We start from the raw sequence: 56,235 nt of genomic DNA on the forward strand, positions 1-56,235 counted from the left end.
GCCAGGTGGCCTGCCGCCAGATCCGGTGCCACGGTCCGGGAGGCAGGTTCCAGGTCCGCTCGAAGCCGTTCTGGACGGTTCCGCCGAACGGGATGCCGAACGCGGCGAGCGCCAGGACACCCCACACGCTGGTGGTGCCGACCACCTCGCGCGGCGGGCTGATGATCTCCGTGAGGACGCGCGCGGACCGCCCGGACAGTCCCATGCCGTCCGCCAGCCAGGCCGCGAAGCCGCCCCGTCCCAGCGGGTCGGCGGCGGCGATCACGATCAGCAGGGGCGCCAGCGTGACCAGCGCCAGCGTGGCGAACCCCATGGCCCTGTGCATCAGTTCGAGGTCACGGCCCCGCCGCACCAGCGTGCCGGCGCCCAGCCACTCCCATCCGTGCCGGAGCGCGCGCAGGTGACGCCTCACGGTGCGCTCCTTCCTCGGCGGACGAGGGTGATGCCGGCTCAGCGGCCGGGAGCGGGAAAGATCCGGTCCCCACGTGCACACGGCCCCCGGGGAGGAGGCCGCGCGCCCGGCTCCCCGCCCCCGGGCTTCCGGCGGCGGGCGGCACCGTCGCGTGGAGTCGTGGGGTGCGGCGAGGTTCGCGGACATGTCCGCGGGCGGCGTGAGCACAGGGGCCGTCGAGGGGCCGGACCTCCGTGACACGGCAGACGTCGGCGTGCCGGGCTCCCTGGGGCGGGACCCTCCTGGCGGTGGGCGGCACCGTCGTGTGCGGTTGCCGGTTGTGGGGGCGTGGTGGGCGGAGGCGTCTGCGGGCGGCGGCGCGCGCTCACGGGTCGCCGTGCGACCGGCTGCCCGCGCCCGGGCGCGCGTCCGCGTACCGGGGGTGGCGTGCCGGCCGGGGGACCGGGCTTCCGGTGGCGGGCGGCACCGTCGTGTGGGGTGGCCGGTTGTGGGGGCGTGGTGGGCGGTGGGGTCCGGGGGCGGCGGCGTGCCGGGGGACCGGGGGCGGGCCGTGCCTGCACCGCTTCCCCGGCTTCCGGGCGCGGTTCGCTCGCCAGGAGCGCCTCGCGCAGCCGGCCGAGACAGCGCCGCAGGATCCGCGAGACCTGCATCTGGGAGACGCCGACGGCCTCCGCGATCTCCCGCTGGGACTGCTCCCGGTAGAAGCGCAGATGGAGGACCCGGCGGTCACGCTCCGGCAGCCGCCGCACCAGGGACGCCAGGGACACGGTGTCGACGACCAGGCCGAGCGCCGGGTCCTCGGCGCCGAGCGGGCAGGCCGGGACGTCCCGGCCGCCGCCCGCGGGCGCGTCGAGGGACCGCGGGCGGCATTCGTGCACCGCGCGCAGCGCGGACAGCACACGGTCCGCCCCGAGCCCGGTGTGCTCGGCGATCTGCTCGGTGGTGGGCGCGTGGCCGTCGAGCCGCTGCTCGAGCTCCTCGACGGCCCGGAAGACCTGTCCGGCGGCCTCCTGCAGAGGACGGGGCAGCCGCACGGCGGCCGTACGGTCACGAAGGTGCCGCCGGACTTCACCGGTGACCTTGGGAAGCGCGTAGGACAGGAAGGCGTGGCCCCGCCCGGGGTCGTAGCCGTCGACGGCCTTGATCAGCCCCAGGGACGCCACCTGGACGAGATCGTCCCACTCCTCGCCGTGGCGCCGGAAGCGGCGCGTGACGCGGTGGGCCACCGGCAGCAGCCGGCGGATGACGTCGTCCCGGAGGGCGGCCCGCCGCGGTCCCGGGGGCTGCTCGGAGAGCTCGCGCAGCAGCGCGTCGAGGTGCTGCGCGGTCGGCTCGGGCGCGGCGGCGTCACGCGTCCGGATCACGTCGGCGGCTGAGGTGGACATGAGCCTCTGTGGGGTGCGGGCCTGTGCGGGGAACGCCCTCATGACAGGGGCGTCAGTCTCGGAGTCACCCGTCGGCCGAGACCTGAAACACGGCCTGACCCGCGTGCGGGAACCCTGTCCGTCGCGCGGGTGAGGCCGGCCCCCGGCCACTTGCGCCGCCCGGCCGCCCGTGGCCGCGCCCGCCGCCGGAGTCCGTCACGGCGCGCCCGGCCCGGTGTGCGCCGTACGGCGGAACGGCGGGCGGCGCGGTGGGCCGTACGGCCCGCTCCCGGGGCCCGGTGGGGCCGACCGGCCCTGGTCCATCGGCCCTTTGTTGCGCAAGATGTGGGGGCGGGGGGATCAGGACGACGTGGACACGCGCACGGCGCGGAACGAGGAGCGAGCGATGGCGGACGGCGAGCAGCGGCCCGGACCCGACGATCCGATCCGGGTCTTCCTGCTGGACGACCACGAGGTGGTCCGGCGGGGGGTGCACGACCTGCTGAACGACGAGCCGGACATCACGGTGGTGGGCGAGGCCGCCACCGCCGAACAGGCCCTGGTCCGGGTACCCGCCCTGCGCCCCCAGGTCGCGGTCCTGGACGTACGGCTGCCGGACGGCGACGGCGTGAGCGTGTGCCGCGAACTGCGCTCGGCCATGCCCGGCCTGGCGTGCCTGATGCTGACCTCGTTCGACGACGAGGAGGCCCTGCTCGACTCGATCATGGCCGGCGCGTCCGGATACGTGCTGAAGCAGATCCGCGGCTCCGACCTGGTGACGGCCGTCCGCACGGTCGCCCGCGGCCAGTCGCTGCTCGACCCGAGCGCCACCACCCGGCTGATGGCCCGGCTGCGCGGCGGACCGCAGAAGGAGGAGGAACAGCCGGACGCGCTGCCCGGACTGACCGACCGGGAGCGCGAGATCCTGGCCCTGATCGGCGAGGGACTGACCAACCGCCAGATCGGCCAGCGCCTCTACCTCGCCGAGAAGACGGTGAAGAACCACATCTCCCGGCTGCTGGCCAAGCTGGGCGTGGAGCGCCGCATCCAGGCCGCCGTCATCGCCACCCAGGTCCAGGACCGCAGGAAGCAGGAGGGCCGCTGACCGCACGCGGTTCGCCGTCCGGCCTCCGGCCCGCCGTGGTTTCGCGGCGGGCCGGAAGGGTCACGTGGGAGGGGGCCGTGCGGGCCCGGAGCCGGGACCGTCCGTCCGGCGCCGGGGACCCATGGCCCCTGCCCGTGGGTGATCCCCGGCCCGGAAGGTGGGGGCAGGACGCCGGTTCCGCGGGCAAGGGGCCCGCCGGGGCGCCCGAACCCGGTGGCGCGCAACCACCACGGACGAAGGGGACGGACATGGTCCAGCCGTTGAAGTCGGAGCGGGGCGGCCCGCCCGGGAGCGCGGTGCCCGGCCGGGCGTGGCTCATGCTGGCGCTGGCCACGGTCGGCTTCGCCGTGAACTTCTGGGCGTGGGCGCTGCTCAGCCCGCTCGCCCCCCGGCTCAAGGACAGCCTGGAGCTGTCCTCGTTCGAGCAGTCGCTGCTGGTGGCCGTGCCGGTCGTGGTCGGCTCGCTGGGCCGCATCCCGGTCGGCGCGCTGACGGACCGCTTCGGCGGCCGGGTCGTCTTCCCGATCGTGTCGGCGGCGACCATCGTGCCGGTGCTCTACCTGGGCCTGGCCGGCCACTCCTCCCTCGCCGCCCTGCTGATCGGCGGATTCTTCCTGGGGATCGGCGGCACCGCGTTCGCCGTCGGCGTCCCGCTGGTCAACGCCTGGTTCCCGCCCGAGCGGCGCGGCCTGGCCGTCGGAGTCTTCGGCGCCGGCATGGGCGGCACCGCGATCAGCGCCCTGACCACGGTGAAGCTGGTCGACGCGGGCAGCATGTCCACCCCGTTCCTGATCACCGCCGGGGTACTGGCGGTGTACGCGGTGACCGCGGCGCTGGTGCTGCGGGACGCCCCCGGCCGCAGCGTGCCGACCGAGCCGCTGTCCCGCCGGCTGGCCGCCACCGCCCGGCTGCCCGTCACCTGGCAGGCCTCCGCCCTCTACGCGGTCGCCTTCGGCGGCTATGTGGCCTTCTCCGTCTACCTGCCCACGTACCTCAGGACCGGCTACGACCTGACCCAGGCGGACGCCGCCAACCGCATGGCCGGCTTCGTCCTCCTCGCCGTCGCCATGCGCCCGTTCGGCGGCTGGCTCTCCGACCGGGCCGGCCCGGTCCGGGTACTCGCCGGCTCGCTCGCCGTGGTCGTCGCCGGGGCGGTCGCGCAGGCCTTCACCCCCGCCCTGGCACCCGTCGGCACCCTCGCCTTCCTGGCCATGGCCGCCGCGCTCGGCGCCGGCAGCGGGGCGACCTTCGCCCTCGTCTCCCGGCTGACCCCGGCCGGCCAGGTCGGCTCCGTCACCGGCGTGGTCGGCGCCGCGGGCGGGCTCGGCGGCTTCCTGCCCCCGCTGGTGATGGGCTCCCTCTACGGCGCGTTCGGCACCTACGCCATCGGTTTCGCCCTGCTGGCGGTGGTGGCCGCCGCCGCACTGGCCTACACCCTCACCGCCGTACGCGCCGCCACCCGTACGGCCGGCGCGGACGCCCCTGCGGGGCGCCCGCGCCGCACCGCGGGCACCAGCGCCTAGGCCCCGCCGCAGGCACCCGCTCCCGGACGGTCCCCGCCGTGGGCGCCTCGGTCCGTGGTGTGCCTGTTGACGTTTCCGGGGACGCCCGCCATAGAGTCGTGTGCGGCCGTAACCGATCACGATCGAACGGGCAGCGGTGCCCGGAGCGGAGTGGCACGGTGAACACGGAGACCAGCAGGACGCGGCAGCCGCCCGGCATCGACGGCCGACTGGCGGAGGCGCTGGTGCGCAGCCGCCGCTACTTCACCCGGGCGGAGGTCTCCGGGGACCTGCGCACGCTGCACCGCGAGGGCGGCCGCCAGGCCGACGAGTTCTACCGGGACCGCTGGTCGCACGACAAGGTGGTGCGCTCCACGCACGGCGTCAACTGCACCGGCTCCTGCTCCTGGAAGGTGTACGTCAAGGACGGCATCATCACCTGGGAGGCCCAGCAGACCGACTATCCGTCCGTCGGCCCGGACCGCCCCGAGTACGAGCCGCGCGGCTGCCCCCGGGGCGCCGCCTTCTCCTGGTACACCTACTCGCCGACCCGGGTCCGCTACCCGTACGTGCGCGGCGTGCTGCTGGGGATGTACCGCGAGGCCAGGGCCCGCCTCGGCGACCCGGTGGCGGCCTGGGCGGACATCGTCTCCGACCCCGAGCGCTCCCGCCGCTACAAACGGGCGCGCGGCAAGGGCGGCCTGGTGCGGGCGAGCTGGGCCGAGGCCGCCGAGATGGCCGCCGCCGCGCACGTCCACACCATCAGGGAGTACGGCCCGGACCGGCTGGCGGGGTTCTCCCCGATCCCCGCGATGTCGATGGTGTCCCACGCCGCCGGGGCCCGCTTCTACTCCCTGCTCGGCGGGGTGATGCTCTCCTTCTACGACTGGTACGCCGACCTGCCCGTCGCCTCGCCGCAGGTGTTCGGCGACCAGACCGACGTACCGGAGTCCGGCGACTGGTGGGACGCCGGATACCTGATCATGTGGGGCTCCAACCTGCCGGTCACCCGCACCCCGGACGCCCACTGGATGGCCGAGGCCCGCTACCGGGGCCAGAAGGTCGTCGCCGTCTCGCCGGACTACGCGGACAACGTGAAGTTCGCCGACGAGTGGCTGCCCGCCCGGCCCGGCACCGACGGCGCCCTCGCCATGGCCATGGGACACGTGGTCCTCAAGGAGTTCTTCGCCGACCGGGAGACCCCGTACTTCACCGACTACGTCAAGCGGTACACGGACCTGCCGTTCCTCGTGACCCTCGACGAGGCGGAGCAGGGCGGATACACGCCCGGCAAGTTCCTCACCGCCGCGGACCTCGGCGGGGAACACGCGCGGACCGAGCACGCCGAGTTCCGGACGGTCCTGCTGGACGAGGCCACGGGCGCGCCGGTGGTGCCCAACGGCACCCTCGGCGACCGCTTCGGCGAGTCCGGCGCCGGGAAGTGGAACCTCGACCTCGGCGACATCCGGCCGCTGCTGTCCGCCGAGGGAGGCGACGAGGCGCCGGCCGTCGTCGCACTGCCGCGCTTCGACGCCCCGGACGGCGCGGCGGGACGCCTGCGCCGCGGGGTCCCGGTCCGCAGGGTGGCCGGCCGCCCGGTGACCACCGTGTACGACCTGCTGCTGGCCCAGTACGGGGTGGCCCGCGAGGGCCTCCCGGGGGACTGGCCCACCGGCTACGACGACGCGGACCAGCCGTACACCCCGGCCTGGCAGGCGGCGGTCACCGGCGTGGACGCGGACCGGGCGGCGCGGATCGCGCGGGAGTTCGCCGCCAACGCGGAGGAGTCCCGCGGCCGTTCGATGATCGTCATGGGCGCGGGGACGAACCACTGGTTCCACTCCGACACCATCTACCGCGCCTTCCTGACCCTGACCACCCTGACCGGCTGCCAGGGCGTCAACGGCGGCGGCTGGGCCCACTACGTCGGCCAGGAGAAGGTCCGCCCGATCACCGGCTACTCGGCGATCGCCACCGCCTCCGACTGGAACCGCCCCGCCCGCCAGATGATCCAGACCGCCTACTGGTACCTGCACAGCGACCAGTTCCGCTACGACCCGTTCTCCGCGGAGACCCTCGCCGCGGCCGGCGCCGGGGGCCCGTTCGCCGGGAAGTCCACGGCGGACGTGATCGCCCAGTCGGCGCGGCTCGGCTGGATGCCGTCGTACCCCACCTTCGACCGCAACCCGCTGGACCTCGCCGACGAGGCCGACGCCGCGGGGCGCCCCGCCGGCGACCACGTCGTGGAGGAACTCCGCGCCGGGCGGCTGCGGTTCGCGGGCGAGGACCCGGACGCGCCGGAGAACTTCCCGCGGGTGCTCACCGTGTGGCGGGCCAATCTGCTGGGCTCGTCCGCCAAGGGCAACGAGTACTTCCTCAGACACCTGCTGGGCGCCGACTCCTCGGTCCGCGCCACCGAGGCGCCGCCCGGCGCCCGGCCCCGGGACGTGGTGTGGCGGGAGGAGGCGCCGGAGGGCAAGCTCGACCTGCTGCTCACCCTCGACTTCCGCATGACCAGCACCACCGTCTACTCCGACATCGTGCTGCCCGCCGCGACCTGGTACGAGAAGCACGACCTGTCCAGCACGGACATGCACCCCTTCGTGCACGCCTTCAACCCGGCGATCGCGCCGCCCTGGCAGACCCGCACCGACTTCGACATCTTCCACACCCTCGCCGAGGAGTTCAGCCGTCAGGCCGCCGGGCACCTGGGCGTGCGCAAGGACCTGGTCGCCGCTCCGCTGCTGCACGACACCCCCGACGCGCTGGCCACCCCGCACGGCCGCGTGCGGGACTGGAAGGCGGGGGAGTGCGCACCGGTCCCGGGCCGCACCATGCCCCGACTGATCACCGTCGAACGCGACTACGGCGCCGTCGCCGCCAAGATGGGCGCCCTCGGCCCCCTGCTGGACTCCCTCGGCGCCACCACCAAGGGCGTCACCTTCCAGGTCGGCCGCGAACTGGACCAGCTGCGGCACAAGAACGGCACCGTGCGCGGCGGACCGGCCGACGGCCGCCCCTCGATCGCCCGCGACACGCACGCCTGCGAGGCGATCCTCGCGCTGTCCGGCACCACCAACGGCCACCTCGCCACCCAGGGCTTCCGCACCCTGGAGGCCCGCACCGGCACCCGGCTCGCGGATCTGGCGGCCGAGCACGAGGGCAGGCGGATCACCTTCGCCGACACCCAGGCGGCCCCCGTCCCGGTCATCACGTCACCCGAGTGGTCCGGATCCGAGACCGGCGGACGGCGCTACTCCCCGTTCACCGTCAACGTCGAACGCCTCAAGCCCTGGCACACCCTGACCGGCCGCCAGCACTTCTACCTCGACCACGACTGGATGGCCGCCCTCGGCGAGCAACTTCCCGTCTACCGGCCGCCGCTGGACATGCACGCGCTGTTCGGCGAGCCCCGCACCGGCGAGACCGGCGAACTCGGCCTGACCGTCCGCTACCTGACCCCGCACAACAAGTGGTCCATCCACTCCGAGTACCAGGACAACCTGTTCATGCTCTCCCTGTCCCGCGGCGGGCCGTCCCTCTGGATGAGCTCGCCGGACGCGGCGAGGATCGGCGTGCGGGACAACGACTGGATCGAGGCCGTCAACCGCAACGGCGTCGTCGCGGCCCGCGCCGTCGTCTCGCACCGCATGCCCGAGGGCACCGTGTACATGCACCACGCCCAGGACCGGCTCATCGACGTCCCCCGCACCGAGACCACGGGCCGGCGCGGAGGCATCCACAACTCCCTGACCCGGCTGCTGATCAAACCCACGCATCTCATCGGCGGCTACGCCCAGCTGAGTTACGCCTTCAACTATCTCGGCCCGACCGGCAACCAGCGCGACGAGGTGACCGTCATCCGGCGGCGTGCGAACCAGGAGGTGGAGTACTGACATGCGGGTCATGGCCCAGATGGCGATGGTGATGAACCTCGACAAGTGCATCGGCTGCCACACCTGCTCGGTCACCTGCAAGCAGGCGTGGACCAATCGCAGCGGCGTCGAGTACGTGTGGTTCAACAACGTGGAGACCCGCCCCGGCCAGGGCTACCCGCGCCGCTACGAGGACCAGGAGAAGTGGCGCGGCGGCTGGGAGCTCAACAGGAAGGGCAGGCTCGCGCTCAAGGCCGGCGGCCGCTTCAAGAAGCTGGTCACGATCTTCGCCAACCCGGTCCTGCCGTCCCTGGACGACTACTACGAGCCCTGGACCTACGACTACGAGACCCTGACCAACGCCCCGCTGCAGGAACACACCCCGGTCGCCCGGCCCAAGTCCCTGATCTCCGGCAAGGACATGAAGATCTCCTGGTCCGCCAACTGGGACGACGACCTCGGCGGGTCGGCGGCGACCAGTGAGAACGACGTGCTGCTGAACGAGGTCTCGGAGAAGATCAGGTTCGAGTTCGAGCAGACCTTCATGTTCTATCTGCCGCGCATCTGCGAGCACTGCCTCAACCCGTCCTGCGCCGCCTCCTGCCCCTCCGGCGCGATCTACAAGCGGGAGGAGGACGGCATCGTCCTCGTCGACCAGGACCGCTGCCGGGGCTGGCGGATGTGCGTCACCGGATGCCCGTACAAGAAGGTGTACTTCAACCACCGCACCGGCAAGGCCGAGAAGTGCACCTTCTGCTTCCCGCGCGTGGAGGTCGGCCTGCCCACGGTCTGCTCCGAGACCTGCGTCGGCCGGCTGCGCTACATCGGCCTCGTCCTCTACGACGCCGACCGGGTGCTGGAAGCCGCGTCCGCACCCGACGACACGGACCTCTGCGAGGCCCAGCGGAGTGTGTTCCTCGACCCGGACGACCCCGAGGTGACCGCCGCCGCGGAACGCGCGGGCATCCCCCGCGACTGGATCGAGGCCGCCCGGCGCTCACCGGTCCACGCCCTGATCAACAGGTACAGGGTGGCGCTGCCGCTGCACCCGGAGTACCGCACCATGCCCATGGTCTGGTACATCCCGCCGCTCTCCCCGGTCGTCGACGCCGTCCGCGACACCGGGCACGACGCCGAGGACCACCGCAACCTCTTCGCCGCCGTCGACGCCCTGCGCATTCCCGTCGACTACCTGGCCCAGCTGTTCACCGCGGGCGACCCGGCGCCCGTGGACGCGGTACTGCGCCGGCTGGCCGCCATGCGCGCCTACATGCGAGACATCAACCTCGGCCGCGAGCCGGACGCCTCGGTGCCCGAGGCCGTCGGCATGAGCGAGGAGCAGATGTACGACATGTACCGGCTGCTGGCCCTCGCCAAGTACGACGAGCGGTACGTCATCCCCGAGGCGCACGCCGAACAGGCCCACGGCCTCGAGGAACTGGCCACCGAGTGCAGCCTCGACTACGAGGGCGGGCCGGGCATGGGAGGCTCCGGCCCCTTCGGCGAGGCGTCCGGCGGCGCGGCGCCCCTCGCGGTGGAGAACTACCGCGCCCTGCGCGACCGGCAGCTCTCCGACACCCACGCCGCCCCCGAGGACAAGGCCGGCCGCGTCAACCTCCTCAACTGGGACGGCAGAAGCAGCCCACCCGGGCTCTTCCCGCCGAAGCCGCCGGCGCCGCCGGGGCACGGCGACGGCCCGCACGGCGGGGGAGAGGGAGGACCGAGGTCATGAGGAACCGGCTCAGGCTCAAGTCCGCCCCACGCGTCCAGCCGTGGCACCCCCACGCCTGGCAGCTCCAGTCCCTGCTCCTGGGCTACCCCGACGAGCGGCAGGCCGGCCATCTGGCCCTGGCCCGCGGGGCCGCCCCCGCGCTCCCCGCCGAGGTGCGCGAACCCCTGCTCCGTTTCGCCGGGCACGCCGAGGAGACCGGCACCGAGGCCCTCGCCGCCGCCTACGTGGCCACCTTCGACCACCGCAGACGCTGCTGCCCCTACCTCACCTACTACGCCCACGGCGACACCCGCAAAAGGGGCGTCGCCCTGCTCCGGCTCAAACAGACCTACGCCAAGGGAGGCCTGCGGCTCACCGACGACGAACTGCCCGACCACCTCGCCGTCGTCCTGGAGTTCGCCGCGATCGACCCGCCGGCCGGTCTGCTTCTGCTCACCGGACACCGGGCGGGCCTGGAGCTGCTGCGCCTCGCCCTGCGGGAGGAGAACTCCCCGTGGGCCGCCCTGCTGGATTCCGTCTCCGCGACCCTGCCCCCGCTCGCCGGGGACCAGCACGAGGCGGTCGCCCGGCTCGCCGCCGAGGGCCCGCCCGGCGAGGAGGTCGGCCTCGATCCCTACGCGCCCCCGCGGTACACGCCCGCCCCGCCGGCAGGAGGCCCCCGATGACCGCACACGGCCGAGCCGTCACCCTGGCCGCGGAGTCCGGCACCGGCGGCATCCTGCTCTGGGTGGTGCTGCCGTACCTCAGTCTCGCGGCGTTCGTCCTCGGCCACGTCTGGCGGTACCGCTACGACAAGTTCGGCTGGACCACCCGCTCCTCCCAGCTCTACGAACGTCGCCTGCTGCGCGTCGGCAGCCCGCTGTTCCACTTCGGCATCCTCGTCGTGGCGCTGGGCCACGTCGGGGGACTGGTCGTCCCGGAGAGCTGGACCGAGGCGGCCGGCGTCAGCGAGCACACCTACCACGTCCTCGCCGTCGTCCTCGGCACCGTCGCCGGCGTCTGCACCCTCGGCGGGCTGGCCGTCCTGATCTACCGCCGGCGCACCGTCGGCCCGGTCTTCTCGGCCACCACCCGCAACGACAAGGCGATGTACCTGTTCCTGACGGTGACCATCGGGCTGGGCCTGGCCGCGACCGTGGCGGCGAACATCGTCGGCGGCGGCTACAACTACCGCGAGACCGTCTCCCCGTGGTTCCGCTCGATCTTCTTCCTGGGGCCCGACCCGGACCTGATGACCGGCGCCCCGGTCCTCTTCCGGCTGCACGCGCTGAGCGCGCTGCTGCTCTTCGCCGTCTGGCCCTTCACCCGGCTCGTCCACATGCTCACCGCGCCGCTGGGCTACCTCACCCGCCCGTACATCGTCTACCGCAGCCGCGACGCGCGGCTCGGCACCCGCCCGCCCCGCCGGGGCTGGGAGCGCACGGGCTGACCGCAGAGGGCGCAGCCGGGCCGTTCACCCGTCGGCCGGGGTGATACGGCGTCCCGTGAGACGGGCGGGCCGGATCGACACCCACAGCTCGCGCTCGCCCCCGGCCCACGGCGTGGTGTGGGCGCGTTCGGTGAGCCGTCGCGCCTCGCCGGGCTCCGTGACGGCCCGTGCGGGGCCGACGGCCAGCACGCTCCAGCCCCGGCTCATGGCCTCGTCCACACGGTCGACCTCGAAGGCGACCTCCGCCCCCACGGCCGCCGCCGGGAGGGCGCCGGGGACGGTCCTGAACACGATCGCGTCGTCGACGACCTCGTAGTTCACCGGGACCACCGCCGGCCCCTCGGCCGTGGTCACCGCGACACGCCCCACACCGTGTGTGGACAGCAGGGCGCGGCACTCCTCCGGCTCCAGGTCCCGCAGCTCGGGGTGGAGCAGCGCCATGCCCCGTCCCGGCGGCAGGTCGACGCCGCCCCCGCGCAGCGCCTGCACGCTGGTGCCCAGCGCGGCGGCCAGCCTGACCAGGGTCGCCAGGCTCGGGTCGCCCGGGTGCTCCTCCAGGTACGCGAGGTAGTCCGGTGCCATCCGGGCGCGGCGGGCCGTCTCCTCGCGGGTCAGCCCCTGCCGTTCGCGTTCCGTGGCCACCCGCCGCCCGATGTCGCCGGGGCCGGGCGCGCGGTCCGGTTCGCCGGGTCCGGGCTCCTCGCCGAGCGCCCGCACATGGGCGTCGGGTCCGGGGAACACCAGCGACACCTCGTGCGTGTCCGACCAGCGCACGTCGTAGGGGGGTGTGCCGTCCTCGTGGTGCAGTCCGACGATCTCGCCGTCGCGCCGGGTGATGCCGGTCGCCGGACTCTCGATGACGAGTTGATCGCCGAGGTGGGCTCGCATGATCGCCGCTCCTTCCGTGCGGAGGTCCGATGCCTGCGGGGTTCCCCGTCCGGGCGGAGGCCACCCGGACGGGAGCCGCCGTTCTCAGCCGGCGGCCGCGGCGCCCCGGGGCCCGGCCGAACCGTCGGCGAGACGGAACTCGACGTCGACGACCCCCTCGACGGCGCGCACCGCGCGGGCGGCGACCGGCACCAGCGAGGCGTTGCGGATGCGGCCGGTGAGGGTGACGACGCCGTCGGCCACCTCCACCCGCACGGGCTCCGGCGGGTCCGGGAAGAGGCGGGCGACGACCTCCCGGCCGACCTCCTCGGCGAGTTCCTCGTCCGTCCGCAGGAACACCTTCAGCAGGTCGACCCGGCTGACGATGCCCTCGAGCATGCCCTCGTCGCTCACCACGGGCAGCCGCTTCAGTTTCAGCTGGGCCATCACCCGCGCCGCCTGTGCGACGGTCGCGTCGGCGTGGACGGTGACCGCGGGGGAGCTCATCAGGTCCCCGGCGGTCAGGGCCCCCGCCCTGGCCAGATCGGCCAGCCGGTTGCGCTGGGTGAACCGGTCGGGGTCGCTGTCGCGGAACTCCTCCTTGGGCAGCAGGTCGGCCTCCGACACGACGCCGACGACCCGGCCCTCGCCCTCCAGCACGGGCAGCGCGCTGATCTTCCACTCCCCGATGAGCCGGACCACGTCCTTGAACGGGGCGTCCCGGCCGACGGCCACCACGGTGTGCGTCATGACGTCACTGACGGTGTACGGGCTGCCGGTCATGGTCCTCACCTGCTTCCACTGCCGTACGGGGCGTACAGGTCGAGCAGCCGGACCCGGGTCGCGTGCAGCCGCTGGGCCACCACCCGGCCGACCCACGCCGCGACGGCGCGGCCGAGCTCGGGGTCGGCGGCGCACAGCTCCCGCACGGCGTCCGCGTCGAACTCCCAGGCCCGCACCGGGCTGGTGGTCTCGCCGCCCAGGTGCCACAGTCCGGGAGTGAAGTGCCAGGACCAGCCGATCAGTTCACCGTGGCCCAGGGACTCGATCACGGCCGCGCGGTGGCCGGGCACCTGCAGGTCCAGGGCGACCGTCCCGGTCCGGACGATCCAGAACCGGTCGGCGCGCCGCCCCTCCTCGAACAGGCGGACCCCCGCGTCGAAGGAGACTTCGCGGGCGTGCCGCATCAGCGCCTCACGGTGTTCGGCCGGGAGACCCGCGCTCAGAGTGGTGGTGGATGTCATCGCTCCGTCTCCTTTCGCGCCCGCCGCCACAGCCGAACGGCGGTTCCGGGGCCCTCGATGCCAGCGTGGGCCCCGTGCGGGGGGAGACGCCACGGGCCGTCCGGCCCCGGGTGGGGGCCTTTCGGCCCCCGCTCGCGGGAGAGGAGCTGCGGCCGGCCGTCAGTGGGCCGGACGGCCCTCCGGAGGGGTGTCACCCGCGCGCTCGGCGGATCCGGACGCGGGGGCGGACGGCGGCAGCGTCTCCCCCTGGATGATCCGCGGGGTCCCGGGCGTCTCCGGCGTCTCCGGCGTTTCCGGCGCCCGGTCCTGGTCCTTCATCGCGCGGGCCTCGGCCTTGAGGATGCGGGCCGACTTGCCCGCGGAGCGGACGAGGTCCGGGAGCCTCTTGGCGGCGAGGACGGCGATGATGACGACCAGGACGACAGCCAGCTCGCTCAGTCCGAACATGGATGCAATGCTCCTTCTCCGTGGCACGGGCCAGGGGCAGAATCTACATCACTGTAGAGAGCGTTGGGGTGGCGCGCTCTCTCCGGCGGCGTCTATACGATGTCCGCGCGGCGAACAGGCGGTGGCGGAAGGGAGGCGGGACGTGACGGAGCAGCGGGAGCGGTCCCGGCGCAGGGGACAGGGTGAGCTGGAGGCGCTGGTCCTGGCGGCGCTGCGGGAGGCGGACGGCCCGGCGACGGCAGGCTGGGTGCAGGAGCGCGTGGGCGACGACCTCGCCTACACGACCGTCATCACCATCCTGACCCGGCTGCTGGCCAAGGGTGTGGTCACCCGGGAGCGCGCGGGCCGGTCCTTCTCCTGGACCCCCGCGTCCGACCAGGCGGGACTGGCCGCGAGCCGGATGCGCAAGGTGCTGGACGCCGAGAGCGACCGGGAGGCGGTGCTGGCCAGCTTCGTCACCGGTCTCGGACCCGACGACGAACGCCTCCTGCGGGACCTGCTCGGCCAGTCCAGGGACGAAGGGGAAGTCTGAGACACCATGGGGGTGTTCGTCCTGCTGCCACTGGTGCTGCCGCTGACGGCGTGGCCGATCGCGCGCCTGGCCGAGCAGCATCTGCACCCGCGCACGGCGACCCGGCTGCTGACCGGGGTGGCCGCGGTGATGGCGGTGTGCAGCACGGTGTGCCTGGTGCTGCTGATGGTGGTCGGCACCGCCCAGCTGCCCGGTAACCCGCTGCCCGACGGCTGGTCGGACCCCGAGGTGCGCGCGGCCGTGCCCTACGACGAGGTGGCCGGGAAGGCGGCGATCCCCGCCCTGTGCGCGGTGCTGACGGCCTGCGGCCGGACGCTGTGGCGGCACGGCCGGGTGCGCCGCCGCGCCCACCGGGCGCTTGCCGGGCTGCGGGAGACGGAGGCGGTCGTCCTGCCGGACGACGTGCCCTACGCCTACGCGCTGCCGGGCGGCCGGCGGGACCGGGTGGTGGTGACCACGGCCCTGCTGGAGTGTCTGGAACCGGCCGAGCGCCGGGCGCTGTTCGCCCACGAGCGGGCGCACCTCGCCGCCCGCCACCACCGCTTCCTGCTCGCCGTCCAGCTGGCCGCGCGGGCCAACCCCTTCCTGCGGCCGCTGCGTACGGCGGTGGCGTACACGGCGGAACGCTGGGCGGACGAGGAGGCGGCGCGGACGGTCGGCAGCCGCCGTGCCGTGGCGCGGGCGATCGGCAAGGCGGCCCTGGTGTCGCGCGGCACCCCGGTGGCCACCCTGGCGGGCCTCGCGGCGGCGGGCCCGGTGCCGCGCCGGGTCGCGGCCCTGCTCGGGCCCGCTCCGGCGGCCCGCCGGCTGCCGTCGCTGTTCACCGTCGTGGGCCTGGCGGTGTGGGGCGCCGCGGCCGGGACCGCGGTCTCCGCGATGTCGTCGGCGAACTCCGCCGTGACGATGGTCCTCATCCTGTACGCGGCGACGCCCCTGTGACCCCGCGGCCGGCCGCCGCGGGGTCCGGGCCGGTCAGAGGTCGAACTCGTGCGGCGGCAGGTCGAGGGCGTAGCACGCCTCGCGGACCACGGCCTGCTCGTCCTTGTCGAAGTCGCCGTCGGCGCCGCCGATGACGATGCCGATCTGGATCACGGCCCGCGCCTCGGCGGGCTTCTTCTTCGCCTTGGCGATCTCCTGCATGACGCTCACCTTGCCGAGGGCGAAGTCGGCCGTCAGCCTGCCGACGTTCTCCTCGAAGCGGCGGCGCAGGTCGTCGGCGGGGAAGTTCTGCAGCACCTCGTTGCCCGCGATGAGCTGGGCCACACGCTGCCGCTCGGCCGGGTCGACCGTGCCGTCGGCGGCCGCCACCAGGGCGCACATCGCCATGCTCGCGTCGCGGAAGGCGCCGCTCTTCAGGTCGTTCTTCCTGGCGGTCAGCTGGGTCTGCATCTGGGATGCGGACTCCTTGAGGCGGTCCCACAGGGCCATGAGTACTCCGTCGGTGTCGGGAGGGGGCGTCCGGACCCGGGTGCTCCGGACGCCGGAACTTCTACAGTAAGTGTAGAAGTTACTCCTCTTCCTCCTCGCCCTCGAAGAAGTCCCCGATCTCGTCGACGACCTCCGCCGCGACCATGCCGCCGACCACGCCGACCGCCAGCCCGGCGGCGCCCGCGGCGACGGCCGTGCCGATGCCGGGGCCGGAGCCGTGGTGACCGCCGTGGTGGTCGTGGTGGTCGTGGTCTCCGTAGGGGGCGCCGTGGCCGCCGTGCGCCGCCCGGTGCTCGACCAGGGCGCGCATCCACCCGTCGACCTCGGCGGTCCAGTCGCGGGAGTCGTGGTGGCCGACCGTGAACCGGGTCAGCGCGTCGTGTCCGCCGGAGAAGAGCCCGCCGCGCTTGTCGGCCTCGAGGACCACCTCCATGCCGCCGGGACCGGCCAGGAAGGTCACCTCGACCTCGTTCACCCGGTCGGCGTACTGCGGCGACGGGGTGATCTCGATCTCCTGGTAGAAGGGCAGCTGCTGCCCCGTGCCGCCGATGCGCCCGTACTCCAGGTCCGCCGACCGGAAGCCGAAGCCGAGCGCGCCGAACGCCTCGAGGACGGCCTCCTGGGCGGGCAGCGGCCCGACGGTCAGCGGGTCCAGGTCCCCCTTGTCCTTCGCCCCGGCCACCGACAGCTCGGTGCGCACGCCGAGCACGATGCCGAGCGGCTGTCCGTACAGCTCGGTGACCGGGGTCTCCCAGGGCAGCGTCACGCTGAACGGGACGGCGTGCTCCGCGCCCTCGTCGAGGCGGAAGCCGCCGCCGACCGTGAACCGCTCGAAGGCGACGGTGCCCTCCTGCTCGCCCTCCTCGTGCTCGGCCTCGACCCGCGCCACCAGCTCCAGCGTGATGTGCTCGATGTCGAAGCCGGCCTGGCCGCCCTTGAGGAAGACCCGGCCGGTGAGCGCGCCACCGGGCAGTACGGGGCCGGGGTCGAGCACCGTGTCGACGGTGGGTCCGCCCACGCCGAGCGAGCCGAGCAGTCGTTTGAACACCATGGCGGCGTCCACTCCTTCACGTGCGTGTGATCCGGAAAAAGAGTGCCGCCCGCGGGGCGGCGCACGGTATAACTTCTACAAACGAGTAGAAGCATAGAGTGAACCGGCCTGGGAAAGACTTTGCGTCTCCTTTACAGTTGATGCGGAGCCGGGACATCCTGTGCCTCCACACACTTTTCCCCCACGCGTCCGAGAAGGAGCGACGGTCTCCCGATGGGTGATCCTCCCAGTAGCAGCCGTGCCACCTCCCGCCGTCCGTGTCATGCGGCCATCGAGGGAGCGGGGGTGGCACGGTGACCGAGATCCTGCTGCTCCTGCTCGCCGTGCTGCTGACCCTGGCCTGCGCGGTGTTCGTCGCGGCCGAGTTCTCGCTCACCACCGTCGAGCGCGGTGACCTGGAACGCGCCGCGGAGGCCGGCGAACGCGGCGCCGAGGGCGCCCTCAAGGCCGTCCGCCATCTGACGCTCCAGCTGTCCGGCGCCCAGCTCGGCATCACCGTCACCTCCCTGGTGATCGGCATGCTGGCGGAACCGTCCTTCGCGGCGCTGCTGCGCGGGCCGCTGCGGGCGGCCGGCCTGGGCGGCGCCGCGCCGGCGGTGGCCACCCTGCTGGGCGTGCTGCTGTCCACCGTGGTGCTGATGGTGGTCGGCGAACTGGTGCCCAAGAACTGGGCGATCTCCCGGCCGGCGGCGGTCGCCAAGGTGGTCGCGGGCCCGCAGCGCGCGTTCACCACCGCGTTCGGCCCGTTCATCGGGCACCTGAACAGCACCGCGAACCGCTTCGTGCGCCGCGTCGGCCTCGAGCCCGCCGAGGAGCTGGCCTCCGCGCGCACCCCCGAGGAGCTGGGCGCACTCGCCCGTCACTCGGCCGCCGAGGGCGCCCTGGAGGCGGACTCCGCCGAACTCTTCGTCCGCACCCTGCACCTGAGCGAGCTGACCGCCGAGAACGTGATGACCCCCAGGGTCGACGTCAGGGCCCTGGAGGCGCACGCCACCGCCGCCGACGCGGCCGCGCTCAGCCACGCCACCGGTCTGTCCCGCTTCCCGGTCTACCGGGACAGCCTCGACGAGGTGGTCGGCACCGTGCACATCCGCGACGTGCTCGCCCTGGAGCCGGGGGAGCGGTCCGGCACGCCCGTCACCGACCTCACGGCCCCGCCCCTGCTGGTCCCCGACAGCCTCCCCGCCGACCGGCTGCTGGAACGGATGCGCGCGCACCGCACCATGGCCGTGATCATCGACGAGTACGGCGGCACGGCGGGCGTGGCCACCGTGGAGGACATCGTCGAGGAGGTCGTCGGAGAGGTCCGCGACGAGCACGACCCCCTGGAGCCGCCCGACCTGCTGTCCGCCCCGGCCACGCCGGACGGGCGCGCGGTGTGGCAGGCCGGCGGCGGACTCCGCCTCGACCGGCTCACCGACGTGGGCCTCACCGCCCCGGAGGGCCCGTACGAGACCGTGGCCGGCCTGATCGCCACCCGTCTGGCCCGCATCCCCGTCCCGGGGGACACGGTCGACCTCGACGGCTGGCGGCTCGACGTGCTGGAGGTCGAGCACCACCGCGCCGACCGCGTACGCGTCACCGCCCCGGCCCCGGCGCGGCTCGTCCCGGTCGCGGAGGGAGCCCGATGACCGCCCTGCAGCTCACCATCGGCGTCCTGACCCTGATCACCAACGCGTTCTTCGTCGGCGCCGAGTTCGCGCTGATCTCGGTGCGCCGCAGCCAGATCGAGCCGCGCGCCCTGGCGGGCGAGAAGCGCGCCCGGATGACGCTGTGGGCGCTGGAGCACCTCTCCGCGATGATGGCCACCGCGCAACTCGGCATCACCGCCTCCTCCCTGGTGCTCGGCGCGGTCGCCGAACCCGCCATCGCCCACCTGCTGGAGCCCGGCTTCGGGGCGGTGGGACTCCCGGCCGGCCTGGTGCACCCGATCGCGTTCGTCATCGCGCTCGCCCTCGCCACCTATCTGCACATGCTGATCGGCGAGATGGTGCCCAAGAACATCGCGCTCGCCGCGCCCGTGCCCAGCGCCCTGCTGCTGGGCCCGCCGCTGGTGGCGCTGACCCGGGCGCTGCGCCCGTTCGTCTTCGGCGTCAACGCCTTCGCCAACGTCCTGCTGCGGCTGCTGCGGGTCGAGCCGAAGGACGAGGTCGGCTCCGTCTTCACCGACGACCAGCTCGCCCGCATGGTCGTCGACTCCAGCGCGGCCGGGCTGCTCGGCCCCGCGGACGGGGAGCGGCTGCGCGACGCGCTGGAACTGGGCACCCGGCCGGTCGGCGAGATCCTCGTCCCCGTGCCGCGGATGCGCACCGTGGAACACACGATCACCCCGGCCCGGCTGGAACGGCTGGCCGCGGAGGCGGGCTTCTCCCGCTTCCCGGTCACCGGCCCCGACGGCGCCGTCCTGGGCTACCTGCACATCAAGGACACCCTCGGCGCCGCCGACCGCGACCGGCCCTTCCCGCGCACCGCCCTGCACAAGGTCACCCGGGTGCGCATCGACACCCCCCTCGACGACACCCTCACCGCGCTGCGCGCCGAGGGCAGCCACCTCGCCGCCGTAGTCGGCCTGAGCGGCACCGTCCTCGGCTTCGTGACCATGGAGGACGTACTGTCCGAGCTGGTCGGCCCGGCGGCCCCGGTCACCACCTGACCCCCGTCCGCCGGCGCCGGGAACACGATTCCCGCCGGATTCGTTGTCGCGACGTACCACCCGCAGAAGGAGCCACCACTTGTCCGCCAGACCGACGGACCCCTCAGGGGACAGCCCCCGACCATCCCGCCACGCAGTCCCCGGGCGCGGCACACGGCGGGACGACGCCCCCTCGCGATCGGGGCGCCGATGAGCACCGCGAACGCCCTCCTGGGACTGCTGGCCGTGTTCGTGCTGACGGCCGGCACCGGATACTTCGTCGCCCAGGAGTTCGCCTACGTCTCCGCCGACCGCCTGGCCCTGGCCCGTGCCGCCGAGTGCGGTGACCGGAAGGCCGCCCGCGCCCTGAAGGTGCTGGAACGGCTGTCGTTCATGCTGTCGGGCGCCCAGCTCGGCATCACCGTGACCGGACTGGTCGTCGGTTTCATCGCCGAGCCGTCGGTGTCCGCGCTGCTGCGGCCCGCGCTGTCCGGCCTGGGCATCCCCGACGCGGCCGTGAGCGGCATCGCCGTCGTGCTGGCCTTCGTGCTGGCCACGGTCGTGCAGATGGTGCTGGGCGAGCTGGCCCCCAAGAACCTCGCCATCGCCGTGCCCGAGCGGCTCGCCAAGGCGCTGGCCGGCTCCACCCTGGCGTATCTGAAGGTCGTCGGCCCCCTCGTGCACGTCTTCGACGCGGCGGCGAACAGGCTGCTGCGCCGGGCCGGCATCGAACCGGTGGAGGAGCTGCACCACGGCGCCACCCTCGAGGAGCTGGGCCATCTGATCGGCGAGTCCCACGAGCAGGGCGCGCTGCCCAAGGACACCGCGGCGCTGCTCGACCACGCCCTGGAGTTCTCCGAGCGGACCCTGGACGAGGTGATGGTGCCCCGCGTGGACGCCGTCTTCGTCCGCAAGGACGCCACCGCCGCCGAAGCGGTCGAGCTGATCGCCGGGCACGGCCACTCCAACTACCCGGTGCTCGGCGACCACCCCGACGACGTCGACGGCGTCGTCGGCGTGGCCGAGCTGATGCGCCTGCCCGCGGACCGGCTGACCGGCACCACGGCCGGCGAGGTCGCCCGGCGGCCGCTGTTCCTCCCCGACACCCTCCCGCTGCCCGACGCCGTCACCCGGATGAGGGAGCGGGACGACGAGTTCGCCGTCGTCCTGGACGAGCACGGCGGCGTGGCCGGCATCGTCACCTACGAGGACATCGCCGAGGAACTCGTCGGCGACATCGCGGACGAGACCGACACCGTCACCGCGGTCGCCGTCGCGCACGGCGACGGCTGGCTGGTGGACGCCGGCCGCCGCCTGGACGAGGTGGCCGAGGCCACCGGCGTCGAGCTCCCCGAGGAGGAGGACTACGACACCGTGGCCGGCCTGATCGTCGACCGGCTCGGCCGCTTCCCGGCCATCGGGGACCGGCTCACGGTCGGACTGCCCGACGGCGCGGCCGCGGTGATCGACGTACGCACCCTCGACCGGCACGTGCCCGAGCGCGTGCGGATCGAGCGACGGAACATCACGGCGGAGGAGCAGGCATGAGTTTCCCGATGGCGCTCTTCGTCACCGTGCTGCTGCTGATCGGCAGCGGATTCTTCGTGGCCGCCGAGTTCGCGCTGGTCGCCGCCAAGCGGCACCGCATGGAGAAGGCCGCTGCCGACGGCCGCCGCGGCGCCAGGGCGGCCCTCGCCGGAATGCGCGAGCTGTCCCTGATGCTGGCCGGCGCCCAGCTCGGCATCACCGTGTGCACCCTGGGCCTGGGCTCGGTGTCCAAGCCCGCGATCTCGCACGAACTCGACCCGCTGCTGCACGACCTGGGCCTGCCCAGCGCGGTCAGCTACGGCGTCGCCTTCGCCGTCGCCATGATCGTGGTGGTGTTCCTGCACATGGTGGTCGGCGAGATGGCCCCCAAGTCGTGGGCCATCGCCCACCCGGAGCGGTCCGCGATGCTGCTGTCGCCGCCCTTCCGCGCCGTGGTCAAGGTCGTACGGCCGCTGATCCGGCTGCTCAACGCGGTGAGCAACGCCCTGGTACGGCTGTGCCGGGTCACCCCGCGCGACGAGCTGGCCCCCGTCCACGACCGGGAGCAGCTCACCCATCTGGTCGCGGAGTCCGAGCGGCTCGGACTGATCAGTGAGACGGACTCCGAGCTGCTGACGCGTTCGCTGACCGAACCGGAGACCCCGGTGCGGGAGCTGCGGGTGCCGGCCGCCGGGATCGTCTGGGTGGAGGGCGGCGCGGACGTCGACGAGATCCTGCGCGTCGCCGCGGCCCGCGGCCGCACCCGGCTCCTGGTCCGCGAGCACGACACGGTCCTCGGCTCGGTGCACGCCCGTGACGCCCTGGTGGCCCGCGCACGGGGACGGGCGGCCGGCGCCCGCGCCCTGGCCCGTCCGGTGCCCGAGCTGACGGACGACGCCACGGTCGGCGACGCGATCGACCTGATGCGCCGCCGACGGGCCTCGCTCGCCGTGGTCCGCGACGGATCCGGCAGGCTCACCGGCATGGTGAGCCTGGACGATCTGCTGGCCCGTTTCCTGCAGCCGCAGGCGGTGTGACGGCGGCCCCCTGACGGCGCCGCGGCTCACTCGTCCAGCCGGCGGCGCCGCTCGTTGTGCCAGGCGATGGCCCGCCGGATGTCCGCCTCGTGGAGTCCGGTCCGGCGGGCCAGCCGTTCCATGCCGACCACCGGCGGGCCGGACGCCATGACCCGGGCGATCTTGCCCGCCCAGAGCTCCTCCTGGACGAACGGGCGGCGCCCGTACGCCTCGCGGATCACGCCGAGGTGCGCCTCGCAGCAGGCGGTGACGCGGCGCAGACCGTCGTACCGGTCGCGGGTGGGGTGGACCGAGGACGAGTCCGCGACATGGCCGGTCACCGCCTCGTCCGCCGGGAACGTCCTCGCGCAGAGGTCGCACAGCTCCAGCGCGGGGGTGCTCGGACGCCGTGCGTGCTTCCCGCGTTTCCACATCGCAAGCTCCCGGGGCTGGATCCGCTCAGGCTACTGCCCGCCCCCGCCGTCGGCCCGGCGTTCCGGACCGCCGGAGGCCGGCGGACGAGATCACGCCGCGACGGAACGCCCCGGACCTACGACGACGCGTCCCCGCGGGCCAGCGCGGGGTGCGCGGGGGTGCGCGGGGGTGCCCGTGGCGGTCGTGGACAGGCTGCGGCGGTGCTGGCGGTTTGTCGACCGGGGGTGCCGCTCATGGTCCCGGCGGGTGGGGGCGGTGGTCCTCGGGGCCCAGCGCAGGGCGCGCGGCCACCGTGGTGCCCGTGGCGGTCGTGGACGCGGCTGTGGCGGTGCTGCCGGGGTGCCGAGCGGGGGGCCCGCTCAAGGTTCCGGCGGGTGGGGGCGGTGGTTCGCCGGGCCCGGTGCAGGGTGCCGCTCAGGGCCCGGCGCAGGGGACGGTGAGTGCGCCGGCGGCGTCCAGGGCGATGTCCGCGTCGCTGACCCGGTCGAGCGTCTCGCGCAGCCACTCCCGCTCCTCCGGCGGGGCGGCCTCCAGCCGCATCCGCCGCGCCCGCAGCGGCACCATGCGCAGGGCGGCCGTCCGGCCGGTGTCCGCGCCGACCGACAGGAGACAGGCGAGCCGCAGCTCGTCGCGGTACTCCTCGTACCCGGTGATGCCCTCGTAGTCGTCGACGAAGTCGCCGCAGCCGTACAGGACGGGCCGGCCGCGGTACATCTCGACCGGGCGGGGGTGGTGCGAGGAGTGCCCGTGGACGACGTCGGCACCGCCGTCGACCAGCGCGTGCGCGAAGTCGATCTGGCCGCGCGGCACATGGTGGCCCCAGTTGGAACCCCAGTGCACAGACACCACCACGACGTCGCCGGGGCGTTTCGTCCCCTGGATCCGCCGGACGACCGCCTCGGCCGCGGCGGGCGACGGCTCCGCGAGGAACGCCACCCCGGACCGCTCCTCCGTCGCGGCCCAGCCCGGGTGGATGCCGCTCGACATCATCCCCAGGGCGAACACCAGCACCCGGCCGCCCGCCACGGGCACCACGGCCGGCGCGTACGCCGCGCCGTCGTCCCGTCCCGCGCCCGCCGTCCCCAGGCCCGCCCCGGCCAGCACCTCCAGGGTCTCCCGGAGCCCCGGGCGGCCGAAGTCGAGCACATGGTTGTTGGCGAGGACGCACACGTCGGGCCGGGCCGCCGTCAGCGCCGGCACATTGGCCGGACACATCCGGTAGTGGACGGCCTTCCCCGGCGCGAACGCGCCGCTCCGCGTCACGGACGTCTCCAGATTGACGATCCGCACGTCCGGGGCGGCCTCCTCCAGCACCTCCAGCGCCCGGCCCCACGGCCAGGGGAACGGCACCGGGCGGGGGATCGGGCCGTTCACCGCCTCCGCCAGCTCCACATAGCCGCGGGCGTCCCGCACGGACTCCTCCCGCAGCGCGGGATCACCCGGGTGCGGCAGGATCTGGTCGACTCCCCGCCCGAGCATCACATCGCCGCACAGGAACAGCGTCACGGTCCCGGCGCCCATGCCTCCACCGTAGGCCTACGGCACACCGAGTTCGAACAGGACGTACCCGGCGTACGAGCCCGAGGCCACGGCCGCCGTGCCCAGCACCGCGGCCAGCGAGGGCCACTTCAGCCGGCGCATGGCCAGGGACAGCGGGACGAACAGCGGGAACAGCGGGAGCAGATAGCGGGAGACGTTGCCGAAGTACTGCTGGGTGGCCATCACCATCAGATACGACAGCACGGTGTAGACGACGAGGACGACGGGCGGCCGCAGCCGCATCAGCAGCACCGTCAGCACCGGCACCAGCAGCACCACCCCGACCCCGATCATGTCCTCCATGGGCATCGCGAACAGGTAGTCGGTGTGCCCCACCGGCACCGAGGTGAGCACGTCGAGACTGTGCCGCCCGAAGTCGAACTTGTGGGCCCAGGCGCCGTCCTGGAGCTTGTTGTAGCCGCCCCAGTCACCCATCCGGTAGCCGACCCAGCCCAGATAGCCGGCCACGCCCAGCGGGGCGATCAGCACCGCGATCAGCGGGCGCTTCAGACCCTCCTCGCGGCGCCACACCGCGAGCAGCCCGGCGACGGCGAGGGCGGCGACCAGGGTCACGGCGGTGGGCCGGGCGAGCCCCGCGGTGAAGGTCAGCACGCCCGCGGTGAGCCAGCGCCGGGTCATCACGGCGTAGCAGGCCCACGCCGCCAGCGCCGTGTACAGGGACTCCGAGTAGACCGCCCACTCCGCGCCGGAGCCGGGCCACACCGCCCACAGCCCGACGGCGACCAGACCGGCGCGCCGCCCGCCCAGCCGGGCCGTCACCGCGTAGATGCCGAGCGCCGCGACGAACGAGAAGACGACCGACACGGTCATGCCGGCGCCGTACGGGCCGAGCCCGGTGACCTCCGAGACCATCCGCATCAGCGCCGGGTACAGCGGGAAGAAGGCCGCCGAGTTGCCCTTGAGGGTGATCAGACCGGTGGCGCCGGGTATCGGCTCCAGCGCCGGGTCGTAGCCGTGCAGCGCGATCTGCTGGTACCACCAGCCGTCCCAGCTGCCCAGCACGTCCCAGGTGTGGGCGCCGCCGCCGAACCGCGGGTTCTTCTCGCGGAAGTCGCCCGCCGAGTCCAGCAGGTACATGAAGACGGCGAAGCCCACCAGCTTCAGCGCGCCGTACATCGCGAGGACGGGCCCGTAGTGCGCGGCGGCGCGGCGCAGCCGCTCCCGGGGGTCCGGGGCGGCCGGCGGGGCGTCGCCGGGCCCGGGCGGGCTGGACGGGGTGGGGCCGGCCTGGCTGGTCCCGACGGTGGTCATGAGGCGGAGGATCCTGTCGTACGGGAGGAGCGCCGGCCGGGGAACACCCAGGCCCGCAGGAGGAGGAAGCGCAGCAGTGTCGCGGCGAGGTTGGCGGCGACCAGCGTCAGCAGCTCCACGCGGGGGCCGGCGCCGGGCGCGGTGCGGTGCAGCACGGCCAGCGAACCGCTGGTGAGGGCGAGGCCGACCAGGAAGGCCGCCAGCCCCTTGAGCTGATGGCGCAGCACCCCGTCGCGCCCGCGCACCCCGAACGTGAGCCGGCGGTTCGCGGCGGTGTTGGCGACGGCGCTGGCCAGCAGGGCCAGCGCGTTGGCGGTCTGGGCGCCCGCGACGGGCCGCAGCAGGCTGTAGAGCAGCAGGTAGAACAGGGTGCTGGCCACCCCGACGGTGGCGAACCGGATCAGCTGGGGGACCAGGGCGGGCGGCAGCCCGGCGGCCTCGTCGAGTTCCCCGGGCCGGCGCAGCGCCGCCAGCGGAAGCCTGCCGCCGGCCAGCGCGCGCCCCAGCCGGGCCATGCCGCGCAGATCGGCCAGTGCCGTGGCGAGGATGTCGACGCGGCTGTCGGGGTCGTCCACCCAGTCCACCGGCACCTCGTGGATGCGCAGTCCGGCGCGTTCGGCTATCACCAGCAGCTCGGTGTCGAAGAACCACTCCTGGTCCTCGACCAGCGGAAGCAGCCGCTCGGCGACGTCCCGCCGCACCGCCTTGAAGCCGCACTGGGCGTCGGTGAACCTCACCGCGAGGGTGCCGCGCAGCAGCCCGTTGTAGCAGCGGGAGATGATCTCCCGCTTCGGTCCGCGCACCACCCTCGAGCCGCGGGCCAGCCGCGTGCCGATCGCGATGTCCGAGTGCCCGGAGATCAGCGGGGCCACCAGCGGCAACAGGGCAGCCAGGTCGGTGGACAGGTCCACGTCCAGATAGGCGAGCACCGGCGCGGCGGACCGTGACCAGGCGGTGTGCAGGGCACGGCCGCGGCCCTTCTCGTCCAGCCGTATCCACTCCGTCCCGGGCAGCTCCCCGGCCAGCCGCTCGGCGATCAGCGGGGTGCGGTCCGTGCTGGCGTTGTCGGCGACGGTGATCCGGAAGGAGTAGGGGAAGTTCTCCGCGAGGTGCGCGTGGAGCCGCCGGACGCAGGGCTCCAGGTCGTTCTCCTCGTTGTGCACGGGCACCACCACGTCCAGGACGGGCTCCGGATGGTGCGCGGGCAGCGGCGCCCGGCGCGGCAGCGCCGCCGGCACGGCGGATGTGCGGCGGTCGGTCGGTGCCGACCGCCTCGCGGTTCTCATGACGGCTTCACAGTCTCTTTCCGGCGTACGGCATGACGGGCCCTGGTGCGGGCTGCCGCGCCCGAGTGACGGTCGGGGGAAACGGCCCGGGGACGGGGTCGCCCACGGACGGGGCTTGCGCGGCGGGTGCTAACCGCTGTCCGCCGTATCCTCTCCGGTCGGGGCGGAGGGCCCCCGCGCGGGTGGGGTGGACGGCGGTGGGGTCGGGGTCGGCGAGGAGTCCGGCGGGGGCGCCGTCGTGGGCCGCCGGGTGCTCGTGGGCGTCCCGGCCGGCGGGAGCGAGGACGTCGCGGTGTCGTGTCCGGGCGCCGTGCCGCCGGCGACCGTGGTCTCCGGGGTACTCGTCGGCGGCGCCGACGTGCTCGGCAGGGGCGTCTGTCCGGAGTGCGTCGGCGCCGGGGACGCCGGCGGTGTCGGACTGGTCGCGGGCCGGGGCCGCTGGTCGGCGGGCGGCGCGGACCGGGAGTCGGTGCCGGGCAGCACGGCGAGCGCGACGCTCAGCCCGGCCACCGCGAGGGCCGAGCCGCCGGCCCGCCACAGCGTCCGGGTCCGGCGGCGCACCCGGATGCCCTCGTACAGGCGCCGCCGGTGCTCGGGCCGGAAGGGGGCCGGCTGCCGGGCGTCGTGCATCAGGCGCGTCAGCTCGCGCTCGAAGTCGTTCATCGCTTCTCCCCTCACCCCACGGGCCTGACGGACTCGGAAAGGATCTGCCGCAGCCGCGCCACCCCGCGCGACGCGTGGGAGCGCGCGGTACCCACCGGACAGCCCAGGGCCTGTGCCACCTGGCCCTCCGGCAGGTCCTCGTAGTAGCGCAGCACCACCGCGGCCCGCTGCCGGGGCGGCAGCAGCGCCAGCGCGGCCTCCAGCCGGGAGCGTTCCGCGACGGCCGAGGACACGTCACCGGGTCCGGGCCGGTCGGGCAGCTCGCCCACCGGGCGCTCACCCCACCAGCGCCGCCGGGCCGAACGGGCCGCCATCCGCACCAGCACCTGGCGCACATACGCCTCCGGGGCCTGCTCGGCGACCCTCGGCCAGGCGAACCACAGCTTCACCAGGGCCTCCTGCACGAGGTCCTCGGCACGCTGGCGGTCGCCGCCGGTGAGCAGACGCGCGACGTGGAGCAGCGCCGACCAGCGGGCAGCCACGAACTCCTCGAAGCCGTCTGCCCGAAACCGCTCCATCCCCACCGCCCCGTGTTCCGAACAAGCCCTTACACCTCAGACAAAGACTCATGGCCCGGCGAAACGATGCACCGAAGTGCTGTGATCCACCTCACTTCACGCAGACGAAGGGGCGGGCCGGGGTCCATGACCCGCGGCCCGCCCCTGTGGGGGACGGGGTGTCCGTCCTGCTCTCCGCCCGGCGGTCAGGTGCGGCCCGGTCCGCCGCTGCCGAAGGACCCGCCGCCTCCCTCGTTCCAGCGGGGCCGGTCCTGCGACGCGCTCGTGCGGGTGCCGGCGTTGCCGTGGCCGGTCAGATCGTGCGGCAGCAGACGCTCGTCACTTCTGGGCATCTCGTCCGGCTCGCGCACCTCCTGCACCTCCCGCACCGGACCCCCGTCGGGCACCCGGGGCTGCTCCTCCGGGCGGGGCCGGCGCGAGTCGTTCCTGACCTTGCGGCTGCCCAGGACGAACATGCCGATCAGCAGGGCGAGCACCGCCACCCCCGCCACCACGAGCCCGATCCCGAGGGCGCCGCGGCCCGCCGCGAGGTCGGCCGATTCCATCCATCCGGTGTTCATCATGGCGCGCGGGTACCCCCGGTCCCCGTCCGCGAACCGGCTCGCCGCACGGTGACGCCCGCCCGCCGCGGCGGGTTTGACGGCCGGTGCGGCGGCTACCCGCGCGGAGTGACGACGACATCCGAGAAGGAGTTGTTTCGGTTCCTGGAGGACCGGTTCGCCTGCGCCCAGGCGTGCACCGAGTGCGCGCGGGCCTGCGCCACGCGGGCCGGCCTGGTGGACCCGGACGGCACCGAGAACCAGGAACTCGTGCGGCGCAAGGGCATCATGTGCGCGGAGGTCTGCGACGCGACCTGCCGGATGCTCTCCGAGCAGAACCAGGTGGACGAGGCGGCCATCCGCGTCCAGGTGGAGTGGTGCCGGCAGGTGTGCCTGGAGAGCGCGCAGGCCTTCGACGGGCACGCCGGGGCGGAACGCACGGCACAGGAGTGCCGTTCCTGCGCACGGGCCTGCACGGAGTTCCTCGCCACCCTGAACTGACCCTTAGCCGTCCGCGCGTCCGCCGCGACGCCCCCGGTCGGGCACGGTACAAATCCGGGCGAGCCGTCGCCATACTGGACGAGCCAGGGGAGGGCGGGGCGGACTGCGACGGGGGCGGGCGGGGAGATGGGGGACGGCGGGCTGATCCACGGCAGGTACCGGCTGCTGGACCGGATCGGGCGCGGCGGCATGGGGGAGGTCTGGCGGGCACGGGACGAGTCACTGGGGCGGCACGTCGCCGTGAAGTGCCTCAAACCCGCCGGACCGCAGCAGGACCAGTCGTTCGGACGGGTGCTGCGCGAACGGTTCCGCCGGGAGGCCCGGGTGGCCGCGGCGCTCCAGCACCGGGGGATCACCGTGGTGCACGACTTCGGCGAGTCCGAGGGCGTGCTGTACCTGGTGATGGAACTGCTCCAGGGCCGCGACCTCAGCCGGCTGCTGGAGGACAACAAGCAGCATCCGCTGCCGGTCGACGAGGTGGTGGAGATCGCCGACCAGGTCGCCGCGGCCCTCGCCCACACCCATGACCAGGGCATCGTGCACCGGGACCTCAAGCCCGCCAACATCGTGCGCCTCGACGACGGCACGGTGAAGATCTGCGACTTCGGCATCGCCCGGCTCGGCCACGACATCGGCTTCACCGCGCGGCTGACCGGTACCGGCGTCGCGATGGGCACCCCGCACTACATGTCGCCCGAGCAGATCAGCGGCTCGGAGGTGGACCGGCGCAGCGACCTCTACTCCTTCGGGTGCGTGCTGTACGAGATCGCCACCGGAGTGCCCCCGTTCGACCTCGACGACGCCTGGGCGATCCTCGTCGGCCACCGGGACACACCGCCCCGGCCGCCGCGCCGCCACCGCGCCGACCTGCCGGAGCGCCTGGAGCGCATCATCCTCGACCTGCTGGCCAAGGAGCCCGGCGAGCGCCCGGACAGCGCCCGCGAACTGGCCCGCCGGATCGGCGCGCTGCGGGCCGCACCGGCCGCCGCGCCGGCCCGCGCGGAGCTGGTGGCGGTGCCGGTACCCGCCGGACGTGCCGCCCGGCTGCCTTCCTGGACCCGCGGCATGACCACCGGGCACAAGGCGGCCGGCGCCGCACCGCGCACCCCTTCCCCGGACCCGGCCGGCGCTCTGTCCGGCGAGTGGACCGCCCGCCCCGCGCCGGAGACGCCGGCCACCCTCGCCGGACGGCACCACGCGGGCCTGACCCTGGGCCGCCTCGGCCGCTGGACGGAGGCGGAGGAGGTGCACCGCGCGGTCGCCGCCGAGCGCGAGCGGCTCCTCGGGCCCGACCACCCCGACACCCTCGCCAGCCGCTACGAGGTCGCGTTCGCCCTCAGCCGCACCGGCCGCGCCGCCGACGCGCTGCGCGCCTACAAGGACGTCGCCGGGGCCCGCATCCGCGCGCTGGGCGCCGACCACCCCGACACCCTGGCCGCCCGCCAGGAGATGGGGTACGTCCTCGGCCGGCTGGGCCGCCCCTTCGACGCCCACCAGGTCTATCTGTCGGTGCTCGCCGCCCGCGAGCGCACCATGGGCCCCGACCACCCCGACACCCTGCGCTGCCGCCACAACCTCGCCTTCAACCTCGGCCGGCTCGGCCGCCCGCAGGACGCGCACGGCATGGCCTGCGAGGTGGCGGCCGCCCGCGCCAGGGTGCTCGGACCCGAGCACCCCGACACCCTCGTCACCCGGTACGAGGTCGCCTACGCCCTCGGCCGGCTGGGCCGCTGGACCGAGGCCCTGGAGACCTACCGCGAGGTCGCCGGGGCCCGCGCCCGGGCCCTCGGCCCGGACCACGCCGACACCCTCGCCGCCCGCCACGAGACCGGCGTCGCCCTGGGCCGGCTCGGCCGCGCCGCCGAGGCCCTGGACCACTACCGCGCCCTTGTCGAGGACCTCACCCGCGTCCAGGGCCCCGCCCACCCCGGGACCCTGCGCGCCCGGCACGGCATCTGCGTCGGCCTCGGCCGGCTGGGGCGCTGGACCGAGGCCCTCGCGGAGTCCCGCGACGTGTACGCGCGGCGCGCGCACGTCCTGGGAGCCGACCACCCGGACACGCTGGTCAGCCGCCGCGAGGTCGCCGTGGGGCTGGGCTGGCTGGGTCGCTGGGCGGACGCCCTGGACGAGTACCGCGGCGTCGCGGAGGCCCGGGAACGCGTCCTCGGCGCGGACCACGCCGACACCCTCGCCGCCCGCACCGACGAGGCCCACTGCCTGGAGCGGCTGGGCCGCGGCGAGGAGGCGGCCGAGCTGTACCGCCGGGTGGCGGCGGTGCGCCGGCAGTGGGCGGCCGGCGGGGCATGACGCCGCACGGCCTCTGGCCGGTGCGGATCGGCGCGTGTTACGAAGGACCATGACCGCACCCCGGCCCACCGGCGCGTACGACGCCGTCATCGTCGGCGGAGGCCACAACGGCCTCGTCGCCGCCGCCTACCTCGCCCGCGCCGGCCGCTCCGTGCTGGTGCTGGAGCGGCTGGACCACACCGGCGGGGCGGCGGTGTCCACCCGCCCGTTCACCGGGGTCGACGCCCGGCTGTCCCGGTACTCCTACCTGGTCAGCCTGCTGCCCAGGAAGATCGTCGACGACCTCGGCCTCGACGTCCGGCTGCGCACCCGCGACATCTCCTCGTACACCCCCGCCGAACGCGACGGACGCCCCACCGGGCTGCTCGTCGGCGGCGGCGAGCGGCGTACCCGCGAGGCGTTCGCCCGGCTGACCGGCTCCGACGACGAGTACCGGGCCTGGCAGCGCTTCTACGACATGACCGGCCGGGTCGCCCGCGGCGTCTTCCCGACCCTCACCGAACCCCTGCCCACCCGCGACGAACTGCGCCGCGCCGTCGGCGACGAGGAGGCCTGGCGGACCCTCTTCGAGGAACCCCTCGGCGTCGCCGTCGAGGAGCGCTTCACCGACGACCTGGTGCGCGGTGTCGTCCTCACCGACGCCCTCATCGGCACCTTCGCCGACGCCCACGACCCCACCCTGAGGCAGAACCGCTGCTTCCTCTACCACGTCATCGGCGGCGGCACCGGCGCCTGGGACGTGCCCGTCGGAGGCATGGGCGCCCTCACCGACGCGCTGGCCGGTGCCGCGCGCGCCGCCGGAGCGGTCGTCGCCACCGGCCACGAGGCGGTGCGCGTCAAGACCGACGGCCGCACGGCCGAGGTCACCCACCGCTCGGCCGGCGGCGAGGGCGTCGCCGCGGCGCGGCACGTCCTGGTCAACGCCTCCCCGCGGGAACTCGCCAGGCTCACCGGCGACACGCCCCCGCCGCCCGCCGAGGGCGCCCAGCTCAAGGTGAACATGCTGCTCGAGCGGCTGCCCCGGCTGCGCGACACCTCCGTCGACCCGCGCGAGGCGTTCGCCGGGACCTTCCACATCTCCGAGGGGTACGGGCAGCTGGCCGCCGCGTACGACCGGGCCGCCGCCGGCGAGCTGCCGTCCGCCCCGCCCTCCGAGATCTACTGCCACTCGCTCACCGACCCCACGATCCTCGGCCCGGACCTGGCCGCGCGGGGCTACCAGACGCTCACCCTTTTCGGACTGCACACCCCCGCCCGGCTGTTCGAGCGGGACAACGACGCCGTACGCGAGGAACTCCTGAAGTCGACGCTCGCCCAGCTCGACGCCCATCTGGCCGAACCGCTCGCCGACTGCCTGGCCACCGACGCCGACGGACGGCCCTGCCTGGAGGCGCGGTCCCCGCTGGACCTGGAGCGCGACCTCGGACTGCCCGGCGGCAACATCTTCCACCGCGAACTGTCCTGGCCCTACGCCCAGGAGGGCACCGGCCGCTGGGGCGTGGAGACCCGGCACGCCAACGTCCTGCTGTGCGGCGCGGGCGCGGTGCGCGGCGGCGGGGTGAGCGGGGTGCCGGGGCACAACGCGGCCATGGCGGTGCTGGAGGCGGGGGAGGGCTGACCCGCCGCCCCGCTCAGCCGTCCGACCGGGTCCAGCCCTCCGCCCGGACCCGTGCCGCGTCCGCCCGGCGGCCGTCGTCGAAGAGCCGGCCGTCCGGCGTCCCGACGCGCAGCGCGTCGACGTAGGCGCCGCGTCCGACGTACAGCCGGTCCGTGGTGTACCGCCAGCGCAGGGCGAGAGCGGGCGCGGCGGGGAGCGCCGCGCCGACTTCGTGCCAGACCCGGCCCGACCAGCCGGTGGCCGTGCCCGCCGGGTGCGGCTCCGGCTGCCCGCCCGGCCGGCTCGTGGTGAACGGCACCGCCCGCCAGCTGGTGCCGCCGTCCGCGGAGGCCTCCAGGGCCAGGACGTCGGCGCCGGGCTCCGTGTCCCACCACAGGGCGCAGCGCAGCCGTGCCGCGCCGGACGAGGTGTCCAGCGCGGGCAGAGTGAGCGTCGCGGTCGCCGAACCGGCCATCCCGGAGAACCACGCCGTGCGCCCCCGCGCGGGCCGGACCGGCACCGCGCGGGCCAGCTGATTCGCCGCGGCCACCCGGGGAGCCGACCCGGAGCGCCAGCCGCGCACCGGGTGCACGGAGTTGCCCAGCACCACGAGGAACGAGTCGGTCGTCGGGTCGAGCACCAGCGAGGTCCCGGTGAAGCCGGTGTGGCCCGCGGTGCGCGGGGTGGCCATCGCGCCCATGTACCAGTGCTGGTACAGCTCGAAGCCCAGACCGTGCTCGTCGCCGGGGAAGGCGGTGTTGAAGTCGGTGAACATCAGCTCCACCGACTCCGGGGCGAGGATCCGCTCCCGGCCGTAGGCGCCGCCGTTGAGCAGGGTCCGCCCGAGGACCGCCAGGTCCCAGGCGCTCGAGAACACGCCCGCGTGCCCGGCGACGCCGCCCAGGCTGTGGGCGTTCTCGTCGTGCACCTCGCCCCACACCAGGCCCCGGTCGAGCCCGGACCACGGCCTGCGGGCGTCCTCGGTGGCCGCGATCCCCGGCTTCCAGGAGGCGGGAGGGTTGTAGCGGGTGCGGCGCATGCCCAGCGGGCCGGTGATCTCCTCGGCCAGCAGGGTGTCGAGGGAGCGGCCGGTGACCTCCTCCAGGACCAGCTGGAGCGAGATCAGGTTGAGGTCCGAGTACAGATAGGCGGTTCCGGGCGGACTGGCCGGCTTCTCGTCGTAGACCAGCCGCACCTTCTCCTCGTACGTCGGCGCGGCGTACAGCGGGATCCAGGAGCGGAAACCGGAGGTGTGGGTGAGCAGCTGACGGATGGTGACGTCCTGCTTGCCCGCGCGGCCGAAGTCCGGCAGGTACGAGGCGACCGCCGCCTCCAGCTCCAGCGCGCCCCGCTCGATCTGCTGCACGGCGAGGATCGAGGTGAACAGCTTGGAGACCGAGGCCAGGTCGAAGACGGTGTCCTCGGCCATGGGGATCTGCTGCTCCGCCGGGAACTCGACACCGGTGTCGGTTTTCTCGTCGTACGCGCTGTAGCGCACCGCCATGCCGATGGGACGGTGCAGCGCGACCGTGCCGCCGCGCCCGGCGAGCAGCACGGCGCCCGCGTACCAGGGGTGCTCGGGGGACGGGGCGAGGAACGCCTCGGCGTCGGTGACGAGTTGCCGCAGCGGGGCGGAGAGGAGCCCGGCGCGCCGGGCGGATCCGTGCCGCAGGGTCACGGCGTTGCCGCCCGACGGCGCGGCCGCCGCGGCCGGGTCGGCCGGGAGGGAGGCGAAGGCCAGCGCGCCGCCCAGGGCCAGCGCGCCGCCGCCGAGCTGACGGCGTGTGATGCCTCTCGCGCCTTCGTTCGCCATGAGGTTCCTCCCGGGTCGTGGCCCAGCACGGGCTGAAAGAATTTTTCGGGGATCGCCTTGCGGAGTGAAACTTTCCTGTCAGTCGCGGGATGTGTCAATGGGGCGTGCGTGACCGCCGGACGTCGCGTCAGACGACTCTGGACGTAGTACTCTGACTGGAGTGGTGAGGTCGGGTGTGCTGCGGGCGGAGTGGTGTCAGTGGTGAGACGGAACGAGCAGCGGCGGGCCGCCCTGGTGGACGCGGCCATCGAGGTGCTGGCCCGCGACGGGGCCCGGGGGCTGACGTTCCGGGCGGTGGACACCGAGGCCGGCGTGCCCGTGGGCACCGCCTCCAACTACTTCGGCTCGCGCGACGACCTGCTCACCCAGGCGGGCGCCCGGGTCTACGAGCGGCTCCAGCCCGACGAGGAGACCATCGCCCGGCAGCGGGCCGCGGGGCGCGACCGGGAGGTCTACGCGGGGCTGATGCGTGAACTGGTGGGCCGTATCGCCTCCTTCCGCACCGGCTACCTCGCGCTCCTCGAACTGCGCCTGGAGGCCACCCGCCGTCCCGGGCTCCGCCAGGTGCTCACCGAGCGGGTCCGCGCCGACGTCGAGGCCAACGTCCGCTACCACGAGGGGTCCGGCCTCCCCGGCGACGCCATGGCCGTCAAGCTGCTCTACCTCGCGCTGAACTGGCTGATCGTCGAACAGCTCACCCTGCCGGACGTCTTCACCCCTCAGGAGCGCGAGCGGCTGGTGACGGCCGCGGTCGAGAGGATCGTGGCCGCCCACTAGCCCCCGCACGCGGTCAGCCGCGGTCCTCGCGCAGGTCCACGATCCGCCGGATCTTGCCCACCGAGCGTTCCAGCGTCTCCGGGTCGACGATCTCCACCGCGACCGAGACCCCGATGCCGTCCTTCACCGCCGCCGTGACGGACCGCGCCGCCGCGGCCCGGACCGCCGCGTCCGCGTCGGGGCGGGCCTCCGCCCGGACCGTGAGGGAATCCATCCGGCCCTCCGTGGTGAGGCGGAGCTGGAAGTGCGGCGCCACGCCCGGTGTGCGCAGCACGATCTCCTCGATCTGCGTGGGGAACAGGTTCACCCCGCGCAGGATCACCATGTCGTCGCTGCGGCCGGTGATCTTCTCCATCCGCCGGAACACCCGTGCGGTGCCCGGCAGCAGACGGGTCAGGTCCCGCGTCCGGTAACGGACGATGGGCATCGCCTCCTTGGTGAGCGAGGTGAAGACCAGTTCCCCCTGCTCGCCCTCCGGAAGCACCTCACCGGTGAGCGGGTCGACCACCTCCGGGTAGAAGTGGTCCTCCCAGATGTGCAGGCCGTCCTTGGTCTCCACGCACTCCTGCGCGACACCCGGGCCGATCACCTCCGACAGCCCGTATATGTCGACCGCGTCGATCGCGCAGCGCTCCTCGATCTCCCGCCGCATCCGCTCCGTCCACGGCTCCGCGCCGAAGATCCCCACACGCAGCGAGGTGGAGCGCGGATCGACCCCCTGCCGCTCGAACTCGTCGAGCAGGGTGAGCATGTAGGAGGGGGTCACCATGATGATCGCAGGCTTCAGGTCCTGGATCAGGGTCACCTGGCGGGCCGTCATCCCGCCGGACGCGGGGATCACCGTGCAGCCGAGCCGCTCGGCGCCGTAGTGGGCGCCCAGACCGCCGGTGAACAGGCCGTAGCCGTACGCCACATGCGCGACGTCTCCCGGCCGGCCGCCCGCCGCGCGGATGGACCGGGCCACCATGTCCGCCCAGAGGGAGAGGTCGCCCTCCGTGTAGCCGACGACCGTGGGGCGTCCGGTGGTGCCGCTGGAGGCGTGGAGCCGGCGGACGCGGTCACGGGGCACCGCGAACATGCCGTACGGGTAGTTCTCCCGCAGGTCCGCCTTGGTGGTGAACGGGAACCGCGACAGGTCCGACAGCGAGCGGCAGTCGTCCGGGTGGACGCCGGCCTTGTCGAAGGACTCCCGGTAGAACGGCACGTTGTCGTACGCGTGCCGCAGGGAGGTGCGCAGCCGCTCCAGCTGCAGCGCCCGCAGGGCCTCGGGGTCCAGCCGCTCCGCCGGGTCCAGCATCAGCACGATCTCCTCGCCCGTCGCACAATTCGGACGACCGATCATTCGGTCGCCCCACCGGGATCAGTAAGTCAGCCCACCACCTCCCGAGGCAAGAGCCGGGCCTGCACTTTTTCCCGGGGGCGCTGCCCCGGATCGGGACGGTCACGGGGACGACGGGCCGTACGCCGTCATGAAGCGGTCCCGGAACTCGTCCATGTTCCACCGCGGAGCCCCCGCCGAGGGCTTGAGGCCGTCGCGCCACCCCCACCCGGCCACCCGCTCCATCACCTTCTCGTCCTTGGCCACGATCGTGACCGGCACATCCCTGCTGGTGCTCCCCGCGGTGACGGTCGGCACCGGCTGGTGGTCGCCGAGGAAGACCAGCACCGTGTTCTCGTCGCCGTACCGCTCCACCCACCCGGTGAGGCTGTCCAGCGAGTACTCGATGGCCCGCCGGTACTCGGTGCGGACCTTCTCCGGGTCCTTCCACACCTCCTTGGGATCCGTGCCCTCCTCCTTGATCCCGTGGAACACCGAGCCGTCACCGAGGTCGTCCCAGTCGATCATCCGCGCGAGGGGCGACCAGGGGTTGTGGCTGGAGGCCAGGATGATCTCCGCCATGATCGGCTTCCGGTCCGTCCGGCCGTGCTCCAGGCGCTCGAACGCCTCCAGGCTGAACTGGTCGGGCACGGGCGTCCAGCTGAAGTACGGGCCCCGGTAGCCGAGGTGCTCGGAGTCGTAGACGTGGTCCAGCCCGAAGAATTCGCCCTCCGGCCAGGCCCGCCGCACTCCGGGCACGATGCCGACGGTGCGCCAGTCGCCCGTCTTGCGGAAGTAGCCGGTGAGGGTCATGCGGTCGCTGGTGGTCAGACTGCGGTACCGCTGCTGGTTCTTGATCCACAGACCCGACAGGAAGGTGGAGTGCGCCAGCCAGCTCCCCGCGCCCGTCACGGGGGACTTCAGCCAGCCGCTGCGGGAGGCGAAACCGGCGTCCGCGAGCCTGCGGGTGCCTTCCCGCAGGGTCGCGTCGACCGGCCCGGCCATCGCCGGGTCGTCGATCGCGACCCGCCCGTAGCTCTCGATGAACGTGAACAGCACGTCCTTGCCGCGCAGTCCGGTCAGCAGCCGGTCCGGCGGTGTCGTGGCGAAGGCGTCGACGGAGGCCTGCTCGTCGAAGACCCGTGCGTCGCGCAGCCCCGCGCGCACCTGCTCCACCCGGTTGCCCAGCATCTCCGCGGTGCCCTTGGTGGCGACCGGCACCCCGGCCACCCGCACACCCAGCGTGACGCAGGTGATCCACGCGACGCCCAGCACCAGCGTCGTCCGGACGGCGACGGGACGGTGGCGGGCCATCAGTCCGGTCAGCCGCACCGCCGCCAGCGTCATCAGCACCAGCACCGCCACGAACAGCGCGATCACCCCGGCCACGGCGAGCACCTGCCCGCCCCGGCCGAACGACTCCCGGACGAACTCCGCCGCGTCGTCCAGCAGGATCCAGTCGAGCACCCAGTCGAAGGGGCGGGCCAGCACCTGGTAGAAGCCCATGTCCACGAACTTCATCACGGTCAGCAGACCGAGCAGGACGCCCGAGACCACCGCCGCCGCCCGCCGGAACCGCGGCGGCAGCGCCAGCAGCAGGGTCGCCAGCAGGATGCCCTCGGCGGGCAGCCGCAGGAACGCGCCGGCGCCGAGCCGCTCCACACGGTTCGGCACCAGGAGGGCGAACAGGATCAGCGCCCCGGCGAGGACGGTCGTCCCGACGGTGACCCCGCGCGCCGCCCGGGGCCACCGGCGCCGCCAGGCGAACCGGCCCGGCGGCGTGGCGGCCGGTGCGCCCCCGGCGGCCTCCCCGGCCGCCGCCGCGTCGCCGTCCCGGTCCGCCCCGCCCTCCGCGGTGTCCGGTGTTCGGCGAGGGCGAGTGAAGAGCGACACCCGGAGGGTCCTTCCGTGCGGTCCTGCGATGGCATGGCGAACGGGGCCCGGTGGGGGCCCGCCCCCACCAGTACGTCGGCGGACCGCCGACGGTTCAACGCCCCCGGCGCGGTGTGCGCCGCCCGTCCCGGCCCCCGCGCGGAAAGGTACTTTTCGCGCGGCCTGTCGGGGGCGGGGGCCGGTCGCTAGGCTGACCGCGGACGACGAATCGGGAGGAGCACGGACGTGGCCGAGAGCACCACCCAGCAGCGCCCGCTCACGGGCTGGGACAAGCCGGAGCTGGACCTCAGCAATGCGCAGTGGCAGTCCAGCAGCCGCGGCCTGGGCGATGTCCAGATCGCCTTCGTGGAGGGCTTCATCGCCATGCGCAACAGTCGCAGCCCACAGAGCCCTTCCCTGATCTTCACGCCCGCCGAGTGGGGAGCGTTCGTGTCCGGAGCCCGGGAGGGGGAGTTCGACCTGACGTGAGCGGGGCCGCCGCGGAGGTGTTCCGCGCGATTTTCCGGACACGCGATCCGAAGTGACCGTCCCCGGCCCGTGCCTGAGTCACGCTGGCCGGGGGACGGCGAGGACCGAAGGCCGTGTCCGGAAGGCGAGGAACCATGAACACCCAGCCGGTCGTCGCGGCGGTCGACGGTTCGCAGGACAGCCTGCGCGCCCTGGAGTGGGCGCTCGACGCCGCACACCGGCGCGAGGCCCCGCTGCGGATCGTGCACGTACGCCAGTACGCGCCCTGGGCCCAGCCCGAAGTGCTGGCGGCCGGGCCGCCCGACCCCGACGACGACCCCGTCCTGGACCAGGTCCGCGACCACCTCGCGGAGCGCGCCGGCCTGCCGGCCGTCGAGTACCTCGCGATGGAGGGGGCGCCCGGGGCGCTGCTGCCCGAGGTGGGCGCCACGGCCCGGATGCTGGTGCTCGGCTCCCGGGGGCGCGGCGGCTTCGCCAGCCTGCTGCTCGGCTCCAACTCGCTGGCCGCGGCCCGCGACGCCGAGTGCCCCGTCGTCGTCGTGCCCCCGCCCGGGCGCGGGGACGGGGAGGAGAAGGCCGCCGGGCCCGGGCGGCCGGTGGTGGCCGGTGTGAACGCCGACAGCCCCGACGAGGCCACGCTCGCCTTCGCCTTCGACGAGGCGGCCCTGCGCGGCGCCCCGCTGCGGATCGTCGCCGCCTATCCGTGGCCGCTGCAGACCTGGATGCTGCCCGGCGAGATGCCGCCGCCGGAGATCGACCAGGGCGCCGTCGAGCACGAGACGCGGACGCTGGCCGAGGGCTTCCTCGCCCCGCACCGGGAACGGCACCCCGGGGTCACCGCCGAGACCGACGTGCTGCCCGGAGACGCCGCCGGTCACCTGGTCGAGGCGTCCCGGGACGCCGAGCTGGTCGTCGTCGGCCGTCACCGCCGCCGGCTGCTGGCTCCCGCCCGCATGATGGGTTCCGTCACCCAGGCGGTGCTGCTCCACGCGGCGAGCCCGGTCGCGGTCGTCCCGGCTCCGGCGTAGCCGCGGGAGTCCCGGCCCACCCTTCCGCCCCCTGCCGCACGGGCCGGGGGCGCCCTTATCATCGGCCCCATGCGGGACTCGATCACCGGCGACGCACGGCTCGCCCTGGACCTCGCCCTCACCGTCCGGCACGACGGCGCCGGGGGAGTGGCCGACGACCTGGCCGGGCCCGCCGGCCTCACCGCCTGGGTGCGCGCGCACCCGGACACGCTCCCCGCCGCGGACGCCTTCGTCGCGGACGAGGACCAGCTCACCGCCGTCCGCGACCTGCGCACCGCCCTGCGCACCCTCTTCGCCCACGCCGTCCGCCCCGCACGGCCCAGTCCCGCGGACGCGACCCGCCTGCTCCCCGTCCCCGAGGCGCTCCGGCGACTGAACGAGGCGGCCGCCCGCACCCCCACCGTCCCGGTCCTGGCCTGGGACGAGGGCGGCGAGCCCGCGGTGCGCCGGCGTCCCGTCCCGGACGGGGGCGGCGACCTGGCCGCCGCCCTCGCGCAGGCCGCCATCGGGTTCCTCTCCGGCCCCGGCCGGCAGCTCCTGCGCGCCTGCCACGCCCCGGGCTGTGTGCGCTACTTCCTCAAGGAGCACCCGCGCCAGGAGTGGTGCAAGCCGTCCTGCGGCAACCGCGCCCGGGTCGCCCGTCACCACGAGCGGCACGGCCGCTCCGGGTAGCCGGGGCGGCCGTCGCCCGACCGTCCGTACGCGGGTCCGGGCACGTACCATGGCGGCATGTCGTTCCTCCGCCGCCGCAGTGCCACCCCCGCCGGGCCCGACTTCGACGTACTGGCCATGGACCCGGGCGACTGGCCCGGCAATCTGGGCGCCGGGCTGCTGCCCGCCCCCGACGGAACCTGCCAGGGCGTCTTCCTGCGCTACGACCTGTTCGGCGGCCGCGGCCCCGCGATGGTCATCGGCAATCTGCCCGAGGGCTCCCCGGCCCGCGACCTGCCCGAGGGCGAGGTCCCCTTCGAGGTCGGACAGCTGCTGCTGGCGCTGGAGAACGACGAGGAGATCACCGTCGTCGGCACCGAGGACGTGCCGGTGATGCAGGGCGACAACCTGCTGATCGTGCGCCGCGTCAAGCTCTCCGAGGGTCGGATCTCCTGTGTGCAGTTCGACCGCAGCGACAACGTCCTGGTGACCATCGCCGCCTGGGACCGCCCCATCACCGACGACCTGTACGCCCTCCTGAAGCCGCTTCCGGCGGAACTCTTCCAGCAGGGCTGACGCCTTCCCGTACGACGAGGGGCGCCCCCGGACCGGCGTGTCCGGGGGCGCCCCTCGTCCGCGTGCGCGAGGGCGACGTTACGGCGAGGCCACCGTCACGTCCGCCGCCCGCACGAAGCCGACCCGGTGGCCGAACTGGATCTCGTAGTAGAGGTCCTCGCCCCGCACCACCTGGTGGGACGCCTCGTCGAAGGTCACCGCGTAGTAGTACTCGCCGGGCACCTTGCCCCCGGTCACGTACTTCTGGCCCTTGAGGACCGTGTACGGCAGCGGCGACACCGACTGGGCCGGCACGCCCTCCGGGTAGGCCGCCTTCTCCGGGTACGCGCGTCCGTACACCGGCACGGAGTCGAGGCCCTCCCGCGGGGTCACCACCGTGCCCTTGGAGGGCACCGCGGCGGGATGCTTCTTCGGGTTCTCGAACCAGGCCTTCTGGCCGAGGTACCAGATGGCGGTCCAGTCGCCCCAGCGGTCGGCGACCGCGTACTGCTGGCCCGTGGAGACCCGCGAGGACAGGTCGTTCACCCCCGTGGTGGGGGCGGAACCGAGCCCGATGTCCCTGATCAGCGGGGAGTCCTCACTGTGGTCGGAGTACAGGCGCACCGCGCTCGACCCGTGCGTGGCGCACGGCTCGCCAGCCTTCTCGCAGCCCGTGAAGACGGGCCGGTTGGCGGAGTAGTCGGGCCTGATCGTGACCACCCCGGCGTTCTTGCCGGCCGTCGCCTTCAGCGGGCTGCCCAGCAGCTCGAAGTAGTGCCGCCAGTCCCAGTACGGACCCGGGTCGGTGTGCATGCCCGGGATGGTCGCCGTGGTCGTCCCCGGGACCGTGTCGTGGCCGAGGATGTGCTGCCGGTCCAGCGGGATGTCGTACTTCTTGGAGAGGTACTTCACCAGCCGGGCCGAGGAACGGTACATCGCCTCCGTGTACCAGGTGTCCGGATCCGTGAGGAAGCCCTCGTGCTCCAGGCCGATCGAGCCCCCGTTGATGTACCAGTTGCCCGCGTGCCAGGCGACGTCCTTCGCCTTCACGTGCTGGGCGATGTGCCCGTCGGTGGAGCGCAGGCTGTACTGCCAGGACACATAGGTGGGGTCCTGCACCATGTCGAGCACGCCCTCCCAGGCGCCCTCCGTGTCGTGGACGACGATGTACCGGATCGGCTGGGAGGCGGGCCGGTCGCCCAGGTCGTGGTTGCCGTAGTCGCCGTCGCCGAACTCCTCGTACGGTGCCGGGATCCACTCGCACGACACCGTCTTCGGGCACTCGGTGCCGGCCGCGGAGGAGACCCGCAGTCCGGCGCGCCGCAGCGCCGAGGTGCCGGACGCCGGCGCGAGGCCCGGCCGGGCGGCCAGGGCGACCTGCTGACCGGCGTCGGTGACGCGTTCCTCGCCGGCCCGGATCACCTCGTACACCTCGTCGGCGTACGCCTGTGCCGACGACGTGTCGTCGGCGCCGGAGAAGAGGGCGACCGCCGCGTACCAGTCCGCGGGGTCGTCGCTCCGCGGCGCGCCCAGCCGGCGCTGCGCGTCGGCCAGCAGCGCGGCGCCGCCCGCCACGTTCGCGGCCGGGTCCTCGCGCAGGCTCGCGGGGCTGAGGCCGGTCAGCCGGGCCGCCTTCGGCAGTGTGGTGAGCCGGTCGGGCAGGTCCCCGGAGCGCGGCGCCGCCGCCTCGGGGCGCGCGAGCGGGCGCGAGTCGTCGCCGCGCGGGTCCTCCGCTCCGCCGGAGTGGTGCTCGGACGCGGCGAGCGCGGTGCGGGCGTCCGTGAGGTGCATCGGCCCGTAGCCGCCGGTCACGCTCGGGGCGCCGCCGTGGGCGTCCCAGCGGGACTGCAGATAGGAGACGCCGAGCAGCACGCTCTGCGGGACGTCGTACTCGGCGGCCGCGGTGGCGAACGCGTGCTGGAGGCCGGCGGTGCCCGGCGGGGGCGCGGAGGGGGCCGCGCCGAGGAGGGGCAGGGTGAGGGCGGCGGCTGCCAGGGTGCACAGGGCGGTCCGGGTGACACGCCGGGCCGGACGGGCCGTGCGGCTGGGATCGGTGGCGGGGTCTCGCAATGCAGCCTCCTGGGACGGATGGGCACGGGGCGCCGTACGGAGCCGAGCGGTGCGTCAGTGGTACCGGTCAGCAGATAATCCGTCAATCATGCCCAGGAAGGCGTGAATTCCCTCGTCAATCGGGGTGCGTGGTTCTTTCGTGGCGGACGGCGGCCGGGCCTGCGGTGCTTCAGTGGTGCAGACCAGTGGCCGTCACCTCGGGCTCGCCGGGCCCTTGCCGCGCCGCGCGGGCCCGGGAGTGCCTCCCGGGCCCGCGCTCGCCGTGCGTACGGTCAGCGGGTGCCCACCGCCGCGCGTACCGCCCGGCGCGCCATGTGACAGTCGTCGTGGAGACGGCGCAGCAGCAGACGGTGCTCCTCGCCGGACGACGGCGCCGGGGCGGCGTCCTGCATCGAGCGCTGGACGGCCGTCTCGTACGTACGGATCTCCCGGGTCAGCACCAGCATCAGGTTCACCAGGAAGGCGTCCCGCGAGGCCGGCCCCGCCGACTGGGCGATCTGGCTGATCTGCCGCCGGGCCGCCGGCGCGTCCCCGAGCACCGACCACAGCGTCGCCAGGTCGTAGCCCGGCAGGTACCAGCCCGCGTGCTCCCAGTCCACCAGCACCGGACCCGCCGGTGACATCAGGAAGTTGGAGAGCAGGGCGTCGCCGTGACAGAACTGGCCCATGCCCTGCCGGCCGGCGGCGAGCGCGATGCCGTGCAGCAGCTTCTGCAGGTCGCCCAGGTCCCGGTCGGTGAGCAGACCCAGCTCGTGGTAGCGGGAGATCCGCGCCGCGTAGTCCAGCGGGGCGTCGAACGTCCCGGCCGGCGGCCGCCAGGAGTTGAGCCGGCAGATCGCGCCGAGCGCCGCCCTGATGTCCGCCCGCGGCGGCGCCTCCACCGGGTGCCGCTGCAGCGCCGCGACCCTGCCGGGCAGCCGCTCGATCACCAGCGTGCCGTTGTCCGGATCCGCCGCGATCAGCCGGGGCGCCCGCACGGGGGGGCGGTGCCGGACGAACGAGCGGTATGCCGCTATCTCGTGCCGGATCCGCTCGCTCCACGAGGGGGAGTGGTCCAGTAAGCACTTCGCGACCGCGGTGTTGCGGCCGGTCGTGCCGACCAGGAGGACGGACCTGCCGGTGCGGCGCAGCACCTGGACCGGCGCGAACTCCGGGCAGATGCGGTGCACCGCGGCGATCGCGGTGCGCAGCTGCGCGCCCTGCGCGCCGGACAGGTCGAGCCGCCCGCTGAGCGGCTGGGCGCCCGGTCCCGCGGTGCGCCGTACGCTGCCCGCGCCGAGCACGGGGGCCGCCGGGCGCGCGGGGGCGAGGTAGGGGCCGCTGTCCGAAGCACGGGGACGGAGCGGCCGGGGCGGGGCGGACACGGAGGACGATGCTGCGTACATGGGTGATACAGATCCCTTCGTGTGCCTGCGACGGTCAGTGCACCACCCGGCCCTGCCGCCCGGCGCACCCTGGGGGAATGTCCCTGCGGCGACGGGGTCGTGGTGGCGCGTTCCTACTCGACACCCGTTGTCCCCTGGCACACCATCTGGCGCACCCTGGCGAACCCTGGCGAATAGTCGCCCGGCAACCCGCACCGGGCTACTGTCAACTCAGCCGAGAACCTGGGGGCTTGACGTGAGCGGACAACCCAACACCCGGCTCTCGGACCTGTTCGGCCTGGCCGGCTGGTCCAAGGGCGAACTCGCGAGGCTGGTCAACCGGCAGGCGGCGGCCATGGGCCATCCCCAGCTGGCGACCGACACCTCCCGGGTGCGGCGGTGGATCGACATGGGAGAGATCCCGCGCGATCCCGTGCCGCGGGTGCTGGCGGCCCTGTTCACCGAGCGTCTCGGCCGTGTCGTGACCATCGAGGATCTCGGTCTGGTCCGGCACGGGCGCACGGGGAAACGGCCACGCGCCGGGAACGCGGAACATCCCGACGGAGTGCCGTGGGCGCCCGAGCGGACAGCCGAGGTCCTCACCGAATTCACGGGAATGGACCTCATGCTCAACCGACGCGGCTTGGTGGGCGCGGGTGCCGCGCTCACCGCGGGCTCCGCACTCAGCAGCGCCATGCACGACTGGCTGCACACCGATCCGGCCCTGACCGGCGACGCCCCCCGCCTCCACGATCCCCTGCACGTCGAGCCCGCCGGGTTCGACCGTTACGAGGCCGCCCCCATCGGGTCCCAGGAGATCGAGGAACTGGAGCGCTCCGTGGAGGTGTTCCGCGCCTGGGACGCCGCCCGGGGCGGCGGCCTCCAGCGCAAGGCGGTGGTCGGCCAGCTCAACGAGGTCGGCGGAATCCTCGCCTACCACCACCCACCTCATCTCCAGCGGCGCCTGTGGGGCGTCGCCGCCAACCTCGCCGTCCTGGCCGGCTGGATGTCGCACGACGTCGGGCTGGAACCGACCGCCCAGAAGTACTTCGTGATCGCCGCCCACGCGGCGCGGGAGGGCGGCGACCGGCCGCGCGCCGGTGAGGCGCTGTCCCGGGCGGCCCGTCAGATGGTGCACCTGGGCCGGCCCGACGAGGCGCTGGACCTGATGAAACTCGCCCAGTCCGGTTCGGGCGAGGAGGTGCTGCCGCGCACCCGCGCCATGTTCCACACCATCGAGGCCTGGGCACAGGCGTCCATGGGCAGGGGCCAGGCGATGCGCCGTACCCTCGGCCGCGCCGAGGACCTGTTCGTCTCCCAGAAGTCCGGCCTGGAACCGCCGGACTGGATGCAGACCTTCAAGGACGAGGATCTGTACGGCATGACCGCCCTCGCCTACCGCACGCTGGCCGAGTTCGAGCCCGGCGCGGCCGCGCACGCCCAGCACTACGCGGAGAAGGCCCTGTCCCTGCGCGTCGACGGGCGGGAGCGGTCGAAGATCTTCGACCATCTGTCCATGGCCTCGGCCTGCTTCATCGCGGACGACCCCGAACAGGCCGACCGCTACGCGCGCCTCGCCCTGATGGCGATGGGCTCCAACTCCTCGCGCCGCACCTGGGACCGGCTGCGCGAGATGTACCGGCTGACCGCCGAGTACGCCTCGTACCCGAGGATCCAGGAGCTCAGGGAGGAGATCCGGCTGGCGCTGCCCAAACCCCGGGGCAAGGGCGGCGCGGCCGCCCGGGCGTGAGGACGGCGGGCCCTTCCGGGGCCGCTGCTACCGGGCGACCCGGGCGACGAGCACACAGGCGTCGTCGTCGCGCTCCCCCTCGCCGAACTCGCCCACGACCATCCGGACGCAGTCCTGGGCGGTGCGGGCGCCGGCGAACCGCGGGGCCAGTTGCAGGAGACGGTGGACGGCCGTGCTCCCGGCGTGCCCGGGCACCAGCCCGTCCGTGTGCAGGAGGAGCAGGTCACCGGCATCGAGGGTCTCCTCGGCCTGGCCGTAGGAGGCGCCCGAGGTGGCGCCGAGCAGCATGCCGTCCGGCGCGTCCAGCGCCCGCCCCGTCCCGCCGCGGAACAGCAGCGGGGCGGGGTGTCCGGCCTGCGCCCACAGCAGGGAGCGGGTCTCCGGCCGGTAGCGCAGACAGACGGCACTGCCCAGGACCGGCTGCGCGGTGCTGTCCAGCAACCGGTCGAGGCAGGCCAGCAGCGGCCCCGGCGCGGTCCCGGTCATCGCCATGCCGCGCACGGCGCCGAGCAGCATCGCCATGCCGGAGGCCGCGCCGACGCCGTGGCCGGTCAGGTCGCCGACGCTGAGCAGCGTCGTGCCGTCGGGCAGTTCCAGCGCGTCGTACCAGTCGCCGCCGATCCGGGTGCGCGCCGACGGCGGCAGACGCGCGGCGGCGAGGTCCAGGGCCCGCGGGCCGGCGTGCGGGAGCCGCAGGGAGCCGCGCCACGCGGGCAGCACGGCCTCCTGCAGCTCGACCGCGAGCCGGTGCTCGGTCCGCGCGGCGGCGTGCCGCTGGTGGTGCAGCGAGTCACGGGTCTCGCTCACCTCCCGCCGGCAGCGGCGCAGTTCGCTGACGTCGCGCAGCACCGCCCACATCGAGGCGGTGCTGCCGTCGGCGCCGAGCACCGGTTCGCCCATCATGTGCACCGTCCGTACGCCGTCGTCCGGGCGCACGACGCGGAACTCGCCGTCGATGGGCCGGGCGTCGACCAGACAGCCCGTCACCATCGCGGTCAGTGCGGCCCGGTCCTCGTCGAGCACCAGCGAGGGCAGTTCGTCCAGGGTGAGCGGAGCCGCCGCCGGGTCGCGGCCCAGGATGCGGTACAGCTCGCCGGACCAGCTCACCTCGTCCGTGAGCAGGTCCCACTCCGCGCTGCCTACCCGGCTGAGCAGGGAGTCGTGGCGCGGCGCGGGCGGCGCGGCGCAGAGCGGATCGGACGGACCGGCGGCGGCCGGCGGGTCGTCCCGCAGCTGCGTCAAGTGCCGTCCCAAGTCGTCCAGTTGGTGCAGCGCCAGGTCGTACAGGGCGCGCCGCCAGCGGTCCTGCGGATCCGCCGCGTCGCCCGGTGTGCCACGGCGTACGGCGTCCACCTCGCCCTGGAGCCGCCGGGTCTGCGAGATGAGCGCGTCGACCGGGCCGCGTGCCGGCGGCTGGGCGGCTGGGCGGTCCGCGGAGAGGTGGGACGGCATGACGCACTCCGATGCGGGAACGGTTCGGCCTTCAGGCGGAGGGAGGGGCCGCTACGACTGTCGCACAGCCCATGAGGGCCCGTAAGGGATTCGGCAACACACGATAAGGCGGTGCCCATGGCATATGCCACCGTCTTCGCGGGGTTACCCCCGGGAATACGTCAGAGGCGGTCTCGGCGTCTCAACTCCCATGGTACGCAAGTGACATGGCGAACCCCCGGCCACCCGGCACCGCTCACTCGCACGTTCGACGCACAGGTGTTTGCCCGCGGGTGACCGGGTGGTCGCCCCGTCCTCAGTAGCGCAGCACCGCCGCCATCCCGTCCGCGTCCCCGAGCGCGCCGTCCGGGACGAAGCGGACCTCCGCGCCGGTCTGCAGGCACTGCTCGACGATCTCGTCCACGATGTCCTCGCGGGCGTCCAGGTCGCCGTCCTCGGCGACGATCAGGTGTTCGCCGTTGTCGCGGACCGTGATCCGGTAGTTCTCCTCCACGGCCAGCAGCCGGACCCGGCCCTCCCGCGCGTTCTGCCACAGCTCGTCGACGCCGGCCGCGAACTCCTTGCGTCCCCTGGCCGACTCGAGGGCCCTGGCCACGTCCTCGGTGTCCTTGCGCGCCTCCGCCTCGAGCACCGGCCGTACGGCCTGCCACACCGCGTCGGGCGTGCCGTGCGCCAGCCCGCCGTGCGGGACCTGCACGGCGTCCTTCGCCACGTTCCCGGCGTCGCACATCAGGGACAGCGCGGCGGGATCGCCGGTGACGTAGAGCGGCCGGGGATGGTCGCGCAGCAGCTTCGTCATGGCGGTGTCGGCCTCGCGCAGGAACCTGCGGGTGTCCTCGTCCCGGAAGTTGCTCGGCTGGTCGCCGACCTGCTCCTGCCGTTCCGGGTCGAAGTTCGGCTGCGGCCGGTCCAGCGGGAAACCGCCGGCGCGTTCCTCCACGACCCGGTCCACGCCGCCGCTCCACAGGGCGACCCGGTCGGCGGAGACGGACAGCACCCAGAACGGCCGTTCCGCCGTGTGCGCGGAGACGAGGTTGCGGGTCAGGAAGGTGTCGGAGAGGACGACCCGCTCGGGCACGCTGCGGGCCAGCGACCACACCTGGTGCTCGCCGGGGGCCGCGAAGATGACCAGGCCGTCCTCGGAGTGCGACAGATCGACCTCCGCCAGGGCCCGGTCGAGCTCCCGGGTCACGTCGGCGCGCCGCTCCCGGGTCACCGCGGGATCGGTCTCCAGCCTCTTCTTGGCCTCGGCCACCGCGTTGCGCAGCCGGACCGCGTCCTGGGAGTTGAGGGGCTCGCGCCGGTGTGTCGGCGTCAGCACGGACACCGCGGGGTAGGGGCGCGGGCGACGAAGCCCGGCAAGTGTCGAGGGACTCAGATCGTGCTCCATAACAGCACGATAGGGCGGATTTCCCCCCGGGGCATTCGGTGCGGACTCACCCGTGCGTGTCCCCGGCCCCGGGCGGGCGCTCAGGCGTCGCCGCCGTCCTCGGACCCGCAGGAACTGCCGCTCGGCGGCAGGGAACCGTACAGCAGGAAGTCGTCGACCTTGCGGTGGACGCAGGGCGAGGCCCCGTAGCCGGTGTGGCCCTCGCTCCGGTTGTCCAGCACCACGGCCGAGGGACCGAGCCGCTCCGCCGTCTCCACCGTCCACCGGTACGGCGTGGCCGGGTCGCCCCGGGTGCCGACCAGCAGCATCTTCGCCGTGTCGAGGTCCTTGACCCGCTTCCGGATGTAGTCGGTCCCCCTGGGGCGGCCGTAGCAGAGCACCACCTGGGCGAGCCGGTACCGGCCGAACACGGGGGAGGCCTCCTCGTAGGCGGTGCGCAGCCGGGCCAGGTCCCGGGTCAGGGGCCCGGCGGCGGGCCGGTCCGGATCGTCCGCGCAGTTCACCGCCATCAGCGCCGCCGGCAGGTTGTCCGGGGGCACGTCCTCCGGGTCGACCAGGGGGCCGTCGGCGCGCCCCGGCGCGGGCGGCGTCATCCCCCCGGACGCGAGGGCCTCCACGCCGCGTGTGTCACCGTCCTCCATCAGCTGGGCGAGCGCCCGTTGCAGCAGCGGCCACAACTCCTCGGAGTAGAGGCCCGTCCCGATGGCACCGGCCAGGTCCTGGCCGGTGAACTCGTAGCCGAAGTCGGTCGGCACCGGGTTCTCGTCGAGCGAGTCGACCAGCTCCACGACCTGCTTGCGGGCCGCCCGCGGGTCCCGTCCGAACGGGCAGCCGAGTTCCCCGGTGCACCAGGTGAGGAAGTTCTCCAGCGCGGTCTGCTGTCCCCGGGCACTGGCCAGTCCCTGCTCGGCCAGCGGCTCGGTCAGCGTGTCCACGCCGTCCAGCGCCATGCGGCCCACCCTGTCCGGGAACCGGGCCGCGTACACCGCGCCGAGCCGCGTCCCGTAGGAGAATCCGAGGTAGTTGAGCTTCTTGTCGCCGAGCACCTGGCGCATCACGTCCAGATCGTGCGCGACGTTCACGGTGCCGATGTGCTCGAGGACGGGACCCGAGTGCGCGGCGCACTCGGCCGCCACCTCGCGCAGCTGGGCGAGCGTCCTGCGCGGATCGCTCGTCTCCTCGCCGTCGGTGGCCTCCAGCGCCTGGGTGGTGGCGTCGGTGCCGCAGCTGACGGGGGAGGAGCGGCCGACGCCCCGCGGGTCGAAGGAGACCACGTCGTACTCCTTGGTCAGGCCCAGGAAGTCCTTGCGGCCCTGGGCCAGTCCCAGCACCCCCGACCCGCCCGGGCCGCCGAAGTTCAGCACCACCGAGCCCCGCGGGTCGCCGGAGGACCGGTAGCGGGCGAGGGCCAGGTCGAGAGTGCCCCCCTCGGGCTTCGCGTAGTCGAGCGGCACGGTGATCTTCCCGCACTGCATGTCCGCCGGCAGTTCCGCGCTGTCACAGGCGGCCCACCTGATCTTCTGGCCGTAGAACCGGTCCAGGGCGGGATCCGCGCGGCCGGTGGCCGTCAGTCCCGTGCCGAGCACCGCCAGCCCGACCGCCCCGGCGGTCGCGCAGCGCCGGACCGAGTGCCGCACCGCGCGGTGCCGGACAGGGGGTCGATCGGACAGCTTGGCCAGCATCGATGCCTCCAGGGGACGCCCCGCAGCGGACCGGGAACCCGGCGTCCCCGCTCACCCTAAGTGCGCTCCACGGCCCCCGCCCGTCGGCCGGACGGCGTCGTGCCGGGCGGTCCGGTCCCTGTGCGGGGGCCGCCGTTCGGCCGCGCGTTCGGCAGTCGCGAGTTCGACGGTCTTTGCCCGGGGTTCGACCCGCGGGGCCCCCGATGGGGTGAACGGGCTGCGGCATACGGATGAGCCATAACCCGGATGCCGCAGCCGCGTTCTATCCGGTGCGGGCGAGCGCTCGCGACCATGTCTGGAAGGCAGGGAACCGATGAGACGGGTTACCCGAAACGGTGTGATCGCCGTCGCGGCGGCGTCGGGCGCGATGGCCGTGGCGATGCCCGCGTACGCCGACGCCGGGGCGGAGGGCGTCGCGGCCGGTTCGCCCGGCGTGGGGTCCGGGAACACCATCCAGCTCCCGGTGCACGTCCCGGTGAACGTGTGCGGCAACACCGTGAACGTGGTGGGGCTCCTCAACTCCGCCGCGGGCAACACCTGCGTCAACGAGGACTCGCCCGCGCGGGACGTCCGTCCGGACTCCTCCGGAGGTGCCACGGCGGTGGCCGGGACGCACGACTCGCCGGGCGTGCTGTCCGGAAACGGGGTGCAGCTTCCGGTGGACCTCCCGGTCAACGTCACCGGGAACAGCGTGAACGCGGTCGGCGCCGGCAACGCGTCCACCGGCAACAGCTCCGCGAACACCTCCGGCGAGCGGCCCGGCCGTCCTGCGGAGCCCGAGCCGGCCGCGCCGCCGCGCACCCTCCCCGCCCCGGCGCCGCACGCGGCCCCGGCGGAGAACGCCGCCCTCGCCCACACGGGCGCCGACCGGACGCTCCCGGTCCTCGGCGCCGGCGCCGCGCTCTTCCTGGGCGGCGTCGCCCTGTACCGCCGGTCGCGCCGGTGGACGGACGGCTGAACGGCGGGGCGGACGGGCCGCCGGGTGTCAGTCCCGTCCGCGGTGGAAGCGCCGGTGCAACCGCCCGACCTCCTCGGCCAGTTCGGGAACAGGCCCGTCCACGGTCACGCCGGGCGCGACCGCGCTGACGGGCAGCGCCCGCACCGGCGGCGCGGGCACCCCCAGCTCGCCGAGCCACGCCGTCAGCTGCGCGGAGGAGGCGACGTAGACGATGCGGCCGAGGCCCACCCAGGCGTGGGCGGCGGCGCACATCGGGCAGTGCTCGCCGGAGGTGTACACCGTGGCCGCGGCCCGCTCGGCGGGGGTCATCCGGGCCGCCGCCCAGCGCGCCAGCTCGAACTCGGGGTGCCGGGTGCGGTCCCCGGAGGCCACCCGGTTGTGGTCCTCGGCGAGCACGGTGCCGTCACCGGCCACGAGGACCGAGCCGAACGGCTCGTCACCGGACTCCAGGGCCTCGGCCGCCAGTTCCACACAGCGCCGCAGGTACGGCAGTTCGGCATCCTTCACAGCCACGGCGGCCTCCTCGGTCGGCTCGATCGACAGCAACCCTAATCCCGTTGCCCCCGGGTACGGCCCCGTGGTGGGGTCGACGGCATGGACAACGCCGCCGTACTCGCCCTGTTCGACCGTGAGCTGCGCGAGCAGGCGCCGCCCGACGGCCCAGGCGCACGGGTCGAGCGCGTCGGCGCCGTGGTGCGCCTCACCGGTCCCGCGCACGGCTGGAACGGTGTCGTGTGGTCCCGGCTGACGCCGTCCGGCGCGGACGCGGCGATCGCCGGACAGATCGCGTACTTCACCGGGCTCGGCCGCGAGTTCGAGTGGAAGCTGTACGGGCATGATCTGCCGGTGGACCTCGGGCGGCGACTGGTGGCGGCCGGCTTCACGCCGGGGCCGGTCGAGACGCTCATGGTCGGCGAGGTGGGCGAGGTCGGCGCGCTGACCCTCGGCACGGAGCCGCCCGTGGGCGTCCGCATCGTGCCCGTCACGGACCGGGCGGGCGTCGATCTGGTCGCCGACGTGCACGAGCGGGCGTTCGGCGCCGACGCCTCCCGGCTGCGGCGGGAGCTGTACGGCCGGCTGACCGCGGGCACCGATGTCGTCGTCCTGGCCATGGCCGGTGACGAGCCGGTGAGCGCGGCGCGCATGGAGCTGGTGCCGGACACGTCGTTCGCCGGGCTGTGGGGCGGGGGGACCGTGCCCGGCTGGCGGGGGCGGGGTGTCTACCGCGCGCTGGTGGCCCACCGGGCGCGGGTCGCCGCGGAGCGTGGCTACCGCTATCTGCAGGTCGACGCGTCCGACGAGAGCCGGCCCATCCTCGAACGCCTCGGCTTCCACCCTCTGACCACGACCACCCCGTACGTGCACCCGGGCGGTACACCCGGGCGAGCGGCCGCCCCCTGAGCCCGACGGCCTTCGAGCGGGCCTTCGGCATACGGCCGACGCCCGCTCGAAGTGACCGTGGACGCGACGGTGACCTGGTACGAGCAGTGACCGTCACGCCCCTGACGGGGCGTCCGGCAGAGCTCAGCGGCCGGACTTCGCGCGGTCGAGGGCGACGACGCCCACCGCGGCGAGGCCGATCTGGATCAGCCACTCCACCCAGTCGACACCGTTGGTGTCGGCCACCCCGGCGGCCGAGGCGATCGCCGAACCGATCAGTGCGGCGACGATGCCGACGAGGATCGTCCACAGGATTCCGATGCGCTGACGCCCCGGGACCACGAGCCGGCCCAGTACGCCGATGACGATACCGATGACGATGGCACTGATGATGCCGTCGATCTCCATTTCACCCTCTTTTCATGGCCTCCGCTGCACTCCTTGTGCCCCCTGGCCGCCGGTACAGTCCCGTCCGGATGCGAGCCGGACAGCGGAGCGCCGGTCCGCGCCGCGCGCGGACCGGCGTATCGCTCCTTTCATGTCTATGCCCGGCGGGTGCTCCTGGCCGCCGTGGCGGCACAGGCCGCGCCGAGGATCACGGCGAGGGCGCCGATGACGACGTTGTTCCAGATCACGCCCGCGTCGGGGTCGGTGCCGACGATCCAGGGCGAGACGATCATCCACACGCCCAGGGCGCCCATGGCCCAGCTGAGGCCGTACATGCGCGCCGGGGCCGCGGTGAAGCCCAGGGCGAGCAGACCGATCGCGATGCCCACGATCAGGTTGTGGGTCATGAGCGCCGGCTGGCTCGTCGTGTAGTGGAGTATCCAGGGGGACACCGCGCAGTAGAGACCGAGCAGGAACACCGGTCCGTCCACGAGGGCCACATCGCGACCGCCGAGCATGCGGTCGTATCGTTCCCGCATTTCCGGAGCGTCGGGGTGGCTGCTGATGTCACCGCGCGGGTGCGAGACGTTGGCCATGAGTCGTCTCCTTCGGCTAGCAGGCCTGACCGCGTGTGATGCGGTGTGCGGTAAGCGCCGCATAGCACCATTCTGCTCTTATTTCTCCCTTATGTGTAGGGCTCGCGGCCCGTGTATGGATGACTGGTCTAAACCCTTGACTGGTACAGACCAAAGCGGTTGAGTGTGCTTCCACACCCCCCACCACGGCCGCCCCCACCGCCGTGACCGGCCCCGCCGGCGCGTGCGGGCGAGGCCCCGCTCAGGCCTGTCCTCGTCCGGGAGCGGCCGCGTTCCGCGAAGGAGTCGATCCTTGTCGAGAAGACGCATCGCCGCCGTGACCGCCGCCCTCGTCCTCGCCGGCAGCGCGCCGGTGCTGCTGCCCGCCGCCACCGCCTCCGCCGCCGCCTGCTCCAGCTATCCGAACTGGGTGGCCGGGCGGTCGTACAACGCCGGTGACATCGTGCGCTACACCGACGGCAGGGCGTACATCGCCGAGCACGCCAACCCGGGCTACGACCCGGTCATCAGCACCTGGTACTGGGAGCCGTACGCCTGTGACAACGGCCCCGGAACGCCCGCCGGGAACTTCGTCGTCACCGAGGCGCAGTTCAACCAGATGTTCCCGGGCCGGAACTCCTTCTACACCTACAGCGGTCTCACCGCCGCGCTGAGCGCCTACCCGGGCTTCGCCAAGACCGGCAGCGACACGGTGAAGAAGCAGGAGGCAGCCGCCTTCCTGGCCAACGTCAGCCACGAGACCGGCGGCCTGGTGCACGTGGTGGAGCAGAACACCGCCAACTACCCGCACTACTGCGACTGGGGGCAGCCGTACGGCTGTCCGGCCGGCCAGGCCGCCTACTACGGGCGCGGGCCGATCCAGCTGAGCTGGAACTTCAACTACAAGGCCGCGGGCGACGCGCTCGGCATCGACCTCCTGGGCAACCCCTGGCTGGTGCAGAACGACGCGGCCGTCGCCTGGAAGACGGCCCTGTGGTACTGGAACACCCAGACCGGCCCGGGCTCCATGACCGCGCACAACGCCATGGTGAACCAGGCCGGTTTCGGCCAGACGATCCGCAGCATCAACGGCTCCCTGGAGTGCGACGGCCGCAACCCCGCCCAGGTGCAGAGCAGGGTGACCAAGTACCAGCAGTTCACGCAGATCCTCGGCACGTCACCCGGCGGCAACCTGTACTGCTGACGTCCGACGGCCGGTCATGGTGTCATGCACCTGACCTACTCGGGCCGGGCCCGCGCACCGCGTGTGCGCGGGCCGTCCTCCGGACGAAGGGCACCCCGTATGCGCACCCCCCACGCCCTGCTCGCCACGACCGTCACGACCGCCGCGCTGGCCGCGGCCGTCGTGGCGCCCGCACCCGCCGAGGCGGCGGACACGGTTCCGCCGCCCGGCGCGTACTACGTCCAGAGCGCCGCCACCGGGCTCAACGCCGCCGGCACCACCGGCACCACCGGCACCGTCGAACAGCGCAGACCGCGCGGCGACGAGGACCACCAGCGGTGGAACCTGCGCGCCGACGGCGCCTCCCACCTGCTGGAGGACACCGACAGCCCCGGCACCTGTCTCGGCCGCGACGGCGACGGGGCCAGGACCGTCGGCTGCGCGAACCCGGAGGCACGCTGGGAGATCGCCCCCGCGGGCGCCGACCGGTTCACGCTCGCCGCTCCCGGCACCGGCCGCCGCCTCACCGTCGCCCCCAGGCCCTCCGGCGCCACCCACCCCGCCGCGCTCGCCGTCGGCGCCGGCACGGGCGACCTCGCCCTGTGGTACCTGACCCCGGTCGCCCCGGTCACCCGCCCCATGCCGCCCGAGGGCGAGCGCACCCTGGACCAGGTCACCTTCCTCACCGCCCACAACGCCTACGCCAACGGCGTCGACGGCG

The 56,235-nt window shown here is 74.0% G+C and carries 51 protein-coding genes (2 of these 51 running past the window's edge); 25 read left to right on the plus strand and 26 right to left on the minus strand.

Going from position 1 to position 56,235, the window contains the following annotated elements; all coding sequences use genetic code 11:
• Together CNQ36_RS31775 and CNQ36_RS31780 are read right to left on the minus strand one after the other, a co-directional pair.
• Positions 1-412: the 5' portion of a ribonuclease BN gene (locus CNQ36_RS31775; RefSeq protein WP_121549037.1), read on the minus strand. Its footprint begins 401 nt before the window's first position; only the first 412 of its 813 coding nucleotides appear in the window; the start codon lies at positions 410-412; the stop codon falls past the left edge of the window.
• Between the two features lie 38 nt (positions 413-450).
• Complete coding sequence (locus tag CNQ36_RS31780; protein WP_163013452.1) at positions 451-1,797, minus strand: sigma-70 family RNA polymerase sigma factor; 1,347 nt, start codon at positions 1,795-1,797, stop codon at positions 451-453.
• A 385-nt stretch (positions 1,798-2,182) separates the two neighbouring features.
• Here CNQ36_RS31780 and CNQ36_RS31785 point away from each other — a divergent pair, with 385 nt between their 5' ends.
• From CNQ36_RS31785 to narI, 6 genes are all read left to right on the plus strand, one after another.
• The gene (locus CNQ36_RS31785) at positions 2,183-2,881 is read left to right on the plus strand and encodes a response regulator (protein ID WP_121549041.1); all 699 of its coding nucleotides are present in this window, start codon (positions 2,183-2,185) and stop codon (positions 2,879-2,881) included.
• Between the two features lie 317 nt (positions 2,882-3,198).
• Positions 3,199-4,404 (plus strand): MFS transporter, encoded by a 1,206-nt coding sequence (locus CNQ36_RS31790; RefSeq protein ID WP_186363277.1) that lies wholly within the window; start codon positions 3,199-3,201, stop codon positions 4,402-4,404.
• A 158-nt stretch (positions 4,405-4,562) separates the two neighbouring features.
• On the plus strand, positions 4,563-8,279 hold the full coding sequence (locus CNQ36_RS31795; RefSeq protein WP_163013453.1) for a nitrate reductase subunit alpha: 3,717 nt from the start codon (positions 4,563-4,565) through the stop codon (positions 8,277-8,279).
• A gap of 1 nt (position 8,280) precedes the next feature.
• Positions 8,281-9,990 carry a nitrate reductase subunit beta gene (narH, locus tag CNQ36_RS31800; protein WP_121549045.1) on the plus strand — a complete coding sequence of 570 codons (1,710 nt, stop codon included), beginning with the start codon at positions 8,281-8,283 and terminating at the stop codon, positions 9,988-9,990.
• The gene (gene narJ, locus CNQ36_RS31805) at positions 9,987-10,655 is read left to right on the plus strand and encodes a nitrate reductase molybdenum cofactor assembly chaperone (protein ID WP_121549047.1); all 669 of its coding nucleotides are present in this window, start codon (positions 9,987-9,989) and stop codon (positions 10,653-10,655) included. Before narH ends, narJ begins: the two co-directional genes overlap by 4 nt.
• Positions 10,652-11,419: a respiratory nitrate reductase subunit gamma gene (gene narI, locus CNQ36_RS31810; RefSeq protein WP_121549049.1), complete on the plus strand. Its 768-nt coding sequence runs from the start codon at positions 10,652-10,654 to the stop codon at positions 11,417-11,419. Before narJ ends, narI begins: the two co-directional genes overlap by 4 nt.
• A gap of 24 nt (positions 11,420-11,443) precedes the next feature.
• On the opposite strand, the gene CNQ36_RS31815 is transcribed toward narI, so the two are convergent.
• The 4 genes from CNQ36_RS31815 to CNQ36_RS31830 all read right to left on the minus strand — a co-directional run bounded on the left by CNQ36_RS31815 (position 11,444) and on the right by CNQ36_RS31830 (position 13,977).
• Positions 11,444-12,307, minus strand: a complete 864-nt coding sequence (locus tag CNQ36_RS31815) for a pyridoxamine 5'-phosphate oxidase family protein (RefSeq protein ID WP_121549051.1) — start codon at positions 12,305-12,307, stop codon at positions 11,444-11,446.
• A gap of 84 nt (positions 12,308-12,391) precedes the next feature.
• The gene (locus CNQ36_RS31820) at positions 12,392-13,069 is read right to left on the minus strand and encodes a CBS domain-containing protein (RefSeq protein ID WP_121549053.1); all 678 of its coding nucleotides are present in this window, start codon (positions 13,067-13,069) and stop codon (positions 12,392-12,394) included.
• A 5-nt stretch (positions 13,070-13,074) separates the two neighbouring features.
• On the minus strand, positions 13,075-13,530 hold the full coding sequence (locus CNQ36_RS31825) for a Crp/Fnr family transcriptional regulator (RefSeq protein WP_121549055.1): 456 nt from the start codon (positions 13,528-13,530) through the stop codon (positions 13,075-13,077).
• A gap of 159 nt (positions 13,531-13,689) precedes the next feature.
• Positions 13,690-13,977 (minus strand): twin-arginine translocase TatA/TatE family subunit, encoded by a 288-nt coding sequence (locus tag CNQ36_RS31830; RefSeq protein ID WP_121549057.1) that lies wholly within the window; start codon positions 13,975-13,977, stop codon positions 13,690-13,692.
• 142 nt (positions 13,978-14,119) lie between these two features.
• On the opposite strand from CNQ36_RS31830, the gene CNQ36_RS31835 reads away from it, so the two are divergent.
• Together CNQ36_RS31835 and CNQ36_RS31840 are read left to right on the plus strand one after the other, a co-directional pair.
• A complete protein-coding gene (locus CNQ36_RS31835) occupies positions 14,120-14,509 on the plus strand; it encodes a BlaI/MecI/CopY family transcriptional regulator (RefSeq protein ID WP_121549059.1) in 390 nt (129 codons plus the stop codon).
• 6 nt (positions 14,510-14,515) lie between these two features.
• Positions 14,516-15,448, plus strand: coding sequence for a M56 family metallopeptidase (locus tag CNQ36_RS31840; protein ID WP_121549061.1), 933 nt, complete (start codon positions 14,516-14,518; stop codon positions 15,446-15,448).
• 33 nt (positions 15,449-15,481) lie between these two features.
• Here the strand turns inward: CNQ36_RS31840 and CNQ36_RS31845 are convergent, their stop codons facing one another.
• Both CNQ36_RS31845 and CNQ36_RS31850 read right to left on the minus strand, forming a co-directional pair.
• A complete protein-coding gene (locus tag CNQ36_RS31845; protein ID WP_121549063.1) occupies positions 15,482-15,937 on the minus strand; it encodes a tellurite resistance TerB family protein in 456 nt (151 codons plus the stop codon).
• 79 nt (positions 15,938-16,016) lie between these two features.
• The gene (locus tag CNQ36_RS31850) at positions 16,017-16,988 is read right to left on the minus strand and encodes a sporulation protein (RefSeq protein WP_163013454.1); all 972 of its coding nucleotides are present in this window, start codon (positions 16,986-16,988) and stop codon (positions 16,017-16,019) included.
• Between the two features lie 293 nt (positions 16,989-17,281).
• Here CNQ36_RS31850 and CNQ36_RS31855 point away from each other — a divergent pair, with 293 nt between their 5' ends.
• From CNQ36_RS31855 to CNQ36_RS31870, 4 genes are all read left to right on the plus strand, one after another.
• Positions 17,282-18,619: a hemolysin family protein gene (locus CNQ36_RS31855; RefSeq protein WP_040905440.1), complete on the plus strand. Its 1,338-nt coding sequence runs from the start codon at positions 17,282-17,284 to the stop codon at positions 18,617-18,619.
• Positions 18,616-19,641 carry a hemolysin family protein gene (locus CNQ36_RS31860; protein ID WP_004922050.1) on the plus strand — a complete coding sequence of 342 codons (1,026 nt, stop codon included), beginning with the start codon at positions 18,616-18,618 and terminating at the stop codon, positions 19,639-19,641. The genes CNQ36_RS31855 and CNQ36_RS31860 overlap by 4 nt, the downstream gene beginning before the upstream one ends.
• Before the next feature lie 189 nt (positions 19,642-19,830).
• On the plus strand, positions 19,831-21,168 hold the full coding sequence (locus CNQ36_RS31865) for a hemolysin family protein (RefSeq protein ID WP_121549067.1): 1,338 nt from the start codon (positions 19,831-19,833) through the stop codon (positions 21,166-21,168).
• On the plus strand, positions 21,165-22,184 hold the full coding sequence (locus CNQ36_RS31870) for a hemolysin family protein (protein WP_121549069.1): 1,020 nt from the start codon (positions 21,165-21,167) through the stop codon (positions 22,182-22,184). Before CNQ36_RS31865 ends, CNQ36_RS31870 begins: the two co-directional genes overlap by 4 nt.
• Before the next feature lie 26 nt (positions 22,185-22,210).
• Here CNQ36_RS31870 and CNQ36_RS31875 read toward each other — a convergent pair whose 3' ends face one another.
• From CNQ36_RS31875 to CNQ36_RS31905, 7 genes are all read right to left on the minus strand, one after another.
• Positions 22,211-22,597 carry a hypothetical protein gene (locus CNQ36_RS31875; RefSeq protein WP_121549071.1) on the minus strand — a complete coding sequence of 129 codons (387 nt, stop codon included), beginning with the start codon at positions 22,595-22,597 and terminating at the stop codon, positions 22,211-22,213.
• Between the two features lie 415 nt (positions 22,598-23,012).
• Positions 23,013-24,119: a CapA family protein gene (locus CNQ36_RS31880; RefSeq protein ID WP_121549073.1), complete on the minus strand. Its 1,107-nt coding sequence runs from the start codon at positions 24,117-24,119 to the stop codon at positions 23,013-23,015.
• Positions 24,120-24,134: 15 nt separating this feature from the next.
• On the minus strand, positions 24,135-25,409 hold the full coding sequence (locus CNQ36_RS31885; RefSeq protein WP_121549075.1) for a glycosyltransferase family protein: 1,275 nt from the start codon (positions 25,407-25,409) through the stop codon (positions 24,135-24,137).
• Entirely contained in the window at positions 25,406-26,695 is a 1,290-nt protein-coding gene (locus CNQ36_RS31890; RefSeq protein ID WP_121549077.1) for a bifunctional glycosyltransferase family 2/GtrA family protein, read from the minus strand. Before CNQ36_RS31890 ends, CNQ36_RS31885 begins: the two co-directional genes overlap by 4 nt.
• 129 nt (positions 26,696-26,824) lie before the next feature.
• Positions 26,825-27,358: a cellulase gene (locus CNQ36_RS31895; RefSeq protein ID WP_121549078.1), complete on the minus strand. Its 534-nt coding sequence runs from the start codon at positions 27,356-27,358 to the stop codon at positions 26,825-26,827.
• A gap of 11 nt (positions 27,359-27,369) precedes the next feature.
• A complete protein-coding gene (locus CNQ36_RS31900) occupies positions 27,370-27,876 on the minus strand; it encodes a SigE family RNA polymerase sigma factor (protein WP_121549080.1) in 507 nt (168 codons plus the stop codon).
• 185 nt (positions 27,877-28,061) lie between these two features.
• Positions 28,062-28,421 carry a DUF6479 family protein gene (locus CNQ36_RS31905; RefSeq protein ID WP_240659566.1) on the minus strand — a complete coding sequence of 120 codons (360 nt, stop codon included), beginning with the start codon at positions 28,419-28,421 and terminating at the stop codon, positions 28,062-28,064.
• A gap of 123 nt (positions 28,422-28,544) precedes the next feature.
• Between CNQ36_RS31905 and CNQ36_RS31910 the strand changes: the two genes are divergently transcribed.
• From CNQ36_RS31910 to CNQ36_RS31920, 3 genes are all read left to right on the plus strand, one after another.
• On the plus strand, positions 28,545-28,916 hold the full coding sequence (locus tag CNQ36_RS31910; RefSeq protein WP_121549084.1) for a four-helix bundle copper-binding protein: 372 nt from the start codon (positions 28,545-28,547) through the stop codon (positions 28,914-28,916).
• A gap of 126 nt (positions 28,917-29,042) precedes the next feature.
• Positions 29,043-31,223 carry a serine/threonine-protein kinase gene (locus CNQ36_RS31915; protein WP_121549086.1) on the plus strand — a complete coding sequence of 727 codons (2,181 nt, stop codon included), beginning with the start codon at positions 29,043-29,045 and terminating at the stop codon, positions 31,221-31,223.
• Positions 31,224-31,272: 49 nt separating this feature from the next.
• Complete coding sequence (locus CNQ36_RS31920) at positions 31,273-32,841, plus strand: phytoene desaturase family protein (RefSeq protein ID WP_121549088.1); 1,569 nt, start codon at positions 31,273-31,275, stop codon at positions 32,839-32,841.
• A gap of 13 nt (positions 32,842-32,854) precedes the next feature.
• Here the strand turns inward: CNQ36_RS31920 and CNQ36_RS31925 are convergent, their stop codons facing one another.
• Complete coding sequence (locus tag CNQ36_RS31925; RefSeq protein ID WP_121549090.1) at positions 32,855-34,633, minus strand: serine hydrolase domain-containing protein; 1,779 nt, start codon at positions 34,631-34,633, stop codon at positions 32,855-32,857.
• A gap of 198 nt (positions 34,634-34,831) precedes the next feature.
• Here CNQ36_RS31925 and CNQ36_RS31930 point away from each other — a divergent pair, with 198 nt between their 5' ends.
• Positions 34,832-35,410 carry a TetR/AcrR family transcriptional regulator gene (locus tag CNQ36_RS31930; RefSeq protein WP_121549092.1) on the plus strand — a complete coding sequence of 193 codons (579 nt, stop codon included), beginning with the start codon at positions 34,832-34,834 and terminating at the stop codon, positions 35,408-35,410.
• Between the two features lie 13 nt (positions 35,411-35,423).
• Here the strand turns inward: CNQ36_RS31930 and paaK are convergent, their stop codons facing one another.
• Entirely contained in the window at positions 35,424-36,752 is a 1,329-nt protein-coding gene (gene paaK / locus CNQ36_RS31935; protein WP_240659567.1) for a phenylacetate--CoA ligase PaaK, read from the minus strand.
• 99 nt (positions 36,753-36,851) lie between these two features.
• Positions 36,852-38,621: an alkaline phosphatase family protein gene (locus CNQ36_RS31940; RefSeq protein ID WP_121549094.1), complete on the minus strand. Its 1,770-nt coding sequence runs from the start codon at positions 38,619-38,621 to the stop codon at positions 36,852-36,854.
• Between the two features lie 225 nt (positions 38,622-38,846).
• Between CNQ36_RS31940 and CNQ36_RS31945 the strand changes: the two genes are divergently transcribed.
• From CNQ36_RS31945 to CNQ36_RS31960, 4 genes are all read left to right on the plus strand, one after another.
• The gene (locus tag CNQ36_RS31945; protein WP_121549096.1) at positions 38,847-39,089 is read left to right on the plus strand and encodes a DUF397 domain-containing protein; all 243 of its coding nucleotides are present in this window, start codon (positions 38,847-38,849) and stop codon (positions 39,087-39,089) included.
• Positions 39,090-39,223: 134 nt separating this feature from the next.
• Positions 39,224-40,117 carry a universal stress protein gene (locus tag CNQ36_RS31950; RefSeq protein ID WP_121549098.1) on the plus strand — a complete coding sequence of 298 codons (894 nt, stop codon included), beginning with the start codon at positions 39,224-39,226 and terminating at the stop codon, positions 40,115-40,117.
• 69 nt (positions 40,118-40,186) lie between these two features.
• Positions 40,187-40,789: a CGNR zinc finger domain-containing protein gene (locus tag CNQ36_RS31955; RefSeq protein WP_121549100.1), complete on the plus strand. Its 603-nt coding sequence runs from the start codon at positions 40,187-40,189 to the stop codon at positions 40,787-40,789.
• Positions 40,790-40,846: 57 nt separating this feature from the next.
• A complete protein-coding gene (locus tag CNQ36_RS31960) occupies positions 40,847-41,344 on the plus strand; it encodes a glycosyltransferase family protein (RefSeq protein WP_121549102.1) in 498 nt (165 codons plus the stop codon).
• 78 nt (positions 41,345-41,422) lie between these two features.
• Here the strand turns inward: CNQ36_RS31960 and CNQ36_RS31965 are convergent, their stop codons facing one another.
• Positions 41,423-43,393 carry an N-acetylmuramoyl-L-alanine amidase gene (locus tag CNQ36_RS31965; protein WP_163013455.1) on the minus strand — a complete coding sequence of 657 codons (1,971 nt, stop codon included), beginning with the start codon at positions 43,391-43,393 and terminating at the stop codon, positions 41,423-41,425.
• A 272-nt stretch (positions 43,394-43,665) separates the two neighbouring features.
• Positions 43,666-44,778, minus strand: coding sequence for an aminoglycoside phosphotransferase family protein (locus CNQ36_RS31970; protein ID WP_121549104.1), 1,113 nt, complete (start codon positions 44,776-44,778; stop codon positions 43,666-43,668).
• Positions 44,779-45,013: 235 nt separating this feature from the next.
• Between CNQ36_RS31970 and CNQ36_RS31975 the strand changes: the two genes are divergently transcribed.
• A complete protein-coding gene (locus tag CNQ36_RS31975) occupies positions 45,014-46,507 on the plus strand; it encodes a DNA-binding protein NsdB (RefSeq protein WP_004922012.1) in 1,494 nt (497 codons plus the stop codon).
• A gap of 27 nt (positions 46,508-46,534) precedes the next feature.
• Here the strand turns inward: CNQ36_RS31975 and CNQ36_RS31980 are convergent, their stop codons facing one another.
• The 3 genes from CNQ36_RS31980 to CNQ36_RS31990 all read right to left on the minus strand — a co-directional run bounded on the left by CNQ36_RS31980 (position 46,535) and on the right by CNQ36_RS31990 (position 51,031).
• On the minus strand, positions 46,535-47,959 hold the full coding sequence (locus tag CNQ36_RS31980) for a PP2C family protein-serine/threonine phosphatase (protein ID WP_121549106.1): 1,425 nt from the start codon (positions 47,957-47,959) through the stop codon (positions 46,535-46,537).
• 295 nt (positions 47,960-48,254) lie between these two features.
• Positions 48,255-49,349, minus strand: coding sequence for a baeRF3 domain-containing protein (locus CNQ36_RS31985; RefSeq protein WP_121549108.1), 1,095 nt, complete (start codon positions 49,347-49,349; stop codon positions 48,255-48,257).
• A gap of 80 nt (positions 49,350-49,429) precedes the next feature.
• On the minus strand, positions 49,430-51,031 hold the full coding sequence (locus tag CNQ36_RS31990; RefSeq protein WP_121549110.1) for an alpha/beta hydrolase: 1,602 nt from the start codon (positions 51,029-51,031) through the stop codon (positions 49,430-49,432).
• A gap of 337 nt (positions 51,032-51,368) precedes the next feature.
• Here CNQ36_RS31990 and CNQ36_RS31995 point away from each other — a divergent pair, with 337 nt between their 5' ends.
• The gene (locus CNQ36_RS31995; RefSeq protein ID WP_240659568.1) at positions 51,369-51,989 is read left to right on the plus strand and encodes a chaplin; all 621 of its coding nucleotides are present in this window, start codon (positions 51,369-51,371) and stop codon (positions 51,987-51,989) included.
• A gap of 27 nt (positions 51,990-52,016) precedes the next feature.
• On the opposite strand, the gene CNQ36_RS32000 is transcribed toward CNQ36_RS31995, so the two are convergent.
• A complete protein-coding gene (locus tag CNQ36_RS32000) occupies positions 52,017-52,502 on the minus strand; it encodes a nucleoside deaminase (protein WP_121549639.1) in 486 nt (161 codons plus the stop codon).
• A gap of 81 nt (positions 52,503-52,583) precedes the next feature.
• Between CNQ36_RS32000 and CNQ36_RS32005 the strand changes: the two genes are divergently transcribed.
• Positions 52,584-53,390 (plus strand): GNAT family N-acetyltransferase, encoded by an 807-nt coding sequence (locus CNQ36_RS32005; protein ID WP_121549114.1) that lies wholly within the window; start codon positions 52,584-52,586, stop codon positions 53,388-53,390.
• Positions 53,391-53,513: 123 nt separating this feature from the next.
• On the opposite strand, the gene CNQ36_RS32010 is transcribed toward CNQ36_RS32005, so the two are convergent.
• Both CNQ36_RS32010 and CNQ36_RS32015 read right to left on the minus strand, forming a co-directional pair.
• A complete protein-coding gene (locus CNQ36_RS32010) occupies positions 53,514-53,777 on the minus strand; it encodes a GlsB/YeaQ/YmgE family stress response membrane protein (RefSeq protein ID WP_040905423.1) in 264 nt (87 codons plus the stop codon).
• Positions 53,778-53,911: 134 nt separating this feature from the next.
• Positions 53,912-54,352 (minus strand): SPW repeat protein, encoded by a 441-nt coding sequence (locus tag CNQ36_RS32015; protein WP_121549116.1) that lies wholly within the window; start codon positions 54,350-54,352, stop codon positions 53,912-53,914.
• Between the two features lie 292 nt (positions 54,353-54,644).
• On the opposite strand from CNQ36_RS32015, the gene CNQ36_RS32020 reads away from it, so the two are divergent.
• Complete coding sequence (locus CNQ36_RS32020; protein WP_040905419.1) at positions 54,645-55,535, plus strand: glycoside hydrolase family 19 protein; 891 nt, start codon at positions 54,645-54,647, stop codon at positions 55,533-55,535.
• Between the two features lie 99 nt (positions 55,536-55,634).
• Positions 55,635-56,235, plus strand: the 5' end (the start) of a protein-coding gene (locus tag CNQ36_RS32025) for a PI-PLC domain-containing protein (RefSeq protein ID WP_121549118.1). The gene runs 788 nt beyond the window's last position; the window shows 601 of its 1,389 coding nt (coding positions 1-601); the start codon lies at positions 55,635-55,637; the stop codon falls past the right edge of the window.

The sequence above is a fragment of the Streptomyces fungicidicus genome (genome assembly GCF_003665435.1).
Lineage (GTDB): Bacteria > Actinomycetota > Actinomycetes > Streptomycetales > Streptomycetaceae > Streptomyces > Streptomyces fungicidicus.

Bases quoted from the DNA above. Each gene is read 5' to 3' on its own strand.
- CNQ36_RS31905 (WP_240659566.1), bottom strand. From the start codon at position 28,421: ATGGAATCGGCCGACCTCGCGGCGGGCCGCGGCGCCCTCGGGATCGGG.
- CNQ36_RS31830 (WP_121549057.1), bottom strand. From the start codon at position 13,977: ATGTTCGGACTGAGCGAGCTGGCTGTCGTCCTGGTCGTCATCATCGCC.
- CNQ36_RS31885 (WP_121549075.1), bottom strand. From the start codon at position 25,409: ATGACCACCGTCGGGACCAGCCAGGCCGGCCCCACCCCGTCCAGCCCG.
- CNQ36_RS31990 (WP_121549110.1), bottom strand. From the start codon at position 51,031: ATGCTGGCCAAGCTGTCCGATCGACCCCCTGTCCGGCACCGCGCGGTG.
- CNQ36_RS31960 (WP_121549102.1), top strand. From the start codon at position 40,847: ATGTCGTTCCTCCGCCGCCGCAGTGCCACCCCCGCCGGGCCCGACTTC.
- CNQ36_RS31875 (WP_121549071.1), bottom strand. From the start codon at position 22,597: ATGTGGAAACGCGGGAAGCACGCACGGCGTCCGAGCACCCCCGCGCTG.
- CNQ36_RS31865 (WP_121549067.1), top strand. From the start codon at position 19,831: ATGAGCACCGCGAACGCCCTCCTGGGACTGCTGGCCGTGTTCGTGCTG.
- CNQ36_RS31895 (WP_121549078.1), bottom strand. From the start codon at position 27,358: ATGAACGACTTCGAGCGCGAGCTGACGCGCCTGATGCACGACGCCCGG.
- narJ (WP_121549047.1), top strand. From the start codon at position 9,987: ATGAGGAACCGGCTCAGGCTCAAGTCCGCCCCACGCGTCCAGCCGTGG.
- CNQ36_RS31785 (WP_121549041.1), top strand. From the start codon at position 2,183: ATGGCGGACGGCGAGCAGCGGCCCGGACCCGACGATCCGATCCGGGTC.
- paaK (WP_240659567.1), bottom strand. From the start codon at position 36,752: ATGATCGGTCGTCCGAATTGTGCGACGGGCGAGGAGATCGTGCTGATG.
- CNQ36_RS31790 (WP_186363277.1), top strand. From the start codon at position 3,199: ATGCTGGCGCTGGCCACGGTCGGCTTCGCCGTGAACTTCTGGGCGTGG.
- CNQ36_RS31780 (WP_163013452.1), bottom strand. From the start codon at position 1,797: ATGTCCACCTCAGCCGCCGACGTGATCCGGACGCGTGACGCCGCCGCG.
- CNQ36_RS32015 (WP_121549116.1), bottom strand. From the start codon at position 54,352: ATGGCCAACGTCTCGCACCCGCGCGGTGACATCAGCAGCCACCCCGAC.
- CNQ36_RS31815 (WP_121549051.1), bottom strand. From the start codon at position 12,307: ATGCGAGCCCACCTCGGCGATCAACTCGTCATCGAGAGTCCGGCGACC.
- CNQ36_RS31955 (WP_121549100.1), top strand. From the start codon at position 40,187: ATGCGGGACTCGATCACCGGCGACGCACGGCTCGCCCTGGACCTCGCC.
- CNQ36_RS31820 (WP_121549053.1), bottom strand. From the start codon at position 13,069: ATGACCGGCAGCCCGTACACCGTCAGTGACGTCATGACGCACACCGTG.
- CNQ36_RS31900 (WP_121549080.1), bottom strand. From the start codon at position 27,876: ATGGAGCGGTTTCGGGCAGACGGCTTCGAGGAGTTCGTGGCTGCCCGC.
- CNQ36_RS31980 (WP_121549106.1), bottom strand. From the start codon at position 47,959: ATGCCGTCCCACCTCTCCGCGGACCGCCCAGCCGCCCAGCCGCCGGCA.
- CNQ36_RS31845 (WP_121549063.1), bottom strand. From the start codon at position 15,937: ATGGCCCTGTGGGACCGCCTCAAGGAGTCCGCATCCCAGATGCAGACC.
- CNQ36_RS31825 (WP_121549055.1), bottom strand. From the start codon at position 13,530: ATGACATCCACCACCACTCTGAGCGCGGGTCTCCCGGCCGAACACCGT.
- CNQ36_RS31915 (WP_121549086.1), top strand. From the start codon at position 29,043: ATGGGGGACGGCGGGCTGATCCACGGCAGGTACCGGCTGCTGGACCGG.
- CNQ36_RS31860 (WP_004922050.1), top strand. From the start codon at position 18,616: ATGACCGCCCTGCAGCTCACCATCGGCGTCCTGACCCTGATCACCAAC.
- CNQ36_RS31985 (WP_121549108.1), bottom strand. From the start codon at position 49,349: ATGGAGCACGATCTGAGTCCCTCGACACTTGCCGGGCTTCGTCGCCCG.
- CNQ36_RS31880 (WP_121549073.1), bottom strand. From the start codon at position 24,119: ATGGGCGCCGGGACCGTGACGCTGTTCCTGTGCGGCGATGTGATGCTC.
- CNQ36_RS31840 (WP_121549061.1), top strand. From the start codon at position 14,516: ATGGGGGTGTTCGTCCTGCTGCCACTGGTGCTGCCGCTGACGGCGTGG.
- CNQ36_RS31925 (WP_121549090.1), bottom strand. From the start codon at position 34,633: ATGGCGAACGAAGGCGCGAGAGGCATCACACGCCGTCAGCTCGGCGGC.
- CNQ36_RS32010 (WP_040905423.1), bottom strand. From the start codon at position 53,777: ATGGAGATCGACGGCATCATCAGTGCCATCGTCATCGGTATCGTCATC.
- CNQ36_RS31890 (WP_121549077.1), bottom strand. From the start codon at position 26,695: ATGAGAACCGCGAGGCGGTCGGCACCGACCGACCGCCGCACATCCGCC.
- CNQ36_RS31850 (WP_163013454.1), bottom strand. From the start codon at position 16,988: ATGGTGTTCAAACGACTGCTCGGCTCGCTCGGCGTGGGCGGACCCACC.
- CNQ36_RS31950 (WP_121549098.1), top strand. From the start codon at position 39,224: ATGAACACCCAGCCGGTCGTCGCGGCGGTCGACGGTTCGCAGGACAGC.
- narI (WP_121549049.1), top strand. From the start codon at position 10,652: ATGACCGCACACGGCCGAGCCGTCACCCTGGCCGCGGAGTCCGGCACC.
- CNQ36_RS31920 (WP_121549088.1), top strand. From the start codon at position 31,273: ATGACCGCACCCCGGCCCACCGGCGCGTACGACGCCGTCATCGTCGGC.
- narH (WP_121549045.1), top strand. From the start codon at position 8,281: ATGCGGGTCATGGCCCAGATGGCGATGGTGATGAACCTCGACAAGTGC.
- CNQ36_RS31870 (WP_121549069.1), top strand. From the start codon at position 21,165: ATGAGTTTCCCGATGGCGCTCTTCGTCACCGTGCTGCTGCTGATCGGC.
- CNQ36_RS31970 (WP_121549104.1), bottom strand. From the start codon at position 44,778: ATGTACGCAGCATCGTCCTCCGTGTCCGCCCCGCCCCGGCCGCTCCGT.
- CNQ36_RS32005 (WP_121549114.1), top strand. From the start codon at position 52,584: ATGGACAACGCCGCCGTACTCGCCCTGTTCGACCGTGAGCTGCGCGAG.